Annotated in this window: 61 protein-coding genes, 1 tRNA gene and 1 pseudogene (2 of these 63 only partly in view); 30 read left to right on the top strand and 33 right to left on the bottom strand. The window is 63.0% G+C overall.

The annotated features are described in order from the left end of the window. Positions 1 to 10 carry the final stretch of a glutamine amidotransferase-related protein gene (locus IE053_RS09620; protein WP_189575367.1) on the top strand. 698 nt of this gene lie to the left of the window's left edge, so 10 of the gene's 708 nt are visible here — the last part of the coding sequence; the start codon falls outside the window, past its left edge; it ends in the stop codon at positions 8 to 10. 24 nt (positions 11 to 34) lie between these two features. On the opposite strand, the gene IE053_RS09615 is transcribed toward IE053_RS09620, so the two are convergent. Next, positions 35 to 463, bottom strand: coding sequence for a Fur family transcriptional regulator (locus tag IE053_RS09615; RefSeq protein ID WP_189575366.1), 429 nt, complete (start codon positions 461 to 463; stop codon positions 35 to 37). A gap of 130 nt (positions 464 to 593) precedes the next feature. Here IE053_RS09615 and galE point away from each other — a divergent pair, with 130 nt between their 5' ends. After that, positions 594 to 1,595, top strand: coding sequence for a UDP-glucose 4-epimerase GalE (gene galE, locus IE053_RS09610; protein WP_189575364.1), 1,002 nt, complete (start codon positions 594 to 596; stop codon positions 1,593 to 1,595). Between the two features lie 68 nt (positions 1,596 to 1,663). On the opposite strand, the pseudogene IE053_RS09605 reads toward galE, so the two are convergent. Together IE053_RS09605 and IE053_RS09600 are read right to left on the bottom strand one after the other, a co-directional pair. Further along, positions 1,664 to 2,707: pseudogene (locus IE053_RS09605) on the bottom strand (homocysteine S-methyltransferase family protein); the annotation flags it as partial. Further along, positions 2,704 to 3,444, bottom strand: a complete 741-nt coding sequence (locus tag IE053_RS09600; protein WP_229786168.1) for a flavodoxin family protein — start codon at positions 3,442 to 3,444, stop codon at positions 2,704 to 2,706. The pseudogene IE053_RS09605 and the gene IE053_RS09600, both read right to left, overlap by 4 nt. Positions 3,445 to 3,575: 131 nt before the next feature. On the opposite strand from IE053_RS09600, the gene IE053_RS09595 reads away from it, so the two are divergent. Further along, positions 3,576 to 3,863 (top strand): hypothetical protein, encoded by a 288-nt coding sequence (locus IE053_RS09595; protein WP_189575355.1) that lies wholly within the window; start codon positions 3,576 to 3,578, stop codon positions 3,861 to 3,863. Between the two features lie 20 nt (positions 3,864 to 3,883). On the opposite strand, the gene IE053_RS09590 is transcribed toward IE053_RS09595, so the two are convergent. Both IE053_RS09590 and bamJ read right to left on the bottom strand, forming a co-directional pair. After that, the gene (locus tag IE053_RS09590; RefSeq protein WP_189575353.1) at positions 3,884 to 4,948 is read right to left on the bottom strand and encodes an alpha/beta hydrolase; all 1,065 of its coding nucleotides are present in this window, start codon (positions 4,946 to 4,948) and stop codon (positions 3,884 to 3,886) included. A gap of 5 nt (positions 4,949 to 4,953) precedes the next feature. Then, entirely contained in the window at positions 4,954 to 6,027 is a 1,074-nt protein-coding gene (gene bamJ, locus IE053_RS14450; protein WP_229786167.1) for a BamJ family beta-barrel-assembly machinery protein, read from the bottom strand. A gap of 225 nt (positions 6,028 to 6,252) precedes the next feature. Here bamJ and IE053_RS09580 point away from each other — a divergent pair, with 225 nt between their 5' ends. The 4 genes from IE053_RS09580 to IE053_RS09565 all read left to right on the top strand — a co-directional run bounded on the left by IE053_RS09580 (position 6,253) and on the right by IE053_RS09565 (position 10,002). After that, positions 6,253 to 8,121, top strand: a complete 1,869-nt coding sequence (locus tag IE053_RS09580; RefSeq protein WP_189575351.1) for a ribonucleoside-diphosphate reductase subunit alpha — start codon at positions 6,253 to 6,255, stop codon at positions 8,119 to 8,121. Then, positions 8,096 to 8,758 carry a hypothetical protein gene (locus IE053_RS09575; RefSeq protein WP_189575349.1) on the top strand — a complete coding sequence of 221 codons (663 nt, stop codon included), beginning with the start codon at positions 8,096 to 8,098 and terminating at the stop codon, positions 8,756 to 8,758. The genes IE053_RS09580 and IE053_RS09575 overlap by 26 nt, the downstream gene beginning before the upstream one ends. A gap of 229 nt (positions 8,759 to 8,987) precedes the next feature. Then, entirely contained in the window at positions 8,988 to 9,275 is a 288-nt protein-coding gene (locus IE053_RS09570; protein WP_189575347.1) for a YciI family protein, read from the top strand. Between the two features lie 262 nt (positions 9,276 to 9,537). Next, positions 9,538 to 10,002, top strand: a complete 465-nt coding sequence (locus tag IE053_RS09565) for a cupin domain-containing protein (RefSeq protein WP_189575345.1) — start codon at positions 9,538 to 9,540, stop codon at positions 10,000 to 10,002. Positions 10,003 to 10,011: 9 nt separating this feature from the next. Here IE053_RS09565 and IE053_RS09560 read toward each other — a convergent pair whose 3' ends face one another. The 5 genes from IE053_RS09560 to IE053_RS09540 form a co-directional block, all read right to left on the bottom strand. Continuing rightward, positions 10,012 to 10,683: a DUF2270 domain-containing protein gene (locus tag IE053_RS09560; RefSeq protein WP_189575343.1), complete on the bottom strand. Its 672-nt coding sequence runs from the start codon at positions 10,681 to 10,683 to the stop codon at positions 10,012 to 10,014. Between the two features lie 62 nt (positions 10,684 to 10,745). After that, positions 10,746 to 11,183: a hypothetical protein gene (locus IE053_RS09555; RefSeq protein ID WP_189575341.1), complete on the bottom strand. Its 438-nt coding sequence runs from the start codon at positions 11,181 to 11,183 to the stop codon at positions 10,746 to 10,748. A 121-nt stretch (positions 11,184 to 11,304) separates the two neighbouring features. Then, positions 11,305 to 11,583 carry a YdcH family protein gene (locus tag IE053_RS09550; RefSeq protein WP_189575339.1) on the bottom strand — a complete coding sequence of 93 codons (279 nt, stop codon included), beginning with the start codon at positions 11,581 to 11,583 and terminating at the stop codon, positions 11,305 to 11,307. Beyond that, the gene (locus IE053_RS09545) at positions 11,580 to 12,107 is read right to left on the bottom strand and encodes a TIGR02444 family protein (protein ID WP_189575338.1); all 528 of its coding nucleotides are present in this window, start codon (positions 12,105 to 12,107) and stop codon (positions 11,580 to 11,582) included. The genes IE053_RS09550 and IE053_RS09545 overlap by 4 nt, the downstream gene beginning before the upstream one ends. Continuing rightward, a complete protein-coding gene (locus IE053_RS09540) occupies positions 12,107 to 12,685 on the bottom strand; it encodes a UbiX family flavin prenyltransferase (RefSeq protein WP_189575336.1) in 579 nt (192 codons plus the stop codon). Before IE053_RS09540 ends, IE053_RS09545 begins: the two co-directional genes overlap by 1 nt. A gap of 219 nt (positions 12,686 to 12,904) precedes the next feature. Here IE053_RS09540 and IE053_RS09535 point away from each other — a divergent pair, with 219 nt between their 5' ends. Continuing rightward, a complete protein-coding gene (locus IE053_RS09535; protein ID WP_189575334.1) occupies positions 12,905 to 13,099 on the top strand; it encodes a YdcH family protein in 195 nt (64 codons plus the stop codon). Between the two features lie 68 nt (positions 13,100 to 13,167). Further along, positions 13,168 to 13,974, top strand: coding sequence for an SDR family NAD(P)-dependent oxidoreductase (locus tag IE053_RS09530; RefSeq protein WP_189575332.1), 807 nt, complete (start codon positions 13,168 to 13,170; stop codon positions 13,972 to 13,974). Here the strand turns inward: IE053_RS09530 and IE053_RS09525 are convergent. Continuing rightward, positions 13,971 to 14,981 carry a DNA topoisomerase IB gene (locus IE053_RS09525; RefSeq protein WP_189575330.1) on the bottom strand — a complete coding sequence of 337 codons (1,011 nt, stop codon included), beginning with the start codon at positions 14,979 to 14,981 and terminating at the stop codon, positions 13,971 to 13,973. The genes IE053_RS09530 and IE053_RS09525 overlap by 4 nt on opposite strands. Positions 14,982 to 15,169: 188 nt before the next feature. On the opposite strand from IE053_RS09525, the gene IE053_RS09520 reads away from it, so the two are divergent. Both IE053_RS09520 and IE053_RS09515 read left to right on the top strand, forming a co-directional pair. Then, positions 15,170 to 15,976 (top strand): M48 family metallopeptidase, encoded by an 807-nt coding sequence (locus tag IE053_RS09520; protein WP_189575328.1) that lies wholly within the window; start codon positions 15,170 to 15,172, stop codon positions 15,974 to 15,976. 81 nt (positions 15,977 to 16,057) lie between these two features. Further along, positions 16,058 to 16,134, top strand: a tRNA-His gene (locus IE053_RS09515). Between the two features lie 72 nt (positions 16,135 to 16,206). On the opposite strand, the gene crtY is transcribed toward IE053_RS09515, so the two are convergent. Further along, positions 16,207 to 17,403, bottom strand: coding sequence for a lycopene beta-cyclase CrtY (gene crtY, locus IE053_RS09510; protein WP_189575326.1), 1,197 nt, complete (start codon positions 17,401 to 17,403; stop codon positions 16,207 to 16,209). Between the two features lie 196 nt (positions 17,404 to 17,599). Between crtY and IE053_RS09505 the strand changes: the two genes are divergently transcribed. After that, positions 17,600 to 18,685 carry a DUF2855 family protein gene (locus IE053_RS09505; RefSeq protein WP_189575308.1) on the top strand — a complete coding sequence of 362 codons (1,086 nt, stop codon included), beginning with the start codon at positions 17,600 to 17,602 and terminating at the stop codon, positions 18,683 to 18,685. 59 nt (positions 18,686 to 18,744) lie between these two features. After that, on the top strand, positions 18,745 to 19,797 hold the full coding sequence (locus IE053_RS09500) for a mannose-1-phosphate guanylyltransferase (RefSeq protein WP_189575306.1): 1,053 nt from the start codon (positions 18,745 to 18,747) through the stop codon (positions 19,795 to 19,797). On the opposite strand, the gene IE053_RS09495 is transcribed toward IE053_RS09500, so the two are convergent. Continuing rightward, the gene (locus IE053_RS09495) at positions 19,794 to 20,558 is read right to left on the bottom strand and encodes a helix-turn-helix domain-containing protein (protein WP_189575304.1); all 765 of its coding nucleotides are present in this window, start codon (positions 20,556 to 20,558) and stop codon (positions 19,794 to 19,796) included. The two genes, IE053_RS09500 and IE053_RS09495, sit on opposite strands and share 4 nt — an antisense overlap. Positions 20,559 to 20,660: 102 nt before the next feature. Between IE053_RS09495 and IE053_RS09490 the strand changes: the two genes are divergently transcribed. Continuing rightward, entirely contained in the window at positions 20,661 to 21,104 is a 444-nt protein-coding gene (locus IE053_RS09490; RefSeq protein ID WP_189575303.1) for a hypothetical protein, read from the top strand. On the opposite strand, the gene msrA is transcribed toward IE053_RS09490, so the two are convergent. From msrA to IE053_RS09475, 3 genes are all read right to left on the bottom strand, one after another. Further along, positions 21,105 to 21,722, bottom strand: a complete 618-nt coding sequence (gene msrA / locus IE053_RS09485; protein WP_189576919.1) for a peptide-methionine (S)-S-oxide reductase MsrA — start codon at positions 21,720 to 21,722, stop codon at positions 21,105 to 21,107. It abuts the gene before it with no gap. Positions 21,723 to 21,849: 127 nt separating this feature from the next. Then, complete coding sequence (locus tag IE053_RS09480) at positions 21,850 to 22,854, bottom strand: lipid A deacylase LpxR family protein (protein ID WP_189575301.1); 1,005 nt, start codon at positions 22,852 to 22,854, stop codon at positions 21,850 to 21,852. A gap of 39 nt (positions 22,855 to 22,893) precedes the next feature. Next, the gene (locus IE053_RS09475; RefSeq protein WP_189575298.1) at positions 22,894 to 23,085 is read right to left on the bottom strand and encodes a hypothetical protein; all 192 of its coding nucleotides are present in this window, start codon (positions 23,083 to 23,085) and stop codon (positions 22,894 to 22,896) included. A 178-nt stretch (positions 23,086 to 23,263) separates the two neighbouring features. Between IE053_RS09475 and IE053_RS09470 the strand changes: the two genes are divergently transcribed. Continuing rightward, positions 23,264 to 24,283: a ribonucleotide-diphosphate reductase subunit beta gene (locus tag IE053_RS09470; protein WP_189575296.1), complete on the top strand. Its 1,020-nt coding sequence runs from the start codon at positions 23,264 to 23,266 to the stop codon at positions 24,281 to 24,283. 242 nt (positions 24,284 to 24,525) lie between these two features. Here IE053_RS09470 and IE053_RS09465 read toward each other — a convergent pair whose 3' ends face one another. The 4 genes from IE053_RS09465 to IE053_RS09450 form a co-directional block, all read right to left on the bottom strand. Beyond that, positions 24,526 to 26,067, bottom strand: a complete 1,542-nt coding sequence (locus IE053_RS09465) for a serine hydrolase (RefSeq protein ID WP_189575294.1) — start codon at positions 26,065 to 26,067, stop codon at positions 24,526 to 24,528. A 336-nt stretch (positions 26,068 to 26,403) separates the two neighbouring features. Further along, positions 26,404 to 27,369 carry a hypothetical protein gene (locus tag IE053_RS09460; RefSeq protein WP_189575292.1) on the bottom strand — a complete coding sequence of 322 codons (966 nt, stop codon included), beginning with the start codon at positions 27,367 to 27,369 and terminating at the stop codon, positions 26,404 to 26,406. 72 nt (positions 27,370 to 27,441) lie between these two features. Next, the gene (locus tag IE053_RS09455) at positions 27,442 to 29,949 is read right to left on the bottom strand and encodes a S8 family serine peptidase (protein WP_189575291.1); all 2,508 of its coding nucleotides are present in this window, start codon (positions 29,947 to 29,949) and stop codon (positions 27,442 to 27,444) included. A gap of 254 nt (positions 29,950 to 30,203) precedes the next feature. Then, the gene (locus IE053_RS09450) at positions 30,204 to 31,721 is read right to left on the bottom strand and encodes a UbiD family decarboxylase (protein WP_189575289.1); all 1,518 of its coding nucleotides are present in this window, start codon (positions 31,719 to 31,721) and stop codon (positions 30,204 to 30,206) included. A 154-nt stretch (positions 31,722 to 31,875) separates the two neighbouring features. On the opposite strand from IE053_RS09450, the gene IE053_RS09445 reads away from it, so the two are divergent. From IE053_RS09445 to IE053_RS09435, 3 genes are all read left to right on the top strand, one after another. After that, a complete protein-coding gene (locus tag IE053_RS09445; protein ID WP_189575287.1) occupies positions 31,876 to 32,151 on the top strand; it encodes a PGPGW domain-containing protein in 276 nt (91 codons plus the stop codon). A gap of 250 nt (positions 32,152 to 32,401) precedes the next feature. Further along, a complete protein-coding gene (locus IE053_RS09440; protein ID WP_189575285.1) occupies positions 32,402 to 33,070 on the top strand; it encodes a carbonic anhydrase in 669 nt (222 codons plus the stop codon). 17 nt (positions 33,071 to 33,087) lie between these two features. Further along, positions 33,088 to 34,779, top strand: a complete 1,692-nt coding sequence (locus tag IE053_RS09435) for a SulP family inorganic anion transporter (protein ID WP_189575283.1) — start codon at positions 33,088 to 33,090, stop codon at positions 34,777 to 34,779. A 48-nt stretch (positions 34,780 to 34,827) separates the two neighbouring features. On the opposite strand, the gene IE053_RS09430 is transcribed toward IE053_RS09435, so the two are convergent. Both IE053_RS09430 and IE053_RS09425 read right to left on the bottom strand, forming a co-directional pair. Beyond that, positions 34,828 to 35,439, bottom strand: coding sequence for a hypothetical protein (locus IE053_RS09430; protein ID WP_189575282.1), 612 nt, complete (start codon positions 35,437 to 35,439; stop codon positions 34,828 to 34,830). A gap of 11 nt (positions 35,440 to 35,450) precedes the next feature. After that, on the bottom strand, positions 35,451 to 36,707 hold the full coding sequence (locus IE053_RS09425) for a peptidoglycan-binding protein (RefSeq protein WP_189575280.1): 1,257 nt from the start codon (positions 36,705 to 36,707) through the stop codon (positions 35,451 to 35,453). A gap of 146 nt (positions 36,708 to 36,853) precedes the next feature. Here IE053_RS09425 and IE053_RS09420 point away from each other — a divergent pair, with 146 nt between their 5' ends. The 4 genes from IE053_RS09420 to IE053_RS09405 are packed head-to-tail and all read left to right on the top strand — an operon-like array spanning position 36,854 to position 40,367. Further along, positions 36,854 to 37,780, top strand: coding sequence for a cytochrome c oxidase subunit 3 (locus tag IE053_RS09420; RefSeq protein ID WP_189575278.1), 927 nt, complete (start codon positions 36,854 to 36,856; stop codon positions 37,778 to 37,780). Positions 37,781 to 37,790: 10 nt separating this feature from the next. Beyond that, positions 37,791 to 38,156, top strand: coding sequence for a DUF983 domain-containing protein (locus IE053_RS09415; RefSeq protein ID WP_189575276.1), 366 nt, complete (start codon positions 37,791 to 37,793; stop codon positions 38,154 to 38,156). Next, entirely contained in the window at positions 38,153 to 38,854 is a 702-nt protein-coding gene (locus IE053_RS09410; protein ID WP_189575274.1) for an SURF1 family protein, read from the top strand. Before IE053_RS09415 ends, IE053_RS09410 begins: the two co-directional genes overlap by 4 nt. A gap of 4 nt (positions 38,855 to 38,858) precedes the next feature. After that, a complete protein-coding gene (locus IE053_RS09405) occupies positions 38,859 to 40,367 on the top strand; it encodes a BCCT family transporter (RefSeq protein ID WP_308430438.1) in 1,509 nt (502 codons plus the stop codon). Here the strand turns inward: IE053_RS09405 and IE053_RS09400 are convergent. The 6 genes from IE053_RS09400 to IE053_RS09375 are packed head-to-tail and all read right to left on the bottom strand — an operon-like array spanning position 40,310 to position 43,473. Beyond that, positions 40,310 to 40,837 (bottom strand): hypothetical protein, encoded by a 528-nt coding sequence (locus IE053_RS09400; protein ID WP_189575271.1) that lies wholly within the window; start codon positions 40,835 to 40,837, stop codon positions 40,310 to 40,312. The two genes, IE053_RS09405 and IE053_RS09400, sit on opposite strands and share 58 nt — an antisense overlap. A 56-nt stretch (positions 40,838 to 40,893) precedes the next feature. Continuing rightward, positions 40,894 to 41,472: a F0F1 ATP synthase subunit B family protein gene (locus IE053_RS09395; protein ID WP_189575269.1), complete on the bottom strand. Its 579-nt coding sequence runs from the start codon at positions 41,470 to 41,472 to the stop codon at positions 40,894 to 40,896. Then, positions 41,472 to 42,062: a F0F1 ATP synthase subunit B family protein gene (locus tag IE053_RS09390; protein ID WP_189575267.1), complete on the bottom strand. Its 591-nt coding sequence runs from the start codon at positions 42,060 to 42,062 to the stop codon at positions 41,472 to 41,474. Before IE053_RS09390 ends, IE053_RS09395 begins: the two co-directional genes overlap by 1 nt. A 2-nt stretch (positions 42,063 to 42,064) precedes the next feature. After that, positions 42,065 to 42,289: a F0F1 ATP synthase subunit C gene (locus IE053_RS09385; protein ID WP_189575265.1), complete on the bottom strand. Its 225-nt coding sequence runs from the start codon at positions 42,287 to 42,289 to the stop codon at positions 42,065 to 42,067. 46 nt (positions 42,290 to 42,335) lie between these two features. Then, positions 42,336 to 43,151, bottom strand: coding sequence for a F0F1 ATP synthase subunit A (locus tag IE053_RS09380; protein ID WP_229786165.1), 816 nt, complete (start codon positions 43,149 to 43,151; stop codon positions 42,336 to 42,338). After that, on the bottom strand, positions 43,144 to 43,473 hold the full coding sequence (locus IE053_RS09375; protein WP_189575264.1) for an AtpZ/AtpI family protein: 330 nt from the start codon (positions 43,471 to 43,473) through the stop codon (positions 43,144 to 43,146). The genes IE053_RS09380 and IE053_RS09375 overlap by 8 nt, the downstream gene beginning before the upstream one ends. Positions 43,474 to 43,620: 147 nt before the next feature. On the opposite strand from IE053_RS09375, the gene IE053_RS09370 reads away from it, so the two are divergent. From IE053_RS09370 to IE053_RS09360, 3 genes are read left to right on the top strand one after another with little or no spacing between them, the layout of a single operon-like run. Next, positions 43,621 to 43,848, top strand: a complete 228-nt coding sequence (locus IE053_RS09370; RefSeq protein ID WP_189575262.1) for a DUF2093 domain-containing protein — start codon at positions 43,621 to 43,623, stop codon at positions 43,846 to 43,848. 4 nt (positions 43,849 to 43,852) lie between these two features. Beyond that, positions 43,853 to 44,791 carry a M23 family metallopeptidase gene (locus IE053_RS09365; RefSeq protein WP_189575260.1) on the top strand — a complete coding sequence of 313 codons (939 nt, stop codon included), beginning with the start codon at positions 43,853 to 43,855 and terminating at the stop codon, positions 44,789 to 44,791. 14 nt (positions 44,792 to 44,805) lie between these two features. Continuing rightward, positions 44,806 to 46,131: a dihydroorotase gene (locus IE053_RS09360; protein ID WP_189575258.1), complete on the top strand. Its 1,326-nt coding sequence runs from the start codon at positions 44,806 to 44,808 to the stop codon at positions 46,129 to 46,131. On the opposite strand, the gene IE053_RS09355 is transcribed toward IE053_RS09360, so the two are convergent. The 3 genes from IE053_RS09355 to IE053_RS09345 form a co-directional block, all read right to left on the bottom strand. Further along, a complete protein-coding gene (locus tag IE053_RS09355; protein ID WP_189575256.1) occupies positions 46,104 to 46,727 on the bottom strand; it encodes a hypothetical protein in 624 nt (207 codons plus the stop codon). The two genes, IE053_RS09360 and IE053_RS09355, sit on opposite strands and share 28 nt — an antisense overlap. A 72-nt stretch (positions 46,728 to 46,799) precedes the next feature. After that, on the bottom strand, positions 46,800 to 47,177 hold the full coding sequence (locus tag IE053_RS09350) for a TIGR02301 family protein (protein WP_189575254.1): 378 nt from the start codon (positions 47,175 to 47,177) through the stop codon (positions 46,800 to 46,802). Beyond that, positions 47,174 to 47,605: an NUDIX hydrolase gene (locus IE053_RS09345; protein WP_189575252.1), complete on the bottom strand. Its 432-nt coding sequence runs from the start codon at positions 47,603 to 47,605 to the stop codon at positions 47,174 to 47,176. The genes IE053_RS09350 and IE053_RS09345 overlap by 4 nt, the downstream gene beginning before the upstream one ends. On the opposite strand from IE053_RS09345, the gene IE053_RS09340 reads away from it, so the two are divergent. The 4 genes from IE053_RS09340 to IE053_RS09325 all read left to right on the top strand — a co-directional run bounded on the left by IE053_RS09340 (position 47,604) and on the right by IE053_RS09325 (position 50,419). Beyond that, positions 47,604 to 48,326: an SOS response-associated peptidase gene (locus IE053_RS09340; protein ID WP_189575250.1), complete on the top strand. Its 723-nt coding sequence runs from the start codon at positions 47,604 to 47,606 to the stop codon at positions 48,324 to 48,326. The genes IE053_RS09345 and IE053_RS09340 overlap by 2 nt on opposite strands. A gap of 15 nt (positions 48,327 to 48,341) precedes the next feature. Beyond that, complete coding sequence (locus IE053_RS09335) at positions 48,342 to 48,905, top strand: hypothetical protein (protein WP_189575249.1); 564 nt, start codon at positions 48,342 to 48,344, stop codon at positions 48,903 to 48,905. 198 nt (positions 48,906 to 49,103) lie between these two features. Further along, the gene (locus IE053_RS09330) at positions 49,104 to 49,667 is read left to right on the top strand and encodes a hypothetical protein (RefSeq protein ID WP_189575247.1); all 564 of its coding nucleotides are present in this window, start codon (positions 49,104 to 49,106) and stop codon (positions 49,665 to 49,667) included. Positions 49,668 to 49,855: 188 nt separating this feature from the next. Beyond that, entirely contained in the window at positions 49,856 to 50,419 is a 564-nt protein-coding gene (locus tag IE053_RS09325) for a hypothetical protein (protein WP_189575245.1), read from the top strand. Positions 50,420 to 50,421: 2 nt separating this feature from the next. On the opposite strand, the gene IE053_RS09320 is transcribed toward IE053_RS09325, so the two are convergent. Further along, positions 50,422 to 51,453 (bottom strand): patatin-like phospholipase family protein, encoded by a 1,032-nt coding sequence (locus tag IE053_RS09320; RefSeq protein WP_189575244.1) that lies wholly within the window; start codon positions 51,451 to 51,453, stop codon positions 50,422 to 50,424. A 15-nt stretch (positions 51,454 to 51,468) separates the two neighbouring features. Then, on the bottom strand, positions 51,469 to 52,260 hold the full coding sequence (locus IE053_RS09315) for a 3-hydroxybutyrate dehydrogenase (RefSeq protein WP_189575242.1): 792 nt from the start codon (positions 52,258 to 52,260) through the stop codon (positions 51,469 to 51,471). Between the two features lie 214 nt (positions 52,261 to 52,474). Between IE053_RS09315 and ppa the strand changes: the two genes are divergently transcribed. Next, positions 52,475 to 52,942: the 5' portion of an inorganic diphosphatase gene (ppa, locus tag IE053_RS09310; RefSeq protein WP_189575240.1), read on the top strand. It continues 63 nt past the right edge of the window; 468 of the gene's 531 nt are visible here — the first part of the coding sequence; its start codon is at positions 52,475 to 52,477; its stop codon lies beyond the right edge, outside the window.

The raw sequence follows: 52,942 nt of genomic DNA, 5'->3' as shown, positions 1-52,942 counted from the left end.
ACGCCTCTGAGCCCGAAGGCCGGTCGTTCGCCTGTTAGTTGCAATCCTTGCAGAGGCCGCGGATTTCAACGCGGATCAATCCTGCCTTGAAATCGAAGGCGTCGGTGGCGTGGTGGGCCAGCTGGTGCAGGCTTTCGGCGACGTCCTTGATTTCCTCGACGCTGTCGCATTGGCGGCAGATGAGGAAGGTCTCGACCTCGTGGGGCTCGCCGTGCTTGCAGACCATGAAGGCGCCGAGGCCGTCGAGCTTGTGCACAAGGCCTTGTTTCTGCAGGCGATCCAGTGCCCGGTATACCGTCATCGGCGCGCCGATGCCCTGGGCCTTCAGGCGCTCGAGAAGATCATAGGCCTTGAGCGGAGCGTCCGCCTCTTCGAGGGCTGAAAGCACAAGCCTGTCGTTCTTGGTGAGACGGACACGTCGGCCATCGCCGTTGAAACCATGTTGACTTGCTAAGCTCGTCATGTGCCCCATTCTTCCTGTACGACCTGCCAACTTCGTCGTGATTCGCCCCAAAATGTTCGTAAAAAGGTTGAACCAAAAAGGGACGCCACACAAGCATCCTTAACCAAAGAATGATTCGCGAGAACTTTCCGTGACCACTAAAATTCTTATCACCGGCGGTGCGGGCTATATCGGCAGTCACACAGCCTATGCGTGTCTCGACGACGGGTTCGAGCTTGTGATTCTCGACGATCTCTCCACCGGGGTGGAGCATGCGATCCCGCCGCAGGCCCGGTTTATCAGGGGCGATGTTGCTGACCGCGCCCTCCTGAAGAAGGTTTTCGCCGACGAGAAACCCGAGGCGGTGATGCACTTCGCCGGGCGGATCGTGGTCCCTGAATCCGTCGAGAACCCGATCAAATATTACCAGGAAAACACGGTCACTTCCCTGGGCCTCATCGCCGAGATGGTGGACGCCGGGGTCTCGACGATCCTCTTCAGCTCGACCGCAGCGGTCTACGCGCCCGATCCCGAAGGCAAGCCGCTCGCCGAAGACGCCCTGAAAATGCCGCTGTCCCCCTATGGACAATCAAAGCTGATGACCGAGGCGATGATCCGCGATGTCGGCTTCGCCCACGGACTGCAGGCGGGCATCCTTCGCTACTTCAACGTCGCCGGTGCAGATCCCAGGGGCAGGGTGGGGCAATCGACGCCCAACGCGACCCACCTCCTCAAGATCGCAAGCCAGGTCGCCACGGGCAAGCGTGACCACATCGAGATCTACGGCACTGATTACGACACCCGCGATGGCACCTGCATTCGCGACTATATCCATGTCAGTGATCTCGCTGCCGCTCATGTCGAGACGCTCAAGCACGTTCTTTCAGCAGGCGGACAGGTGACCATGAACTGCGGTTATGGCCGCGGTTCCACCGTACGCGAAGTGATCGAGGCCGTGGAGAAAGTCACCGGCGGCTCGATCGACGCCCGCGAAACAGGTCGCCGTCCGGGCGATGCACCGGTCCTCGTCTCCAACAACGAGAAAATCAAGAAAACGCTGCCCGGCTGGAAGCCGAAGCACGACACGCTCGAAGAGATGGCAAGAACCGCCATCGCCTGGGAAGAGCGCCTCAAGACCCTCAACAGCGCCTGATCAGCCTACGGAGGATAAGGTGGGACAACCGGGAGCAAGCGCGCCCGTCAAGGGGCCGCTCAGCCCGCCAAGGTGAAGGGCTCGAGGCCCGATAGCTTCATCGCGCCGTCGCTTTCGGGCACTTTTCTTGGCGGGACCCCCTTCACCGCCTCGGCAAAAGCGGCGATATGGGCAGGGGTCGTGCCGCAGCAGCCGCCGACGATGTTCAGCATGCCGCTTTCTGCCCACTCCTTGATGTGGGCCGCCATGCTCTCGGGCGTCTCGTCATACTCACCGAAGGCATTGGGCAGGCCAGCATTGGGATAGGCAGACACATAGGTCTCAGCGACCCCGGACAGCTCATCCACATATTGGCGCATCAGGTCTGGCCCGAGGGCGCAGTTGAGGCCGACTGACAGAGGTTTCGCATGGCGGATCGAATGGTAGAACGCGGTCGCCGTCTGCCCGCTGAGCGTCCGGCCCGACTGGTCGGTGATCGTGGCGGAAAGCATGATGGGTAACTCTTCGCCGCGTGCGTCGAACAGTTCACCGATCCCGTAGAGTGCCGCCTTGGCGTTCAGCGTGTCGAAGATCGTCTCGATCAGGAGCATATCGACGCCGCCTTCGATCAGGCCGTCCGCCGCCTCGCGGTAAGCTTCCGCCAGCTCGTCAAACGTGACATTGCGCGCGCCCGGATCATTGACATCGGGGCTGATCGAAGCCGTCCGATTGGTCGGGCCGATCGCGCCGGCGACCCAGCGCGGGCGGCCATCCTTCTTCTCTGCGGCATCCGCCGCTTCCCGCGCGAGCTGCGCACCGACGACATTCATCTCCCGCGCAAAGGCTTCCATGCCATAGTCGGCCTGCGCGATGGTTGTCGAGCTGAACGTGTTGGTCTCGATAATGTCCGCGCCCGCATCGAGATAGGCCTCGTGCATGCCGCGGATCACGTCCGGCCGGGTCAGTTGCAGGAGGTCGTTATTCCCCTGCACGTCCTGTTTCCAGTCCGCGAACCGTTCGCCGCGATAATCGGCTTCGGACAGCTTGTGCGCCTGGATCATCGTGCCGGCGCCGCCGTCGAGGATGAGGATGCGCTCATCCAGAGCCTTTTTCAGTTGATCCGTCTTCGTCATGTCCTCTTCCTGAACCCCGCACTGAACCGCCGTTTCACCTTCGGGATGGGCGGATGGTCGAACCGCTCGCCGCGATTCCATGCCTCGACATCGTTCCCCTTCCGGGGAATGCCGCCCTGGTCCTTCAGCATCCTGGCGAGGTGCATCAGGTTCCATGTCATGAAGGTGGTGTTGCGCCGGGTGAACTCGTTGTCCAGCCCCGCGCCGTCATCGCCGTAGCTCTTGCCTGGGCCAACCTCGCCGATCCAGCCGCAGTCCGCCTGCGGAGGAATGACATAGCCGATATGCTGGAGCGCGTAGAGCAGGCTCATCGATGCATGCTTCACGCCGTCCTCGTTGCCCGTGACGACGCAGCCGCCGACCTTGCCATAATAGATATACTGCCCCTTGTCGTTGCGCTGGCCCGACTGAGAATAGAGACGCTCGATGATGACGCGGCAGACCGAGCTCTCCTCGCCCAGCCATAGGGGCGTGCCGATCACCAGGATGTCCGCGGCTTTCACCTTCGGCCAGAAAACTTCCGGCCAGGCATCTTCGGCCCAGCCCTCGTTCCGCATGTCGGGCTGGACGCCGAAAGCGATCGGGTGATCCACCGCGCGGAGGAGTTCTGCCTCGACGCCATTGGCCTCCATGATCGCAATGGAGTTCCGCATCAGGCGTTCGGTATGGGACGGCTCTGGCGAGCGCTTGAGCGTGGTGTTGATGAACAGGGCCTTCAGGCCGTCGAAATCCGTCATGAACGCTCCTCATCAGGATGACCCAAAACTCATCCCGCAAACGGCACATCCGGCTTGCCTCTTCGAGAGACCCATCGCAAGTTCACGGAACGGTGAGCCTGCTGGGACAGATCGTGGACAATCCGCTTCTGATGCGTCTTTTCACTGACACCCGCGTGTCGCTTGCGACAGTGTGCGCTGTCTGGATTTCGTTGTTCGGTCCCACGATCGCGATGGTTGCGGGCGTTGTGCTGATCGGAGGCGGGCTGCGTGAGGCGGGCGCCGTGTTTTTTGCCGCGACGCTTTTCTCGGCCGCCGATGTCTTCGGCATGCTCGTCCGGATGAGCGGCGATGCCGAAGGGCATGACCGCGCCCTGGCGGCAATCTTCGACCTTCCCATGGTGCCGATGGCCCGCGCCCTGTCCGCGCGGTATCTGTAAAACGCCGCCGAGCTTCAGCGCTAGGAGGCTTCTTCGATCCGGCTGAGGAGATGGAGAAGGGCGGCGTGCACTTTCTCCTGGGTCGGATCGTCCTCGAGATAGACGCAGTGCGTCGCTTCTTCGATGCGGGTCAGCTCGCAGCTCTTCATGCCGCGTTCGCAGAGCCGCTCGGCCGCCTCGTTCCTGACGATGACATCCTTGCCCGCGGTGACCATCTGGACCGGCTTGGACCACGCCTTGAGATCCGGGTCCTTCAGCATCTGCTCGCCTGAGCGGACCATGCCGAGGCCCCATTCCTTCGATGCTCCGCCCACCCGCATTTCGGGGCGCAGGATCTGGATCGCCGTGTTCTTGAAGTTGCGGTCCTCGCGGTCGCCGCAATATTCCCAGTTGAACTCTTTCCACGCATCGGGCGACCAGCGACCGGCCCCCGGCAGGTACTCCGCGCCGCGACCCGCACGCACGTCCCGGCCGACGAAGAACTTCACCAGCCATTTCGGCGCTTCGAGCACCGGCTCCACCGCCGGGACGATCGGCAGGAGGCCGTCGGCCTCTTCAAGCCCGCCATCGGCAGCAGCGCGGAGGAGAGAGTGGCCGCCGAAGCTGTCCCCCGCGACAATCAGCGGCCCGTCCGACCGCCTTTTCGAGGCCACGTAAGCGGTGGCCGCGTCTACGGAACGCCCATAGAAGCCGAAATCGCCCGTATAGGTTTTCTGGTAGTCGTCCTCGCGGCGCACCGAGCCGCCCTGGCCGGGCAGGTCGACGCTGGCGACCTCGAAACCGAGGTCGTACCAGCGCGCGAGGAAGTCCGAAGCCAGCTCCGGGCTCGACGTGTAGCCGGGCACGAAAAGGATCGTCGCCCTCGGTTTCTCGGGCGAGGCCATCCCCACACGGAGGAAAGCATCGCCTTCGAACGGTATGGTCTCGAAAGACCACCCCGGAGGCAGGGGCGTCTGTGTTGCGAGGAAGGCCTCGGCGCGGGCGATCTCCTCCCGTGTCGGCTCGCGCGGAGGCTCAACGGCCTCCGGTTCACCGCCGCAAGCGGCAAGGACAAGGGCCAAGCCTCCGTACGCAAACAGACGCATCCCGCTTACTCCTCGGTTTCGGCAGGCTGGGCCGGGGTGACGTCGAGAAGCTCGACCTCGAAGACCAGCGCCTGGTTCGGGCCGATCACGTCGCCTGCGCCCCGCTGGCCATAGGCAAGGTTCGCCGGAATGTAGAAGCGGTAGGTATCGCCGACATTCATCAACTGCAGGCCCTCGTTCCAGCCCTGGATCACCTCGCCAAGCGTAAAGGTCGCCGGTTGGCCGCGGGAGTGGGAGCTGTCGAACTCCGTACCGTCGGGCAGGGTGCCCCGGTAATGCACGGTCACCTGGTCGCCCATCTTCGGCGTTGCGCCTTCAGGGGCGTCGGTGACGACCTCGTAGACGAGGCCCGATGGCGTCACCGACGTTTCGGGGCGCGCGGCCTGGTCGTTGACGAAGATGTTGCCGCGGGCCGCGTTCACCGAAGCGATCGCCTGCACCTGTTGCTGGGCGAGGCTCTGCTGGCGCTGGGCTTCCTCGGCATATTCCTTGGCCTTGGCCTCGGCTTCTTCGGCAAGGGCGTTGAGGGCCGCTTCGTCATCCGACGGGATGACTTCGAGAAGCTCGATATCATAGACGGTGATCGCGTTGGGGCCGACCGGGCCGCCCGGCATGCCTTGCGCTCCGAAGGCCAGCTCCGGCGGCACGGCGATCCTGGCCTTGCCACCTTCCTTCATCATCTTCAGCGCCTCGGCCCAGCCCGGAAGGGTCTGTGCCGGCACTGCGATGACCGGCGCGCCGTTTTCATAGGTCGACTCGAAAGGCTCTTGGTTGCCTGCGACACGTGCGACAAAATGAATTCGGACCAGGTCGTCATCGTCCGGCGATGCGCCCGTCCCCTCTTCGAAGGTCTGCATGACGAGGCCGGTGCTCGACGTGGTCGTGTCGGGCAGTTCGGCGAAGGTTGCCAGGAACCCTGGACCGGTCTCTTCCGGCAGCGATGTGGAGAAAGCGCCCGGCGCTTCGATCGTCGCTTCGGTCGTGTTGCCGCTCGTGGCGTCGGCGGCATTCTCACCACCTCCGCACGCGGCCAGCGCGAGGGCAGAGACTGCGGTGGTGAGGAAAACTAGACGTTCCATTTTTGTTCCTTTTAGGGTCAACTATCCAGACAGGACGTGAGAGACATGCCTAGCGCCCTCACGGATTCTGTAAACGGTGCGTGAACGCCCGCTAAAATTGTCTTGTTGACCGGTGCTCGCGAGTCGTCTTGAAAACTAGTTGTAGCCTTTTTGGCGGCGAGGACCCCAAGATGTGGTGTCCGCTAAAGGGCCCAGCCAAAGCCTGCGAGAGTGAGAGGGAACGCCATGAGTCTGACGGAAAACGCTGCCGCCGAGCTGAACAAGGCCGCGCCTGAGGCGAAACCCGCCAGTAAGCCCGACCTCAAGGTCGTGCCGCAGATCGTCACCGATCCCTCGCGCGACGCTCTTCTCACCGATTTCGGCAAGAAGACCATGGACGACCGCTACCTGCTCGAAGGGGAGTCCTACCAGGACATGTTCGCCCGGGTCGCGAATGCCTATGCCGACGACCACGAGCATGCGCAGCGGATCTACGACTACATTTCCCGGCTGTGGTTCATGCCGGCGACGCCCGTTCTCTCCAATGGCGGCGCCAAGCGGGGCCTGCCCATCTCGTGCTTCCTCAACAATGTCGATGACAGCCTCGAAGCCATTGTCGGCACCTGGAACGAAAACGTCTGGCTCGCCTCGAATGGCGGCGGCATCGGCACCTATTGGGGCAATGTCCGCTCGATCGGTGAGAAGGTGAAAGGCTCCGGCCAGACCTCGGGCATCATCCCGTTCATCCGCGTCATGGACTCGCTGACCCTCGCGATTTCGCAGGGTTCGCTCCGCCGCGGCTCGGCCGCCTGCTACCTCGACGTCCACCACCCGGAGATCGAAGAGTTCCTCGAGATCCGCAAGCCGTCAGGCGACTTCAACCGCCGTTCGCTAAACCTGCACCACGGTATCAACATCACCGACGACTTCATGGATGCGGTGCGCGACGGCCGTTCCTTCGCCCTCAAATCGCCGAAAACCGGCGAAGTGATGAAGAAGGTCGATGCCCGCGAGCTGTGGCAGAAGATCCTCGAGATCCGCCTGCAGACCGGTGAACCCTATCTCATCTTCTCCGACACCGTGAACCGCGCCATGCCGAAGCACCAGAAGGAGCTCGGCCTCAAGGTCTCGACGTCCAATCTGTGTGCGGAGATCATGCTTCACACCGGCAAGGACCACCTTGGCAACGACCGCACGGCGGTCTGTTGCCTCAGCTCGCTCAACGCCGAAACCTATGACGAGTGGAAGGACGACGAGCTCTTCATCGAGGATGTCATGCGCTTCCTCGACAATGTGCTCGAAGACTTCATCCAGCGCGCGCCGGACGACATGGCCAAGGCGAAATACTCCGCACAAAGAGAGCGCAGCGTCGGCCTCGGTCTCATGGGCTTTCACTCCATGCTGCAGAACAAGAACATCCCGTTCGAAAGCGCCATGGCCAAGTCGTGGAACATGCGCCTGTTCAAGCATATCCGTCAGCGTGCGGACCAGGCTTCGGTCAAGCTCGCCCACGAGAAAGGCCCGTGCCTCGACGCCGAAGAGCGCGGCATCATGCAGCGCTTCAGCCACAAACTTGCCATCGCGCCGACCGCGTCGATCTCGATCATCTGCGGCGGCACGAGCGCCTGTGTCGAGCCGATCCCGACCAACTACTACACCCACAAGACCCTCTCGGGCAGCTTCGCGGTGAAGAACAAGGCCCTCGAGAAACTCCTCGAGAAGAAGGGCATGAACGACGACGACACCTGGGCCTCGATCCTCGAGCATGGCGGCTCGGTCCAGCACCTCGATGGTCTGACCCAGGACGAAAAGGACGTCTTCAAGACGGCGTTCGAGCTCGATCAGCGCTGGGTCATCGAACTCGCCGCCGACCGCGCGCCCTTCATCTGCCAGTCCCAGTCGATCAACATCTTCCTCCCGGGCGACGTCGACAAGTGGGACCTCCACATGCTCCACTGGACCGCATGGGAGAAGGGCGTGAAGTCCCTCTACTACTGCCGCAGCCAAAGCGTTCAGCGCACGGCCTATGCCGGTGGCAAGGAGAAGGAAGCGGCATCCACGGACGGGTTCGTCATCGAGAAGACGGACTATGACGAGTGCTTGGCTTGCCAGTGATTGGCCTCAAGAACTCGATCTGATCGGGCAGGTCCGTCATAGAGTTCGAAATGCTTATCAGAACGGGAGCGGCTCGACAGGGCCGCTCTTTCCTTTGCTACAATTGGAAAAGTGGCCGGCCGATGATGTTGGGCAGAGGGCATGGGCGAGGTTTAACGGCGCGCTCGACACACTCGCTGATACGGGAGAGGGATTTCAGCGCTTTTTTGAAGCACGAAAAAGACGAGAGAAGCCAAATCTGTTCGAGCTCTTCGGCTTTCTTCACGCAATGTATGTCCAATCCGATTGCTTGAAGGGAATGTGCCATTCACTGAGAATGGACTGTGATCCGCTAGGCAACCCGTTGGTTCGAGAAGTGCGAGAGATCCGGAACCGTCTCTGTGGACACCTTGCGTATTCCGATCGTGCCTCTGAGCACAGCTCTGCGATGTGGAACGAGAACGATATCGAGGTGGAAGGCTTCGCCGTCTGGATCTATTCTGACGGTGACACCTGGTCTGGATCACACGAATTCAAGTATTCAGATCTGTATTCTAAGCATCAGAAAGGGCTGGGGAGCGAATTTCTAATCTTCGAAGCCGAGTTGATCGAACGCCGTCGCCTCGGTTGGACATGGGATAGTCTTGGAAAAGTCTAATCCATACCGTAGGGCGGATTGCGGAGCCATCCGCCTTCGTCCTATCTGCACGTGCTCTCTTCCCGGCACCGCACGGCGGAAAGCCTTCGGCGTTCCGCCCTACACGGAGCATTGGTCCTGTCATCCCGCGGCCACGGAGTGGAACCGGGACGCGGAACTGTGCCATCTAGGGGTTCCGGGCCCGCTCTTTCGAGCGCCCCGGAATGACAGAGCAGCAAGGACCCACCCCATGCCCCACTTCCTCGTCATCGGCCGCGACCACGCGAATGAGCCGGAACGCCGGGCGAGGGCCCGCGACGCCCATCTCGCCCTGGCGGAGAAGCTCCACGCCGAAGGCACGCTCATCCACGCTGGCGCTCTGCTCGACGAGGCCGGTGCCATGACTGGCTCAGTCGTTCTCTATCAAGCTGCAAGCCGAGAGGCGCTGGACGCCCTCCTCAAGGACGAGCCCTATATCCGCGAAGAGGTCTGGGCCGAGGTCGAGATCACCGAGTACCGGGCAGCGCCGTTCCTCTGACCAGGCCCGCGCGGTTCAACAACAAAACAGCGGGACGCGCCAGCGATCCGCTACACTCCTTCCGCATGCGGCGGAACAATCCCATCGCTCCCACGGACCCTGAGGCGTCCTCAGCGCTGGACTGCGGCTAGTCGTTGGCCCCGCTCGGACGGAACGCTAGGCTCCGGCGAAACAACAGGGGACAGGGACCATTCTGCTGACGACACTCTTGCTGGGCTTCGCGCTCCACGATCCGAAGATTGTGCCTCCGGGGGAAGGGGAGGTGGTGCCCGTGCCCTTCCACCCGGTCCTGAAACTGATCGGAGGGGACGAGAACCGGGATTCCGTCACTATCTATGAATTCCGTGTGCCGCCTCAGTCTGCTGGTGCACCGCCGCATACGCACACGATGGAGGACGAGTATTTTTACGTCGTCTCCGGAACGGCCAGTTTCCTGAACGGAGAGGACGTGATCGAAGCGCCGGCGGGATCCTTCGCCGCGCTGACCCGGGGCAATCTCCACGCGTTCTGGAACAGCTCGGACGAGGAAGCGGTCATGGTGATGATGACTGTCGGCGGCAAGTTCGAGGAGTTCTTCGACGAGGTGGCCATGCGCGTGCAGGCCGAGAAGCCGGGCTCGCCGGAAGAGATGGGCGCCCTGGTCGGCCAGGCCGCAGCCGAGCGCGGCATCACCATTGACATGTCGAAAGTTCCGGACACGGCAAAACCCCTTTACGGGATGGAATAGGCCCGCTCCCTAGCCCATCGAGATCGGGTTCATCTGCTGGCGGAAGCGTTTCTGGTCCATCCGCCAGATATACCAGGTGAACCCGCCGAGGGCACAGAACCCTATGCCGTTGATGACCGCGAGGAACCAACCGGGGAAGGGGCCGATATGCAGGCTCTCGAAACCTGCCGCCCCGCCCGAGGCCCCGAGGCATTTCCCGTAAAGTGCCATTGTCTGCACCGTGAAGATCCACATGTAGTTCCGGCGCAGACGTCGTCCGAGGGCTCGGCGGAAGGCGATATGGTGCTCGGGGCGTTCGTAATCCTCCGCGAGCCTGTTCATCCAGGCCGGCTTCTCCACCGGTTCCCTGCGCAGGAGCGGCGCGTAAAGATGGATTTCCAGCCACCGTGCGCGGGCGCGCCAGACATTGAAGTACCGGTATCGCCGCGCTTCGAGATAGAGGAACACCCCGATCAGGAACGCGACGAGGAAGAGGGGCAAGGCAGACGCGTCGGCAGACTGGTAGGAGATCGTCAGTGCAAGACCGAGGCTGACCACGGACCAATTCGTCGTCGCATCGAGGCGCGTGCGCCAGATGGTCGAGCGATAGATCTCTCCCCGGTAAAGGTGTGCGAGGGCCCCCGTCTCTGCAGCGGAAAGCGCCTTGCAGTCAGGGGTCTCCAGCCGGGCGCCGTCATCCATCGGGATACTCCCACTCTCAACGAGGGGACCGTATAGCGCTTCCTTACAAAGATCGAGTGAGCCTAGCGGTTGCTCGATTCTTCCTTATCGTCCTCTTCGGACGTGCCCTCAATGACGAGATCACCTTGCGGGTAGGGGGCAAGGGCATCGCGGCGCCTGACCAAATAGGGGTCGCCGGTCCTGAGTTCTCCATCGACGAAGTAGGTGTTGCCGCTTCCGGGGTCGAGGAACCAGTAGCGGCCCGTCTGCGGCTCGAAGCGGATTTCGACATCGACCTCTTCGCCAAGGACAAAGCAGGTGTCGCTGTCATCGAGGCAGCCGATGAAATTGGCCGCGGCATCCTCGCGTAGGGAGGCGAGGACATAAGGCGGCTCCTTGCCTGCGGGGTAGGTGTAGTCATCCACGCGCAGCCCCGGAACCGAAAGGCCGTCTTTGGGCGTCGTGCCGCCCAAGCCGATAAGCGAGCAGGCGCCCAGTCCGAGCGAAGGCAGGAGAATCAATACGCGCGATATCGCTGTGGCCACCATCATGTCCCCGGTGTTTCATCCCGCGCCAACCATAACGGGACAGGCCCCGCGCGGCGAGCTTTAACTATCCGAAACCGCAAAAACTTCCGGGAACTCAGGCAATGATGTCCGGGAAGAGGCGATCGCGCAGCTCCTGGATCTGGTCTTTCAGGACCAGCTTCCGCTTCTTCATCCGGCCGATGGTCAGCCGGTCATAGGGCATCCGCTCTTCCATCATGGCGATGGCCTGGTCGAGATCGCGGTGCTCCTGTTCGAGCTCCTTGATCTTCAGGGCGAGCGCTTCGTCATTCGCGCCATCGGGATCGGGAAGGGTCTCGGCCTTGCTGCCATCGCCGTCAATGACCTCGAAGGGGGGTCTTTTGTTTCCACTCATGGTCCGCGTTCCTGCGCCTGTTCGCGTGCCTGACGAAAGAGCCCGAGCGGGCTTCCTGGCCCGTCCTCATCCGCGATCATGGTCGGCATGTCCACGTGCTTGCGCGCAAGCGTGAACAGTTGCTCGCTCCGTGTGGCCATGTCGTCCAGGGTCTCGTTCGGCTCGCCGAGGGCCATGGTGGCATCGTCGAGCCGCCTGAGGACCAGCTCCTCGCTCATCAGTTCAAGCTGCAGGACCTGATCGCGCAGCCGCCTGATTTCCCCTGCCGGAAAGCCGACCTTGGGCGATGCCAGCCAGACCCTGACCGTGCGCAGGGGGCGGGTGGTGTGCCGCGTCATGTCATCCGTGGTCCCGAGGATCTCTGCCACTTCGTCTTCCCCGAAGGTGAAGCCGTACCGGGCGCACCACAGGCACCACAGGACGGCGTTGACGTCGAAATGGTAGCGGTCCTGGAGCTTCAGCAACGCCTCCTTCACGCCCGGAATGGCGTAGACCTTCACCGCGTAGTGCCACAGCGGCATCATCAACGGCGTCCCTTCTCGAGGTCTTCGCCCCAGCGCTTCACGCCGGGAACGCGCACGCCGAACGTGTCGAGAACGCGTCCGACCGACTGGTCGACAAGGTCTTCGATTCCCTGCGGCTCGGCATAAAAGGCAGGAAGCGGCGGCGCGATGATCGCGCCCATCTCGGCAAGCTGGGTCATGGTTCGCAAATGCCCCAGATGGAAAGGTGTCTCACGGACCATGAGAGAAAGTCGCCGACGTTCCTTCAGGCACACATCCGCCGCGCGGGTCAGGAGGGTCGAGGTCACGCCGGTGGCGATCTCCGACATCGACTTCACCGAGCAGGGGACCACGACCATGCCGAGGGTTTCGAAGCTGCCCGAGGCGATCGGGGCACCGACATCATTGATACCGTAGGTCTTGTCCGCGCCCTCGAAGGAGAACTCCTCGCCAAGTTCATAGGCGATGGTCATCCGGGCTGCGCGGCTGATGACGACGTGGGTTTCGCACCCCGCCTTCTTCGCCGCTTTGAGAAGGCGATCTGCGTAGATCATGCCCGAGGCACCCGAGATGCCGACAATCAATCGTTTCTGGTCCATGCCGGACCTCCTAGCCTAAATGACAGAACGATCATGTTTCAAAATGCGGTGCCGTAGTGGCGGATTCACGCACCGTCCACTCTGGGAAAGGACGAAAATACCGTTAACCGAGATCAACTCTGCTGAAACTATCAGTCCGATGTGTCGACAGCGCACCCCTCCGGATGCATCTTCATTCCTGTCCGCCAATTGAGGTGGGCCGCTTAGAAGGAGTTCTGAATGTCCATCGAAGCACGCATCGACACCCTCTCTCATAAGCACGAGGCCCTTGAGGCCGCCCTTGCGGAAGAGCGAAGTCACGCTGCAGCAAATGACCTCAGGATCAGCGATCTGAAGCGCCGCAAGCTCGCCATCAAGGATGAAATGGAACAGCTTCGGCAAATGACCCTTCAACCAGACCAGCGGCCCAGCTAAAGGGCCCCAACGGCGCGCCCCGGCCCCGCTCGGGGCGCAGTCGTGGAAGCATCGAAAGCGGGATTCCCTTGGCCTCCAGAACCATCATCATCACCGGCGCGGCAACCTCACTCGGTCGCTCCGTCGCACTGCGTTTCTCCAAAAGCTCGGACAAGCTGCTCCTCACCGACGAAGACCGCGAACAGGGCGAAGCGGTGAAGGAAGAGGTCATCGCCAAGGGCGGGCAGGCGACGTTCATCGCCGCTGACCTCCACGAAGCTCTCGACGTGCACAACGTCATGGCCGAGGCGCTCGACACTTACGATCGGGTGGACGTTCTCGCGCATACGTCGAACTATTTTTATTCCGCACCCTTCCTCGAAACCAGCGAGAGCGACTTCGACGAGGTCATGGATCGCAATGTCAGGGCTGCATTCCTCATCAACAAGGCCGTCGCGCGACAGATCATCAAGCAGGCCGGACCGCCGGACGATGGTGGCGTCGACACGGCGAGGAGCGGGGCCATCGTCAATGTCGTCTCCAATGAGGCCGTCACTGCGAATGCAGACGATGCGATCTTCGCGGCCAGCCAAGGTGCCGTCGTCCAGCTGACGAAGGCTGTTGCGATGACACTTTCCCCCTACGGAGCTAGAGCGAACGCCGTCGGTCTTGCCGGGGTGAAGGGCGCGCTTGACGAAGCGAAGGTGAAAACCCCTGAGCAACGCAAGGCCTCGATCGAAGTGACCCCGATGGGCAGGCGCGGCGAACCGAAGGAGGTTGCGAGCGCCATTCATTTCCTGGCCGCGGAAGAGGCGAGTTTCATCACTGGACAGGTCCTGTTCGTGGACGGAGGGCGTCTTGCCGTCTCGAAAGCCGCATTGGCCGAGGGTTTCTAGCCGTCACCCAGCCATCTGAGGAACCAGGTCTCTTCCGAGGACAGCCCAGCCCGCCTGCGTCCGCCCCTGAGACCGGAGGCAGACTGCGCCAGCGCGCCTGACTTCACCTCGTCAATGATCCGCGGATGGACATAGCTGTTGCGCGCAATCGCCTTGGTGTTGCCGAGCGTCCCGGCGGCGGCCCCCAGGACATCATCGACCAGAGCGCCCTCCGCGAGACCAGCCGCGAAGGCCTCGACCGAGCCGTGCCATGTCCTGAACGTCTTGGCCGTGATCGGTTCGCCGAAGAGCCCATGCAGGTAGGCATTTACCTCCCCGGAGGTGAGGGCGCAGAGATCCCCCGTCTCGTCCCTATACTGAAAGAGGTGCTGGCCAGGCAGGTCGCTCAGCTTACGGACGAGACCCTTGAAGCGGCGATCGGAGAGCGAGATGTCTTGCTCCCGTCCATGCTTGCCGCGAAAACGGAGGAGCGTGCCATCGTCCTTCACATGGCGCTGGCGCAGCGTGGTTGCGCCGAAACTCCTGTTCTCCTTTGCGTAGGATTCGTTCCCGATGCGGATGACGTGCTCGTCGAGGAGCCAGAAGACGGCGGCGAGGATCCGCCCCTGGGTCGGCGCGAGGCCGCGGCGCGCGGCATCGTTCTGCTGACGGGCCTTGCCTAGCTTCCTTCCGAACGAGGCGAGGGCACGGAATTTTTTCTCGTCGCGAAAGGCCCGCCAGTCTTCGTGGTAGATGTAGACCTTCCGGCCCTTCGCATCGCGCCCTGTGGCCTGGAGATGGCCGTTGCGGTCCGGGCAGATCCACACATCCTCATAGGCTGGCGGTATGGCCAGGGCGAGGCACCGCTGGCGGTCCGGCCCGTCGGGCAGCACCGCGCCATCGGGATCACGGAACGACCAGCCCTTGCCCCGGCGCACGCGGGTGATCCCCGGTGTAACGTCGGTGCTGTAGACGAGGCCTGCCGCCTTGGCGTCGGCACGGGCTTCCTTCGCGGTCTTGGTCACCATGCTGCGAGCAATACGCGGCCGACGCCGCCCGTTCCCCGATCAGGCGGAACGCAGCGCGCCTTTATGCCGTTTGTGGGGGAGAAGTTCCTCGAGGGAGGCCGCGCGTCTGTGCGCGGGCCGCTCACCGGCGTTGCGTCAGGCGTCCGGCAGGCCGATAAAGTTCCCTCGTACCAATGCTGGAGACGTTCATGGCCCGCTTCCTTCGCCGCTCGATCATAGCCGCTGCCATGGCGGTGCTCGGCGTTGCCGCCTGTACCTATAACGAGGAACTCGGGCGCAGCCAGCTTCTCTTCACCGGCCCCGATTCGATGGCCCAGGCCGCTGCTTCAAGCTGGGAGCAGCTCAAGACACAGCGCACGATCTCCAACGACCCGCGCTATGTAAGCCGTCTCAACAGGGTGGCGCCGCGCCTGATCCGCGCGGCTGGCGAGGACCCGTCGAAATGGGAGTACCTTGTCTTCGAGGATCCGAGCCTCAACGCCTTCGCCCTGCCCGGAGGCCGGATCGGTATCCACACGGGCATCATGGATATCATGAAGAACGACGCCCAGCTCGCTGCAGTGGTCGGGCACGAAATCGCCCATGTGAAGTACCGCCACTCGGCAGAACGCTACAGCCAGAACGTGCTCGCCTCCGTCGGCCTCGGTGCAGCCTCGATCGCTGTCGGCGCGAATTGCGAAGGGACTGCCGCGGAACGCCGCGCCTGCGAGCAGCGCTCCGGTGCCCTGATCCAGGCTCTTGGCCTCGGCGCGATCTACGGAGCGATCCTGCCCTACAGCCGCAAGCATGAGCTGGAAGCCGACACCGGCGGCGTGCGCTACATGGCGCGGGCCGGATATGACCCGTGCGAGGCAATCCGGTTCTGGAAGCAGATGCAGGCGGCATCCGCTGGCCAGGCCCGTCCGCCGGAGTTTGCGTCCACCCACCCCGCATCGGAGACGCGGATCCGGAACTTGACCGAGATCGTGCGGAAACAGGGCCGCACCTGCAGCTGAAAACTGTCAACGAAAAAGGGGTGACGTCGCGCTTTTCAGGGTCTATGGGACGCGCTCGCGCGGCGACGCCGCGACGATCCTGCCGCCTTAGCTCAGTTGGTTAGAGCGCTTGATTGTGGATCAAGAGGTCCCCCGTTCGAACCGGGGAGGCGGTACCATCATCACGAAAGATTCGAGGGCCGGGTGACCGGCCTTTTTGTTGCCCCCGTTTCGAGCCCGGTTCGCTGCGGTCAGGCAGCGTCGAGGAAGCGCTCTGTCCACTGACGCTCACGCACGCAGGCGAGGGCCTTGAAGATGTTGACCGGTGGCTTGCCGGCAAGGACGCGGAGCTTGTCCTGCGGTTGTGAGCGGGCGGCGTAGAAGCGCTCGATCAGCCCCCGGTTGAACCGGTAGAACCTCTGCATGACAAGGTAGCGCTCATCGGGCTTGGCCGCATCGAAAAGGAACCGAGAAAGCATCCTGTAAAAGCTGCGGTCCTTCCAAGCCCTGATCGCGAAACCATGGGTGAAGGCACAAAGCGCCGGTCCCGAATGGTCAGCCAGCCCCGCAATGCCCTCGGCCATGGCCGCCGCGTCGGGAAGGGAATAGCCCGTGAGCGGATGGAAAAGCCCCGCTCTCAGGCCGACCGTCGCGACCCCGCTCGTCCCCTGCGCCAGATGGGCCCGGATGTCCCCGCCCATCGCCACGGGCAGGATTCCGTGCTCGGTGCGGATGGTCCGCTTGATGCGCCAGCCTTGCCCAGCGCAGTAATCCTCGAGCAGGCGCGCGGTCCCCTGCACGTCGATCTCGGACCCGTCGGCGTAGTAGGTGTCTTCGACCAAGGCAGTCGTTTCCGTGAACGGAAGGACATAGACGAAGCGGTAGCCGTCGAGCTGCGGAACCGTGGCGTCCATGATGATGGGCGTCGCCAGGCCGTGGGGCTCCTCGAATTCGTATTCGCAGCCCACGAACTTCTGGTAGCCCAGAGCCAAGTGGTCGAAGCTGCGCTGGCCGCGGGCGTCGATCACCGCGCCAGCCTCGATGCGCGTGCCATCGGCCATGGTGGCGCCGGTGGCGTCCAGAACCTGCACGTCTGTCCCGCACCTTGCGCGGGCGCCGAGCGTTCCGCCGACAACCTCGGCCAGCTTCTTCGACGTCACCGAGACATAGGGCGTCCCGAAGCTCCGGCTGTAGCGCGGGAAGCGCACGCCCTGGCCATCCCATCGATGGGCGATCAGTGGGCGGAGCCAGTCGAACGTCGCGGGCGGAACATCGGTTTCATGGAAGGACCAGGTGTGGTTGCCGCCAAGGCTCTCGCCTTTCTCGAGCAGGACGATGTCGAGCTCCGGTCGTTGCTCGGCGAGTCGCCACGCGATCAGGGAACCCGAGAGGCCACCGCCGACGATCAGGACATCGCAGGCCGTTATCGGTGCGGTGGCTTCGGGCAAGGGCGTTCCTCTCAGGCAGGAGCAGCTGGGCGGCCCCGGGACGGTGGCGCTGGCGCGCGGCCCGCGGAGCTGCCGGGCCAACCTGCCCGTTTATGGCCTCGCGCCCACGGACGGGCAAGCGGTCCTGTATGCGCCCCGGCCTTTCCCTCTCCCCCCGGTCCTCTGCTAAACCCCCGTCAAAAGCCAGGAGGCCAGCATGATTACCGAACTCAGGGTCAAACGGGGCGATCTCGCCGACGCCCAGCTCGTTCAGCGCGAAACACCGGAGCTTGCCGAGGGAGAAGCGCTGCTCGAAGTCGAAAGCTTCGGTCTCACCGCCAACAACGTGACCTACGGCATCGTTGGTGAGCAGATCGGCTACTGGCAGTTCTTTCCCACCGACGACGCGCCGGAGACCGGTATCATCCCCGTCTGGGGCTTCGGCAGGGTGGTTCGGTCGAACACGGACGAGCTGAAAGAGGGCGAACGCCTCTTCGGCTACTTCCCGATGGCGACCCATGTCGTGATGAAGCCCAAGCGCAAGGGGGGTGTCGTCTTCGATACGTCAGAGCACCGGGCGGCCCTGCCTCCGACCTACAACGCCTACCGCTTGACGGCGGAGGAGCCGGAGGCGCTCAAGCAGCGCGAGGATGCGCGCTCGGTCCTCTTCCCGCTCTTTGCCACCAGCTATGTCATCGCCGACTGGCTGGACGACAACGACTTCTTCGGCGCGGAGCAGGTCGTCGTGATGAGCGCATCCTCCAAGACCGGCTTCGGCACCGGCGCGGCGATCAAGCGGCTCGGCAAGGACGTCAGGACCGTTGGTGTCACCTCGGCCAAGCGCGTGGACTTTGTCCGCTCCCTGAACGCCTTCGACGAGGTCGTCAGCTATGACGACATCGAGAGCATCGACGCTTCTAAGCCCACCGCTCTCATCGACATGTCCGGCAATGCGGAGGTCATCACCCGCGTCCACAATCACCTCGGTGACAATGTGAAGGTAAGCTCCATCGTCGGCGCGACCCATTGGGATGCCCCCCGCCAGAAGGAGCCGCTGCCCGGCGCCAAGCCAACCATGTTCTTCGCCCCCGCGCAGATCCAGAAGCGCGACAAGGAGCTCGGTCCGGGCGAATTCATGCGCCAGGCGCTGGAGGCGTGGCTGGAAATCTCGGACAGCCTCGGCGACCGCCTGACCTACGAGCATCACAAGGGTCCCGAGGCGACCCGCATCATCTGGAAGGATACGGTGGCTGGCACCGTCGACCCCAGCCGCGGCATCGTCGCCAGTCTCAACAAGGATTGACGCCGCGGCGCAAAGACGCTTCCACAGCCTCCTGAGCTTCAGGAGGGAGGCCTGCAGCCATGTCTACGATCATTCCCGTCATCATGGCAGGCGGAAGCGGCACGCGCCTGTGGCCGCTCTCACGCAAGGCCCGGCCGAAGCAGTTCCAGCCTCTCATCAGTGAGCGGACGATGCTTGATGAGACGCTGGCCCGCGTTACCGGGCCAGCCTTCGGCCCGGCGGCGGTGATCGGCTCGGCGCCGCACGCGGAGATGATCGCGGAAAGCCTGGGCGAAGGCGGCAGGATCGTGCTCGAGCCCTTTGGCAGGAACACCGCCCCCGCGGCGATCGTCGCCGCGCTGCTCGCACGGGAGACCGATCCCGACAGCCTGGTTCTCCTTCTGCCTGCGGACCATCATATCGCCGATGTACCCGCTTTCCAGGAAGCGGTGGCGCGCGGGGTTGCCGCGGCCGAGAAAGGCTATCTCGTCACCCTGGGCATCACGCCGGAAGGGCCAGAGACCGGCTATGGCTACATCAAGCGCGGTGAGCCGCTGACCGAAGGCACTTTCACCGTCGCACAGTTTGTCGAGAAGCCTGACCGTCCGACAGCGGAGCGTTATATCGCAGAAGGCGATTACGCCTGGAATGCCGGCATCTTCCTTTACCGCGCAGGCGACCTCCTTGCCGAGGCCGAGGCCCATGCGGGCGAGATGCTGACGGCCACGAAAGCCGCCTACGATGCTGCCGAACGCAGTGGCAGCCAGATCGCCCTGACGCCGGAGGCCTTCGATCCCGTCCCGAGCGATAGCGTCGACTACGCCATCATGGAGAAGACCGCGAAAGCCGCTGTCGTCAGTCCCGTGACGATCGGCTGGAACGACATCGGTTCATGGGCCGCGGTGAAGGACTTCGCGACCGGTGAGATCGCAGAGGGCAACATCGCCATCGACTGCACCGACACGCTCATCAAGACCTCCGAAGGCGCACCAATGATCGCTGCCGTTGGCCTTGAAGGCATGGTCGTGGTCGCCACAGCAGACGCTGTCCTGATCCTGCCTGCTGAGCGGAGCCAGGACGTCAAGAAAATCGTCGAAGAGCTGAAGGAGAAGGGCCGCGACGCGCTCCTCTAATTCGGCTGCGCGATTGCCTTCAGGAACGCCTCGGTCGCATCGTCCGCGGGCAGCATTTGCTCGATCGTCAGCTGCTCCACCATCGCATCCTGCGGCGTACCAAAGGACAGGAGCACGGTCAGCCACCGCGTCTCCGTACCCATCATATCGATGGTCAGCGGCAGGACGGGATCGGCACTCGCCGGTCCGTCTTCTGACGCTGCGAAGATGGGGTCACGCTCCGCAGCCTGAATGATCGGGCGCAGTGGAGAGTTAGGGCCTTGTCCAGCCGCTTCAGCGCGCAGGCGCGCGAGAAACCCGCGCCCGGCCGCCGGATAATCGAGGATCAGGGTCCGGTGGGCTCCATCGGATAAAAAGACCTCGGCCACATTCATTCCGGGCTCGGCGTCCGGTGTCAGCATCTTGAGCATGGTCCAGCCAAGCGGATTGGCGCGCAGCACAGTGAACTTCCCGTTCAGCGCATAGGCGGGCACGGCTTGCGTCGCGAGGATCCGGTCCACGACGGGCATTAATCCCGTCGGGATCTCTTCGCCATTGTCGTGCCAGCGCTGGGCATAGCCCGCGACGCCCAGCATGCTGTTTCGTTCACGGAGCGGCAGCTCCAGCGCCCGCGACAGCTTCAGAACCATGCTCTCTGAAGGCCACGCGATGTTGCGTTCAAGGCAGGAGAGATGCCGGGTCGAGACCTGCGCGAGGTCCGACAGCGCTTCCTGGCTCAGACGGCGCGCAAGGCGCCAGCGTTTCAGTTCATCTCCGAACATGCCGCCAGCCTACCAGAAGAGGTCACTGCTGCCATGACCTCGGAGGTCATGGTGTGCAGCACCCGGCGGCCGCACCCTCCCGAAGCCTGAAAAGAGGAGGCCATGATGAGCCAGACCATCAACCCGTCGGTGAGAGGCGCTCCCGCGCTGTCACCCAGTGCCGGAGCGCTCGCCATGGGCGCGCTCGCGCTCTACGGCGTGTTCTTCGCCCTCGCGCCAGCTCTTGCGCGCGCTTTCCCGTTCGAAGCGGCGTTCTACGAAGGCCAAAAGCCAGCGATCCTGACCGAGCCACAGGTCGATCAGGCGCTCAATTTCTATTGCGCCGTGATCGGCGGCGTGATGGCGGGATGGTTCGCGACCCTTGCGCTCCTGATGCGTGATCCGCGCCGGGCCGTCTGGAATGCCGCGCTAGGCGGCGCGGCGATCTGGTTCGCGATCGACAGCCTGGGTTCGATCCTCACCGGCTATTGGCAGAACGCTGTCATCAACGCAGGGTTCGGTGCAGTGATCGTCGGTATCCTGCTCGCCTCGCGCCCCGTGGACTGATTATTTGCGCGCAGCCAGCAATTCGCCGGCCGACTTGCCCCACAGGTTGCGCACCGTCCGGTCGCGCCCGCAGAGCCCGCGGTACACACCATATTGCCGCGGGTTTTTCATGTAGTAGTCCTGATGGTACATCTCGGCAGGGTAGAAGGTCGGCATCGCCTCGATCGGCGTGACGATATCCTTGCCCAGCTCTTCTTCGCCTTCGGAGATCACCGTTTCGAGGATCTGGCGTTCTTCTTCCGTGCCGAAATAGACAGCGGTGGTGTAGCCATAGCCGCGGTCACAGAACTGTCCGCCATCATCGGTGACATCGATGGTCCGTATGAAGAACTCCGCGAGCTCCTCGAAACTGATCGTCTCCGGGTCGTAGCGCACCAGCGCTACCTCGCGGTGGCCGGTCTTCGAATAGTTCTGGTAAGTGGGGTTCGCGACCTTGCCGCCCGCATATCCAGAAACGACTTCGGCGACGCCCGGAAGCTTTTCGAGGTCGGCCTCCACGCACCAGAAACATCCACCGGCAACCAGCATCTCCGCGCCAGCTTCTGCTGCGGGTTCCAGCTCCGGCTTCGACTGGTCCAGGTCGCAAGAGGCCACGAGCAGGAAGAGGGGGATGAGGATCGTCATGCGCATCAATTCGTTCGGCTTTCCCAGGGAGGACAGCGGGCGTCCTTCTGTGTTCTTCGTCGCCCCGCGGGACAGGGTTACGCGTGAGGAACGCCAAAAGCGAGCACTGTCCCCCTCCGGCCTAGAACCGCGTCGAGACCGTCAGCGCGCCGAAACGCTGGTCGCCATCCTGCCCGAAGAACTCTTCGCTGCGCAGGACATAGGTGAAGCTCGCCTGCACGCCGCCGATCTGCGCAGCGATCCCGGCCTGGGTATCCCAGACCCAGGCCTTCGATTCCACCGATGGCCCCCGGTCCCTGAACAGCGAATTGTCGAGGAAGATGTTGTGCGCCACCGCTTCGAGCTGCGCCCCTGCGAAGACGTACCAGCTCCGCCGGTGCTGCGGCACGAAGAAGCCTGATCCAGCGCCTGCCGGCCTGACCCGCGGCGGGCCGTAGCCCACTGTCAGGGCCTCGCCGAAGCGCAGGTTGAAACCCGCCCGGCCTGCCGTCTTCACGGTTCCGGCCTGGAAGCCGACATAGGGCACGCAGTCCCAGCCGATGCCTCCGTCATAGGCGCCATGGGCAATCCGCTGCTGCTGGTCATAGCTGACATTGATGCCGACAGCGGTGTCGATCTGGTTGTCCCAGCCAAGTGCCCGCTCACGGCCCGTCGTGTCATGGATCAGGTTCTGCGCATGCTCGCCCAGAGCTTCAGGCCCAACGACCCCGAGCTCCACCGACATCTGGTCCACCCGCGAGGGCTGCTCGATCAGCGCCGTGTAGCGGACATAGAGATAGCCGGCATAGGGGTGCTGGTCGGGCGGGGGCGCCGCCACATCAAGGTCTCGCGGGGTGTAGATCTCTTGCGCGATGGCGAGCCCACGGCGCTGGCGCATCTGCTCCCGGTCGCCCCTGAGGCCCAGCACGTCCGCCATGACCCGCCCCCGCGCGGACAGCGGCTTGTTGCCGCTCAGATAGCCGAGCCGCAGCCCGCTCGTGTAATTGTCGTCGTCGCCGAAATAGCCATCATTCTCGAGCGCGAAGGTCAGCGTCGCCTTGTGGTCGTCCTTGACGGGGACATCCTGCGCCCAGACGGCAGCAGGCAGGGCCGCCAGCGCGGCCGCGATCGAACCCTTCCCCAACATCGGCGGGACCATTGCCCAACAGGCCCCGGAGTTCCAGCGCTAATCCTTGCGCCGGGGCTTTTTCGGCAAGGGCTGGATCCGCCCCGCGAGCACCACGCTGACCAGCGCCACCGCCATACCGATCAGGCCGGCGGGCAGCTCCCGCCCGACCATCTCGCCGATATCCACGAACAGGAACCGCGTCACGACGCCCAGGGCCATGGCGTAGAGAATGATCCGGAACAGCGACATGGACGCAGGTTTCGCGCCTGCGTGCACCCCTGTCCAGCCACGCGCCCTGCGACAAGAATACCCTTCATCTTGTGCACAAATAGCGTTTTGCAGGATGGCACACACAAGATATCGTGGCTTCAGATTTCGTTAACCACAACGGCCCGAGGCCATCATGGCCAACTTCGGAGAGACCAGAATGTTCGACGCGCCCGAGAACGGAAAAGCACTGCCCGGCCTGATGATCCCGTCCAAGGGGTACAAGCCGCACCGTTATCCGTGGGCGTTCGATTACTGGAAGAAGCAGCAGCAGGTCCACTGGATGCCGGAGGAGGTTCCTCTGGGCGAGGACTGCAAGGACTGGGCGCGGGCGCTTTCCGATGGTGAGCGGAATCTCCTGACACAGATCTTCCGCTTCTTCACCCAGTCCGATGTCGAGGTGAACGACAACTACATGGAGCGCTACGCGCGCGTCTTCAAACCTGTCGAGGTGAAGATGATGCTGGCCGCGTTCTCCAACATGGAGACGATCCACGTCGCCGCCTACGCCCTCCTGCTCGAGACCATCGGTATGCCGGAGTCGGAGTTTTCGGCCTTCCTCGACTACAAGGAAATGGCCGACAAGCACGATTATATGGGTCAGTTCGGTGTCGAGACCGAGGCGGACATCGCCCGCACCGTCGCCATGTTCGGCGGGTTCACGGAGGGTCTCCAGCTCTTCGCATCCTTCGCCATGCTGATGAACTTCCCGCGCCAGAACAAGATGAAGGGTATGGGCCAGATCGTCACCTGGTCGATCCGCGACGAGAGCCTCCACTGCGAGGGGATGATCAAGCTCTTCCACACCTTTGCGCAGGAAACCGGTTGCCTGACCAAGTCGGTCGCCGACGACATCGTCGACTGCTGCAAGACCGTGGTGGGCCTCGAGGACCGCTTCATCGACCTCGCCTTCGAGGCCGGCGACATCCCGGGCATGACCCCGGACGACATCAAGCAATACATCCGCCACGTCGCCGACTGGCGCCTGCAACAGCTCGGCCTGCCCGAGGTGTACGGAGTCTCCAAGCACCCGCTCCCCTGGCTCCGCGAAATGCTTAACGGCGTCGAACACGCCAACTTTTTCGAAGCGAGGGCCACTGAGTATTCGAAGGGCGCAACCCAGGGAAGCTGGCACGGCGCTGACGGTGTGTGGGCTATGTTTGACAAGGTGAAGGGGTGAGCTGGAGAATTTTCAGCGTCCTCGAGGACGATCTGTAAATAGCTTTAGCTACGTCGAACCCTCGTCACACAACTCAACAACTTATTCGCTCGAGTTTCGGAAGATATTGCTCGTCGTCGGATCGGAGATCGACAGGTCGATGAGAGAGCTGGTTCGCTCGCGCGATCTCGAAGCAAGCGTAAGGGTGCATGAAGCCGCAGGCGGAAAGCAACGCTCCGGTTCTCCCAAGGTGCATTGCGGCTTCACTCCTTCCGGAACGTCGCGCCTTCGTATTTCAGCTGGCTGATCTCAGGTCCGCGAGCCTTGAATTCGATGATCTCCCCCTGAAGGGGAATGAGTTCGACGCGGACCGTCTCGGCTTCCGTTCCGGGTTGCGCAATGGTGGTCATGACGCCGTTGGTCATCCGTAGGCGGTCGTCTTCGACGGAAACCGATATTGTTCCGTATTCCTTGTCGACATATGTCCCTGCATAGTCGGCAAGAGGCCGCGATAAGGTTGATGGCCGGGATGCGATATCGCTGCGCAGCGCGGCGATCCTGACCCTCAGGTCATCAGCCCACGCATCGACATCCTCGATGCCTTTCTGGTAATTCGCCTCTGCTTCGGGCAGCGCGAGAAGCCTGTCGTAGATACCGTTGGCAAGAACATCGACGTAGCGGTCGCCGATCCCCGAATCGTTGGCGAATACCGCGACCCCGATATGCTGATCGGGCATATAGGACACGTGCGCCCGCGCGCCGGGAAAGCTGCCGAAGTGGTGGACCAGTTGATGGCCCGTGTCGCGGTAGGGGCCGATATACCAGCCAAGCCCGTAGTGATCCCGTTGATAGCCGTTGAAGGTCGTATCGGCCGCGGTCAGGGGCTGACGGCTCGCGCGTATCACCGCCTGCGGAATGACCTGTTTGCCATCATGGGTGCCGTCTTCGACAAAAATCTCGAGCCAGGCGAGCGCATCACGCGCACTCATGATCACTCCGCCTGCGGAATGCATCGTGGCATCGGTTTTCCGGAGATAGGTACGGGCCGCGCCATCTGGCTCAACGGTCGAATGCGGCTTCGCCACCGACCAGCCCTCAGCCTCGGCCACGGACATGAACGGGGTGGTGCGTGACATGCCGAGCGGGCCGAAGATCTCCTCCGACAGGATGTCCTGCCACGTGGTTTGTTGCTCATGCTCGACCAGGCGGGAAAGCAGGATGTAATTCCAGTTCGTGTACCGAAATTGACCGTAGCCGATTTCAGGCGCTGAGTTCTCTCTGGTTGTGCCGATCAGGTCCCATAAAAGCTCCGGTGTGTGCTCGCCGGAATAAGCCACTCTGTGAACGAACGGCCTGTTCTTGATGCCAGATGACATGGCGAGCAGGTCGCGAGGCGTGATCCGATCGGTGTCGATGCTGCGCCGGAATGGCGCATCCGGTGCGTAGTCCGAGAGAGGCTGGTCGAGATCGATATCGCCGCGCTCGTGCTGGATTGCGAGGGCGAGGGCCCACATCGATTTGGTGGATGACGCGATATAAAACGCGGTGTCTTCGGTAACCGCCTCCGCGGTTTCGATGTCGGTGACGCCGAACCCGCTCGCATAGCTGCCTTGCGGAGTGTAGACGGCAACCGCCAAGCCTGGCATCACCTCGAACTGCGCAAAAGCGTCCTCGACCATCTTGTCGATGGCAATCGCTTCGGGCGCGGCCTGCTCCGCCGCATTTGCCGTCGCATTGGCAAAAGCCAGGAAAAAGAGCGCGCTCACCATGAGGCTAGAGAAGACCCTGACGAGATTTTTGGGCATGAACCACCACACAGATTTCGCGTTGTCGTTACCGTCCACCGAAGCACCTGGCCAACGCAAGGCGCGGAAGCAGCTATAATCAGGCGTAGTGCGCATGAGGCCGAAGGCGGCGTGCACCGCTCCTTCTCTCCCAAAGTGCATATCAGCCTCCCCGCCATGTGCCAGACGAGATATCCCCGCCCCACGATCCCGCGCGGCAATCGCCCCATGCCGCGCAAGAACCCCACGCCCGAGCCGCTCCGTATCCCGCCCGCCCTTCTGGCTTCATGCGAAACCGCCCGTGGGGGCTCTTGCTGCCGCCTGCAGGAATCCGCGTGCGGAGAGAAGCGCCGCTGCCTACTGGTCGAAACAGCTTGACAGGTAGGCGGCGAACCGGTCCGGGTTGAGCCGGTGGTTCATCGCCGCAAGCGGACCGCGTTCCGCAAGCCGCGTCGCGATGCAGGTCTGCTGGCTTTCATCGGTGGCAAGAATCGCGCGCTCCCGCTCGTCAAGCTGCAGGCGCCCCGCAACCTCGGCCATCTCCGGGGACAGAGCCACCGGCTCCGTCAGGGCTGGCCTGTCCACCGGCCCGATCGCTGCGATCCGTGGGCCGACGGTTTTCAGCGCGGCGTTGCGTCTCGCGATCTCCGCAGCATTGAGGGGCGGCTCGTCCACCCGAGGGGGAGCAGCCTCGGCGGCCTCGTCCTCGGTCAGGGTTCCTTCGGCCAGCACCTCCGCAGCCTTCGCCGCAGCGATGTCCGCGACAGCCTGCGTGTCCAAGGGCGCGGGCATCGCGTCGATTGTCCGTTGCTGCTGGTCGATCCGCGTCTGCAGCGCCGCGATCCTGAAGGACAGGGTCTGGCGATCAGCTTCGGAAGCAGACAGTGCCGCCTCGAGCTCACCGATATAAGCGAGGGCTTCTTTGTCATCCGCCACGGCCGCCTCCTGTGGCCGGTGATCCGTGGTCAGAAGATGTGCCAGCGGCAGCGCGGCGACGACAGCGGCCAGCACCTGCGTGCGGTGGAAGAGATAACGCCCAAAAGCCTCACGGACGAAGAATCCGCACGCCACCAGGGTCGCCAGAACGAGAAGGCTGAAAGCTCCCTGCCGCGGAGCTCCGCAGAACCCTTCCGCACCACCTCCGCAGAGGCCATGCAGGGCCGCGTCGAACAGGAAGAAGAGCGCCGCCGTGACCGCGAGCATGGTCAGCGGATCGCCGCGAAGACCCCGCACCCTTTCGACAAGGCGGGACCGAAGGCTCTCTCCTTCCGCGGTTCGGAGCTTCTCATCCGTCTGCGGAAAGGGCAGGTCGAAACCGGCCATGACTTGTGCTCCCGGTTGGCAACTTCCGGTAATATGGGCCGCAATCGCGTTCAGGCGAAAGGCCCAGAGCACCTAGTCAGGAAGCCGGTCGAGGATCAGGTCGAGGGTCACGCTTTCGCTGTCGTCCGGCACGGTGAAGACTGCCGTGGAGTCGCAAGCCTTGCCTGGGAACGTGCCGCCTAGTTCTCCTGCATCACAGATCTCGCGGTCGAAATCCATGTCGGTGGTGATCCTGAGGCGGTAGTCGCCGGCCTCAACGCCAGTGAGCGAAAAGCTCTCGCCGGCCCCGTTCGAAACGATGCGGTCGACCTCGGTGAAGCCATTGCCGTCGAAGGCCTCCAGCAGGATCAGCGCCGGTGCGGTCTCGGCGTTGAGGCTAGGCTGCGGGATCTGGAAGCTCAGCGGGACGATCTTGGTGTCGCCATTGCTGGCGTGCACGGTGATCTCGCCGAAATAGGAGCCCGGCGTGAACCCGCTGCGATCGACCGTGATCTCGTAGGTGCCGAAGCCCTCGGCATCTGTCACCAGCGGCTGGCCGTCGGGGATTGAGGCAGAGCTGCCCGTCACAGCGACGCTCACGCGGTCGATGGTGAAGCTCGGCGAACCGAGGCGGGTCACGTCGATCGTCGCCGTGTTGCCGATATTACCAAGGTCGACCACCGGTGGATCGATCCTGAAACCGGGCGGAAGGTTGAGGGCATCGTCGCGCAGCTGGAGGGCGACATCGACCATCTTCCTGTAGGAGATCAGGCCAAATCCGGTTTCGGGGTCCCGGCCCGGCGCGCCAATATCCGTGGTCAGGAGACCCTCCTCCACGAGGCGGTGGGCTTCGTCCGAGGTCAGCTGGGGATAGATCGACTTCATCAGCGCGAAGCCGGCCGCCGCCATCGGTGCCGCCATCGACGTGCCCTGGTAGAGCGAGTAGCGCGGGTCGAAGCCGTTCCCGGCGGTGTTGAGGCGTCCGACACCCCCGATGATGCCGTCAGCAAAGCCATCGACGTTGAGGTCGAAGCGAACGTCGCCGCCGGGAGCGGCAATCTCCACCTGCGGGTAGAACGAGCTGTACGGCGCGCGCAGGTCGTTGATGTCCGTGGCCGCGACAGCGAAAACATCCGGGAAGGAGGCCGGCCAGCTCGGCCCGTTCTCCGTTCCGTCGCCGTCATTGCCCGCCGAAGCGACGACGATCACCCCGGCCGCGATCGCTTCTTCGATCGCCGCTTCGGTCGCGGGGTTCGGCGCTGGGCCACCAAAGGACAGGTTGATGACATCGGCCCGCCTCGGCGGCAGTGTTTGCGAGGCATTCGGAAGACCAGCCGCATACCGGATTGCCTCGGGAATGTCGCCGACGATCAGGCGGCAGTCATCGCCCTGGCTGAAGCCGAGCTTCAGCATCATGAGGTCCGCAAACGGCGCGCCGCCGACCATGTCGCGGCCATTGAGCGTCGGCCCGCCTCGCGGCGCGGTGGCAATCGTCGCGACATGGGTGCCGTGAAAGTCGAAGCATTCGGACCCGTTCGGATCATTGGGGTCCACCGATTCTTCGGCCTCGGCATCGAAGGCGTCGCCATCGATGAAGGCTGGCACGAAGTCCCGCGCATCGACAATCACCGGAGCTATCTTCGGGTGGGTCGTCAGCACACCGCTATCGAGTACTGCGACCAGCGGCCGCTGGGCGCCCGGCAGGCGGTCCTCGATCTCCTGCAGCGCGGACTGCCAATCGACACTGCCGAGGTTCCATTGCAGCGAAGGATCGGGCGGCGGCGCCACCTGGTGCATGCGGGGATAGTGATAGGGCGCAAGGACTTCCCGCCTCGCCGTCGCGTTCGTGATCTTGATGTGGTGCAGCAGCGTGAGCTTGGCCGCGTAGTCGGGATCGACCGGCGCGTCGGTCTCGATGCCGAGGCGGTCGCGAAGGAAACCGGGCGAAAGCGCGCCGGTCTTCGCTGGAGCCAGATCGCCATCGTCCATCGTGACAAGGCGCGGGCGAAGGACGCGGCGGTCCTCGCGCGAGGCGACCTGGCGTTCGCGATACCTTTTCCTGACCGGATCGGGAATGGCCGTAGACTGAGGTTCGACCACGGTCAGGAAATGCGGTGACATCGTGCTCATCTGGCTGGCAGCGGCAGGCTGTTGCGGCCCGGTGGAGAAAGCGGGCGTGATGACCAGCGAATAGTTCGAGGACCCCACAAAGGCGTCGGCGATGATGATGTACTCGCCATTCTCGGGCACCGTCACCGTCTCGTTCTTCGAGGAGAAGGCGATCGACTGGGCGAGGATCGTGCCAGTGAGATCGGTCAGGTAGAGATCGAGATCGAGTGTGTCCGGTGTCTGGGGAGAGAAATCCGCGATCGTAAGGGTGACGACCTGGCCCGCTTCGAGCGTCGCCCGGTAGTAGTCCTGGTCATCGTCGTTCGGGTCGCAGGGGTCGCTTGGCGATATTTTTCCCGTGCACTGAATATAGCCGCGCACTTCTGCGTCGGGGTCGATGAACTGGGCTTGGCTGATCGTGCCGTTGGCGGTGTTCGAGTTGTTCGGATCCGCAAGGTCGCTGTCCACCGTCAGGATGGGATCGGCCAGCACCTGGCCGCTGACCGAGAAGGTCTCTGCCGGGGGTGGCGGCGGCGGAGGCGGCGGAGGTGGAGGCGGGGTGGTCGGCGGCGGCGTCGGTGATCCGCCGCTTCCGCTTGTGCCGTCGCCGCCTCCGCCGCCCGTGCAGCCAGAAAGCGCGACTGCGAAACAAACAGTAGCGAGAAACAGACGGAACGACTTCATAGAACTACCCCACCAAATGCGCCCGAACCCTTGTCCATGACACAAGACGATGCCCTGCTTGCCTATCCTGACGCCGCTCCACCATCCGTCAACTTGTCGATTAGTGATTTCATCCGGCTTTCCACCTCCGGGTCCATGGAAAGCACTTCGCCCCACTCCCGGTTGGTCTCGCCCTCCCATTTGTCCGTGGCGTCGAGGCCGATTTTCGACCCGAGGCCGGACACGGGCGAGGCGAAGTCGAGGTAATCGATGGGCGTATTGTCGAGGACAGTGATGTCACGGGCCGGATCCATCTTGGTGGAGATCGCCCACCAGACATCTTCCCAGTTCCGCGCATCGATGTCGTCGTCCACGACGATCACCCATTTGGTGTACATGAATTGCCGGAGGTAGCTCCATGCGCCCAGCATCACCCGCTTGGCGTGGCCCGCATAGGCCTTCTTCATGGAGATGACGGCGATCCGGTAGCTGCAGCCCTCGGGCGGCAGCCAGAAATCGGTGATCTCCGGGAATTGCTGCTGGAGGAGGGGGATGAAGACCTCGTTCAGCGCCTCGCCCAGCACCGATGGCTCATCCGGCGGACGGCCGGTGAAGGTCGAGAGGTAGATCGGGTCCTTGCGCATGGTGATGGCTGTCACCGTGAAGACCGGGAACTTTTCCACCGAATTGTAGTAGCCGGTATGATCGCCATAGGGGCCTTCATCGGCATACTCATCGAGGGAGACATAGCCTTCGAGGACGATCTCAGCTTCGGCAGGGACTTTCAGCGGCACGGTCTTGCAGTCGACGAGCTCGGCCTTCTTGCCGCGAAGGAGACCGGCGAACTGGTATTCCGAGAGGGTGTCCGGGACAGGCGTGACGGCCGCGAGAATCGTTCCGGGGTCCGCGCCAAGGACGGCCGCGGCGGGCAGGGGCTCGGACTTTTCCTTTGACCAGCGCTGGTGATGCTGGGCGCCGCCGCGATGCTTGAGCCAGCGCATGATCGTCTTGTTCCGGCCCAGCCGCTGCATGCGGTAGATTCCGAGATTGAAGGCATCCTCGCGCTTGTCCGACGGGCCTTTCGTGACGATCAGAGGCCAGGTGATGAGGGGCGCGGGCTCGCCAGGCCAGCAGGTCTGGATCGGGATCCTGTGCAGGTCGATATCGTCGCCGGTCAGCACGACTTGCTGGCAGGGGGCCTTCTTGGTCGAAGAGGGGCGCATGGCGAGGACCTGCTTGGCCAGCGGCAGGAGTTCCATGGCATCCTTCAGGCCCTGTGGCGGCTCGGGCTGGCGCAGGAAGGCGAGGGTCTCGCCGACTTCGCGGAGCTCTTCACCGGTTCGGCGCTCCTTGCCGCCAAAGGTCACGGCCATCGCGACGCGGCGAACTGTCCCGAAGAGATTCACCAAGACCGGCATGTCCGAGGGGGTGCCGTCTTCCTGGATCACGTTTTCGAAGAGGACTGCCGGACCACCCCGCGCGAGCATTTCGCGCTGGAAGGCGGTCATCTCCAACACCGTGGAAACCGGGTCTTTGACGCGGAGAAGCTCGCCTTCTTGCTCGAGCTTCTGGAGAAAGTCGCGGAGGGAACGATAGGCCATGCACGCCCTATGGCGGAGCGAGCACGATCCGTCACCTACGGTTAAGTCGCAGCCGAAAAACTCGTAATCATCCTTCACCGGGCGATCATCGTGCGTATTTTACAATTGCGACGCGCTCGCCAGTTTGTTATTGGATCGCAACGGTGGAGGATGAATGGGCCCGCTTACTGCAAGCCTTCTTACTCTCTTGCATAAGGTCACAGGCTCAGCCTTGGTGATCTTCGGGCTCGTGCTCTTCCCTCTGCCCATTCCTGTCGGCCTGATCATGATCGCGCTGGGGCTCCTGCTCCTCGCGCCATATTTCAAGCCGGTCCAGAACGTCGTCCGGAAACTGCGCTGCCGCTTCACCTCGGTCGATAGCTCGCTGCGCAAGATCAAGCGCCGCTGTCCGCCCGTCATTCGCAGCGCGATTGAAAAGACCGCGCCTTAAGCGCACGTCGCACCCAAGCTTCCTGAGAACAGAGCCGTCCCTCCTGCTTGTCAGGAAAGGATGAGCAATCACAAGGTTCGCGCCGCCGGCTGCTAACCTCTTGAGGAGGGCCTGCGGCCTGCTCATCGCGAATGCCGATCGGCTCTATAGGAAAAGCCTATCTCCACATAAGTTGCTGAAACTCGCGGTTGCCATCGGCGATGATACAATCTCTGCAACGATACGAGATATAAAGCAGAAGGAGACGGCCGTGCCCACAATCGCCGCTGGCGTCGTGAAGTTCCAGAAAGAGACCTTCCCCAAGCACAAGGACCTGTTCGAGAAGCTGGCGACCGGGCAGGAGCCCGAAGCTCTGTTCATCACCTGCTCGGACAGCAGGATCGACCCGTCGATGATGACGTCCACCGAGCCGGGCCAGCTCTTCATCTGCCGCAACGCCGGCAACATCGTCCCGCCGCACACCACCGCGACAGGCGCGATGACGGCGTCCATCGAGTTCGCGGTCGGCGCGCTGAAGGTCCCGCATATCGTTGTCTGCGGCCACACGGAGTGCGGTGCGATGAAGGGGGCGATGAACCTCGATGCCCTGTCGAGCCTTCCGCATACGAAGGAATGGCTGAGCTTCTCGGCGGCGGCTGTCGCCGTGGTCAACGAGAAGGGCGCCAACATGCCCGATCCGGAGAAGATGCATCTCCTCATTCAGGAGAACGTGCTGCTGCAGCTCCAGCACCTTCGGACGCATCCGACGGTCGCTGCCGCTCTCGCCGCGGGCAGGGTCAAACTCCACGGCTGGGTCTACGACATCAAGACCGGCGCCGTCGAAGCCTATGACGAGGACAAGAACGCCTTCACGCCCGTCGAGGAGCGCTACGCTGCCGAGGTGGCGGCCTTCGCCGAACGCAACACGCACGGACACTAAAGAAAGAGCGGCAGGGCATGTTCGACTTCAAGCACATCAAGGGGGACCTCTATGGCGGCATCACCGCCGGGGTTGTCGCCCTCCCTCTCGCGCTCGCTTTCGGCGAGGCATCGGGTGCAGGCCCGATCGCCGGTCTTTGGGGCGCGATCATCACGGGCTTCTTCGCGGCCCTTTTCGGCGGCACCAACACGCAGATCACGGGGCCGACGGGCCCGATGGTCGTGGTGTTTGCGGGCCTCGTCGGCGAGCTGACGCTGGAGCGTTCGGCAAGCTTCACCGAGGTTTCCGGCATTATTTTCGCCGCCGTGGTGCTGGCCGGGATTTTCCAGATCCTGTTCGGGATCTTCAAGGTCGGCCAGTATATCCGGCTCGTTCCGTACCCTGTGATTTCGGGCTTCATGTCGGGGATCGGGGTCATCATCATCCTGCTTCAGGCGAGCCGGATCTTTGGCTCGGAGCCTGACCGCGGCGGTGTGATCGCCGCTATCGAAGCCATTCCTGGCGCTGTCATGAGCCCGGACCTCGTGGCCACGGGGATCGCGCTCCTGTCGTTGTTGATCGTCTTTTTCTGGCCCAAGCAGGTCGGCAAGTTCATCCCCGGCCCCCTGGCCGCCCTGATCATCGGGACGCTGCTGGCCCTGCCATTCGACATCCCGAAACTGGTCGCGGTGCTGCCGACCTTCGAGACCTTTGCGGATCGCCTGCCGCCCTTCACCATTCCCAGCATTGACCGGGGCGTGGCGTTCCTCGTCTTCGAGGCGGCGATCATTCTCGCGCTCCTCGGGGCCATCGACAGCCTGCTGACGAGCCTTGTTGCCGACAACGCGACGCGGACGCGCCATGACTCCAACAGGGAACTGATCGGACAGGGTATCGGCAACTCTATTGCCGGTCTCTTTGGCGCAATTCCGGGCGCGGGCGCGACCATGCGGACGATGGTGAATATCAAGACGGGCGGCATGACGCGGCTCTCGGGCATGATCCACAGCCTCGTCCTGCTGGCCGTGGTGCTGGCGCTGACCCCGCTCGCCGCCGAGATTCCGAATGCCGTCCTCGCGGGTATCCTCATCAAGGTCGGGTGGGACATCATCGACTTTCGGTATATTCGTCGCTCCCACAGGGGGCCGCGCTGGGATCTTGTCCTCATGGCCGTCGTCCTGCTGGTGACGGTGTTTGTCGATCTCATCACTGCGGTCGGCATCGGTGTCTTCCTCGCGGCGCTCGGCTATGTGCACGCGATCGCAAAGGACCAGCTCGAGGCCATCGGCGAGGAGCGCCTCGTTGCTCTCACCCCAGAGGAAAAGGCGCTCTATGATGCAGCGGGTGGCCGGATCCGGATCTTCGAGTTTTCGGGCCCGCTGAGCTTCGGCGCGGCGGCGGACATCGCACACAGGGTCCGCGAGAACGTACACGGACGAGAGGTGCTGATACTTGATTTCCTGCAGATGCCTACCATCGACGTCTCGGCTGCCTACGCGCTGCAGACGATCCTCGAGGATGCAGAGAAGGAAGAGCGCCACGTACTCTTTGCCGACGTCAGCCCTCAAGTGAAGGCACAGCTGGACGGCCTCGGTATTTCCAGGCTGGTGAAGAAGGGAGGGCTTGGCCTCAACCGGCTCGAAGCCCTCAAGCTGGCGAGCGAGATTCTCGGGACCTCTCCCGATGCCGCAGGGGCGCGAGGCCTCGATCCGGCACCTGCTGCCGGTTGATCGGTGTCCTGACAAAATAGCGCGAAAAGGGGGCTTCGGGCCCCCTTTTTAATTCTTGTCTGTGGGACAGCAATCGTCGGTGAAGATATTCGCCGTCGTGTCGCATTCTGCCTTGCAGCGGCTCTTGGGCTTGCCGCAGGTCTTCTTGCTGCAATCGCTTTCCGTGGCGCTGCTTCCCGCCGGCCGTGATATCCTGGCCTGTGAAGCGAGAAGGTCGCGCTGGCGGATCAGGTCGTAATACCGGCCCTCCGCCTCGGCGAGGCGCATCTCGCTCCGTGTACAACGACCTTCGTCTCCGTTGTTGCGGTCCATGCAGTTGGCGTAGAGCTGGCAGGAGCGGACCATGGAACGATGGGCGATCTCGAACTCCGCGGAGTAAGCCTTCAGCTTCCGCTCGAGAACGGTCTGGCCGGAGACGCTGGCGCTTTCCTGCGCGCCGCGGACGATGTTCTGGGTTGTGGTGCGCTCTTCCGCGAGGGAGGCGGAGGAGCAGATCTGCATGGGCGTCGGTCCGGTGGACTTGGTCGTGATGACTGTATTCGAATCATTCCTGAACGGATTGTCGAGCATGACCCCGCGGCGGGCGTTCGGCTGGGTCTCGCAGGCCGTGAGGGCGAGAAGGGCGGCGATGACGGATAGAACGCGTACGGATTTCGGCATGGTGCTTCTCCCTAGCCGTTCGGGTTGCAGCCCTTGCCGACACGGGTCAGCGCTTCGGGCGTTCGGAGGTCTCCCGAGATCCGGGTCCAGCGGTCTTCGGGGTCGAGCTCGCCATAGCGCTCGACAGCCTGCACGGCGCCGGGATGACCTGCGTCATAGGCTTCCTTGAGATAGCTGTCGGCGCGGTCCGGAGAGAGATCGGCATCGCAGACGAGGACGCTTGATTCGGTGGTGCGGGTGCCGAAGAGCAGCGCGAGGTTCCACGACGCATCGGCGCTACCCTGGCGTGCGGCCTCGTTGAACCAGGTCAGGGCCTTGTCAGTGTTCTGGCGCACGCCGAGACCGACGGCATACATCGCGCCCAGAAGGTTCTGGCTCTCGGGATCCTGGCCGATCTCAGCGGCCCCGCAGACGAGAAGCACGGTCTGTTCGGCGGTCAGAACGCCGGTGCGGTCGAACCAGAGCTCGTTCTGGAAGCGCTCCACCGCCCGCCGGGTGCTGGCGTTGAAGCGTCCGGTGACGTCGCCGGTGTAGTGCGAGAGCGCCTTGAGGGCGCGCTGCCGCTGGCGGGTGGTGATGGTGCCGCCGAGGACGTTGTATTCACTGTCCCGGGAAATCCTTGCGAGGCTCTCCTCGTCATAGTCGCAGGTGAGGTTGAGGTATTGCAGGCGTTTCGCCGCCAGCCGGGCGCTGTCGGCACCGACGGGGCGGCCGGTCTGCACCGCCCAATCGAAGAAGATCCGGGCCTTCTCGCGCTCGTCGATGGCCACCTCGGCATCACCGCGGCGCAGGTAATGGCGGGAGAGATCGATCGACCATTTCTGGCGTCTCGCTTCGGGGCAGATGCCGTCCTCGAACCCGCGGCACGGCCCCCCTTCAAGAGCCGGGGAGGAGGTCGGCGCTTCGGCGCCGATCGGGAAACGCGCCCAGCGCTCGAGCATTTCCTCCTCGCCCTTGTCGAAGCCGAGAATGAAGCCGACAGCGACCAGCATGGCTGCGGCACCAAGGAAGCCGAGAACGATCAGGAACCGCGCGAAAAGGTCCATCAGGACTGTCAGCCAGCCTGGGGACTTTGGCCGCTTCGAACCGCCGCTCCCGCCGCCATGGGTGGTATTGACACTGATCGTCTGGGACGTGGCCTGAGCCTGTCCCTGGCCTTGCGCGTTGTCGGCGCTGACCGAAAGGCCGTCACCGTCGTCCCGGTCCTGCGCCCTTTCGCTGCGCAGCTTCCGGATCGGCTCTGGCCAGCGACGCCGTAAAAACGCCATGCCCCTGACACCCCTCAATACCCTGTCAGGTTGCGTAACCAATCGGAGGGGACGCCTCAACGATGTGTGACAGTTGGGATCAATGTCACGTTGCGTTCACGGCTTTCAGGCGATAAGCGGCGCCGAGATTTCCAACAGAGTTTCCCATGGCTGCCGACGTCAAACACGACTACCACCTCGTAAATCCCAGCCCCTGGCCGCTGGTCTGCTCGATCACCGCGATGGCAATGATGCTCGGCGCGGTCGTCTGGCGTTATTCTGAAATCAAGCTGTTCGGCATGTCGGGCCCGTGGCTCTTCATTGCCGGCCTTGCAGGCCTGCTTTTCGGGATGGCCGGCTGGTGGCGCGACGTGGTGAAGGAATCGCTGACCGGCGAGAACACCTCGACCGTCGTTCGCATTGGCCTGCGCTACGGCGTCGTTCTCTTCATCCTGTCAGAGGTCATGTTCTTCGTGGCCTGGTTCTGGGCGTTCTTCGCCGCGGCCCTCTTCCCTGACGCCGGCGCTCCGATCATCCTCAGCGATGGCAGCCAGATGCTGAATGCCGAGGGGCAGCCTGCCTTCCTGCAGAACGACGCGAAGTTCCATGCCCTCGGCGGCGAGTGGCCGCCTGCTGGCGTCGAGCCGCTGAACCCTTGGCAGTTGCCGCTGGTGAACACGATCATCCTGCTGCTCTCGGGCACCACCGTGACCTGGGCCCACCACGCCCTCCAGGTGGGTGACCGGCAAGGCTTCAAATGGGGCATGATCGCAACGGTCGCCCTCGGTGCGATCTTCTCGTTCTTGCAGATCTTGGAGTACTACGAGGCGTTGGCGAACGGCATGTTCTCCTTCAGCAACAGCTCGATCTACGGTTCGAGTTTCTTCATGGCGACCGGCTTCCACGGCTTCCACGTCTTCGTCGGGACGATTTTCCTGGCGGTGTGCCTCTTCCGTGGCCTTGCCGGCCAGTTCACCCGGAAGCGTCACTTCGGATTTGAGGCCGCTGCCTGGTACTGGCACTTCGTCGACGTGGTGTGGCTGTTCCTTTTCGCCGCGATCTACGTTTTCGGGAACCAGGGCCTTTTGAGCTAGGCGGAGCTCGATGGAGTATCCCCAAACCTTGGATCCGGGTAGCGCTGCCATGGGCGGACGCTGCCCGCGTTGTGGCCAAGGCAAGCTGTTCGACGGCTATCTCTCCGTCAGGGACCGCTGCGACGTCTGTGATCTCGATTTCAGCTTTGCCGATTCGGGCGACGGTCCGGCATTTTTCGTCATGTCGATCGTCGGCTTCCTGGCCGTCGTGGTGGTGATGGTCTGCCTGATCGTTTTCGAGATGGTGGCAGGGCTGGCGTTGATCATCGGGTTCGTCTTCACCATGGTCACGACGTTGGCGATCCTGCGCCCGGCCAAGGGCCTGATGATCGGGCTCCAGTACAAGAACAACGCCCATGAGGGGCGGGTGCGGTGAGCTTCACCCCACGCCCCGTCCTCTGGGCGGTGAGCGCTGTCGCGGTCGCCATCCTGCTCACCCTCGGCACGTGGCAGGTTCAGCGCCTGCAATGGAAGACCGACCTGATCGCCACAGTCGAGGCGCGCATCGACTCTCCGCCCGTGCCGCTGGCCCAAGCGCTGGCGATGTATGCGGCCGGGGAGGATATCGAGTACCTTCCGGTCCGGGCCATGGGAGGTTTTCCGTCAACCAAGGTGGCGCATGTCTTCGGTACCTGGGACGGTCAGCCGGGATATTACGTTTTCCAAGCGATGCGGCTTGATGAGCCTGAGGGCCGGACACTGATCGTCAATCGCGGGTTCGTCCCCCAGGACCAGCGGGCGGAGGCGTATCCGCTTCCCGACGCTGCCGCGATAACCGGGCTGGCGAGGCGCTATGAGGGCGTAACGGGCATTGCGGCTGCAGTCGAACCCAAGGGCACGCGCGACAGCGGCACCTTTTACGACCGTGACCTTTCGGACCTCGCAGCCTATCTGGCGCCCGGTGAGGATGTGCTTCCCTTCGCGATCGACAGCACACTGCCGACCGAGTTGCCCAAGGGCGGCACGACGCGGGTCGAATTCAGGAACGCGCATCTTGGCTACGCCATCACGTGGTACGGCCTCGCGGCGGCGCTCATTGGCGTCGTCTTCGTGATGTCGCGGAAGAGGAACTAGGGCGATCGCCAAGGGACGAAACCTCAGCATTCTGGTCGCCGTCTTCTCCCTCGGCGCATTGTTCCTGCCGGGGACGTTCTCGGCCGCCATCCAGTCGCTCGCCAATGGCTTCCTCCAAAGCTTCGACCGATGGACACTGCTCTTGCCGACGGCATGCCTGGCCTTCTGTCTTGCTGTCCTCTTCCTGCCCCATGGAAAGTTCGTGATCGGAGGACCCCGAGCAAAACCAGAGTTCCGCCGCGTGACCTGGGTGGCGATGATGTTCGCGGCAGGCATGGGCGCAGGTCTCGTCTTCTGGGGATCGGCCGAACCGCTGATCCACATGGCCAGCCCGCCGCCTGATCTCGACATTGCTCCGAACTCGGACGAGGCCCGCTGGAAGGCACTCGCGATCACCCAATTTCACTGGTCGCTCCACGCTTGGGCGATCTATGGCGTGGCAGCCATTGCCGTGGGCATGGCCCTCTCGGGCAAGGGGCCTCTCTTGCCGAGCCGACCGTTTGGCGGTTTGCCGCACTGGGCCCGGCGCGGCATCGACATCACGGCGCTTGTCGCCGTTCTTTTCGGTCTCGTCGCGTCGCTGGGACAGGGTGTGTTCCAGGTCGGCGCCGGGCTGGCAACGATCTCCGATGGCAAGATCCCCGAAGGGATCGTCGCGCAAATACCCTTCCTCCTGCTGCTGACGACCGCTTACCTGGTTTCTGCATGGCTGGGTCTTCGCCGCGGGATTGCCATCCTGTCCAATGTCAACATCGCGCTTGCCTTGGCGCTGGCCCTTTACGTTTTCATCGTTGGACCCACGGGCGCGATCGTTTCGGCCTTTGTCGACAGCGCCTTGAGCTATTCCGCGAATTTCGCCGAGCTTTCCTTCCGCCTGCGGCCCGAAGGCGAAGCGCGGGATTGGACCCGTGCGTGGTCCCTGACCTATTTTCTCTGGTGGGTGGCATGGACGCCGTTTGTCGGCGTTTTTCTCGCGAGGATCAGCCGTGGGCGGAGCTTGCGTGAGTTCGTCATCGCCGCGGTCTTCGTTCCCTCCGCAATGACGCTTCTGTGGTTCGCAATCCTGGGCGGCGCAGCGCTGGCCGTCCAGCAGACCGGACGGGATCTCGGTATCTCCGATTTCGATACGGCGACGCTCGCTGCCTACGTCCTGCTCGACGAATTGCCGCTGACGACACTGATGCAGGGCATGACGATCGCGCTGGTGACGATCTTCCTCATCACCAGCGCGGATAGCGGAGCATATGTGCTCGCAATGTTCACGGAGGAAACCTCGAGCCCGTCGGCAGGAGGGCGTGTGTTCTGGGGCTTGGTCCTCGCGGCGCTGACCGCGGCGGCCATCCTGTCCGAAGACGGACAGTCGGCAACCCGGGCCATGGCGGTGGCAGGCGCCATCCCGCTCACTTTCCTGCTAGCGGCACAAGGAGGAGTGGCGGGGTGGCGCCTGTTCGGCCCTCAGTCCTTGGCTTCGGCCATCACCTCTTCGAGGGAGCGGCCCGACAGAGCGAAATAGCGTTCTTCGAGCTCGGCCATCTTGCGCTTGGCCTTGGCGATCCTCTCTTCGTTCTTGCGGATCTTCTTCTCGGCGTTGTTGATGTCGTCCTGCGCGTCCTCGGCCTCTTCTTTGTGCTCGGCGGCTTTCTTGGCGAGCTTTTTGAGCCGGTCGGACATCGCTTCGATCTTGTCGGCGGGAGCGCCGTTCACGGTTGCAGTGGCGATCTCTGCACGGAGCTTGCGCGCCTGGCGTTCGGCTTCTTCGAAGTCAGCAACTTCGCGCTGGAGGCGCTTTTCGTTCTTTTCTTTCTTCTCTTCGGCTTCCTTGATCGCCTCCTGGCCTTCGCTGACCTCTTCGCGGGCCTCGCGCCATTCGTCTTCGATGGCGGCCAGCCGTTCGCCGTAAGTGAGGTCATCGCCGCCGGCGAACGTCCCACAGGCGCTCAGGCCGAGCATGGAAGCGACGAGAAGGGCTAGGAATCTAGGCATAAAAAAGTCCCCGATGCTGTTAGAGCTTCGGGGACCCAACGCTTTCGGGGGGCGTTTTAGTTCAGTTTGCCGCGAATATCCGAAATGGCGCGGTCAAGCAGCGCTTTCTGGGCAGAGCCGTCGGTCCGGGCCTTGATGATCTCCCGCGCAGCGTCGATCGCGAGATCAGCGGTCTGGGCACGGACTTCGGCAATTGCCTGTGCTTCGGCCCGCGCGATACGGTCGTGGGCAGCTTGGGTGCGCCGCGCGACCTGTTCTTCGAGCTTGGCCTTCGCCTCGGCCGCCATGGCCTTCGCGTCGGCCTTCGCCAGCGCGATGATGTCTTCGGCCTCGCTTTCGGCCTCACGCTGGCGCTTCTGATAGTCGGCCAGCAGGCGCTGGGCCTCCTCGCGCATGGAGCGGGCTTCGTCGAGCTGCTGCTGGATCAGGGCCGCACGGCTCGACAGGAAGCCGCCGAGCTTCTTGAAGACGCCCTGCCAAACGAAGATGCCGATCACGAGAATGAACCCGACCAGCACCCAGAAATTGGAGTCCTGCAGGAGATCACCTTGATGACCGTACTCGGAGGTTTCCTTCTCGAGCTCTTCGATCAGCTCGCTGCCCGAGTGTGACTTCTGTTCTTCTGCGAGAAACATCAGCGTGCACCTCCAGCCGCGCGAATCGCTGCATCGATCGCATCGTCGCTTGGTTGTTCGTCGATCAGGGCCATGACGATCGCACGGGTCGTCTCACGCGCGGCTTCACGCACCGCTTCGGCAGCCTTTGCGGAGGTCTCGGCAATGCGGGCTTCCGCCGCCGCGATCTCGGCTTCGAGCTTGCTGTCGGTCTCGGCCTGCATGGCCTTGATCTCGGCGTCGATCTGGTCGCGCGTCTCCTGGGCGATCCGCGACGCACGGGCGCGCGCATCGGCCAGGGCCTGTTTGTAAGCCGCTTCCGCTTCCTCGGCCTGACGCTTGAACTCAGCCGCCTTGTCGAAATCGTCCGCGATCCGCTGTCGCCGTTCCTCGATGATGTTCCCGATCGGCGGCAGGAACACGCGCGACATCAGGACATAGAGGACAATAAAGGCGAGCAGCAGCCAGAAGACCTGACTGGCGTAGGTTTCAGTGTTGAGCTGGGGCAGGCCACCCTCAGCCTCGCCCTCCGCAGGGGCGGCGGCGAGGGCGGTGCCTGCCAGGGCGAGTGCCGAGGCGGCACCCGCCTGGAGCCACCGCTTCATCGTCATTCTTAGGAGAAGAGGATGAGGAAGGCGATGACGAGGGCGAACAGACCTGTCGCTTCGGTCAGCGCGAAGGCGATGAAGAAGTTGCCGGTCAGGCCAGCGGTCGCCGACGGGTTGCGGAACGCACCCGAGAGGAAGTTGCCGAACATGATGCCAAGGCCGAGGCCGACACCGAAGAGGGGGAGAACGGCAAGGCCGGCGCCGATGTACTTAGCTGCTTCCGCGTCCATGATTTACTCCTTGTGATGATCTTTGGGTGTTGCGGTTGAAGGTATCTCAGTGGCTCGGATGGAGCGCGTCCTGCAGGTAGATGCAGGTGAGAATGGCGAAGACGAAGGCCTGCAGGAAAGCCACCAGGAATTCGAGCAGGAAGACCCCGACAATGCCGATGAGCGGCACGACGGAGAGGATCGAGAGAACACCGCCAGCGGCGAGGAGCGAGCCGACAAAGCCGGCGAACACTTTAAGCACCACGTGACCAGCCAGCATGTTGGCAAAGAGACGAACGGCGAGGCTGACCGGACGCGACAGGAACGAGACGATCTCGATCGGCGTGATCAGCGGCAGGAGCCAAAGCGGAACGCCCGAGGGCGCGAACAGCTTGAGGAAGCCGAAACCGTGCTTGATCAGGCCATAAACCACCACGAGGCCGACCGAGATGATCGCCAGCGTGAACGTGACGATGATATGGCTGGTCACGGTGAAGCTGTGCACTGCGGCCGGGGTACCCGGTATCGAGGGCAGAAGGCCGAGGAAATTGGAGAGAAACACGAAGGTGAAGAGCGTGAAGACGAAGGGGAAGAACTGGCGTCCTTCGTCGCCCATCGTGTCGCGTACCATCTTCGCGATGAATTCGTAGGCCACTTCGCCCATCGACTGGGTGCCCCCGGGAATAAGGGCCAGGCGACGGGTCGCGAGGGCGAAGAACAAGGTCGCCGAAAGCACCACGATCACCATCCACAGCGACGCGTTGGTGAAGCTGATGTCCACCGCGCCGTTGAAGTCGAGCGGGATGATCCGAACGATCTCGAACTGCTCCATCGGCCCGGCGGCCAGCGGGCGCAGGAAGCTCGGCATCAGCTGCTCAATCATTCCCACTCTTGTCGTCCTCTTCTTCGGTCGCAGCGGTCATGCTGCGGTAAACAGTGCGGAGCCCGGCGGCAAAGCCGATAGGCATCCCGATTAACAATCCGACCACCGGCTGCCCGAACCAGCCTCCGATGGCAAACCCCAGTCCCGACCCGACAAGGACCGAAACCACGAATTCGATCGCGACCCTGAGGCCGTCGCCCGCGGACGCGCCGATCGATCGCGAGGCCTCGTCCTTGGCCCCTGGCTCCTCCCCCCGGGCCTTGGCGAGCCTGTCGCCGAAGTCCTGAAGATCGGAGCGCCGATTTGGATCGTCGTCGCTCATGGAACCGTGGCACCGCCTCGAAAATTCGTGCGCCGCGAAGGAATTCGCGGGGCCGTCTAGAACCGCCCTTTCCCGGGGTCAACGGCGCAGGGGCGCATCTCAAGAGAAAGCTTGGCCCAAGCCCGGTGATGGCCTTAGGTGAGTCCCATGAACAGGCTTGATTTGAGCGGCGGGGGCGAAGCCCGCCTGCGCTACCTTGACGCTGACTTTGAAGTGCTGCGGGCTGGCAATTTCGTCCGCTGCGCCGTGACCGGCGAGGCTATCCCCTTAAGATCCTTGCGTTATTGGAGTGTCGACCGGCAGGAGGCTTATGTCGACGCGGCAGCCGCGAACAAGGCGCGCGACGAATCGCTCGCCAAGGGCGAGGGGTTTTGAGGCGATGACCACGCGTATCCCGCTTATCTGCGCGGCACTTTTCGTATCGGTTTCCTGCGCGGCGACGCAGCCCCCTCCGTCCATGAACCCGGCCCGGATCATTGCCGAGCCCGACCTGCCCGAGCCGGTGGAGGAAGAAGCGCTTCCCGCCACCGCACAACAGCGCACCTACATGTACAAGGGCGAGCCTGCGCAGGCGGCGCTCACCTTCTGGAAGACCGAACCGGGTGCGGATGTCTTCCTCGACGGCAAGTTGGTGCCGATCGACCGGGAGGGGCATTTCGCCCTGGGTTTCGATCGCGATCGCACAGAAGACGCCGAGCTGCGGGTGATCTATCCCGACGGCACATCGCTGGTGCAAACCCTGACCATTGCCGACCGCGAGTTCCCGATCAGCCGGATCGATGGCTTGCCGCCTTCGAAGGTGAACACCTTCACCGAAGAGCAGCTCGCGAAGATCGCCGAGGACCGTGAGCTCAAGAACGCCGCAAGGGCCGAGCGCGCCGCGACCTCCTATTGGCGGGCTGGCTTTGACTGGCCGGTGAAGGGGCGCATCTCGACCCGCATGGGCGCCCAGCGCATTCTCAACGGCGACCCGGCGCGCCCGCATTCAGGCACCGATGTCGCTGCCCCGCCGGGCACGACGCCGATGGAGTTCCAGGGCACCGATGTCAGGGCGCCGTCCACCGGCCGCGTGACGCTGGCCGAGGACGACATGTATTTCGAGGGCGGGCTGGTCTTCATCGACCACGGCCAGGAAATCGAATCGGTGCTCATGCATCTCAGCCGCGTCGATGTGAAACCCGGCCAGATCGTGACCAAGGGTGAAGTGATCGGCGCGGTCGGCATGACCGGACGGGCAACCGGCCCCCACCTCCACTGGACATTGAACTGGCGCGGGACCCCGATGGATCCCCAGCTGCTTGTCCCGCCGATGGAATAACCAGGGAAAAGACCATGGCTTTCGAAAAGGTCCTCAAGGGCGGAACCGTCGTCAATCACGACGGGGCCGGAATTCGCGACGTGGCTATCGAGGGCGGCAAGATCGCCGCGATCGGCGAGAATCTCGACGGCGCGGAGGTGATCGACTGCGCCGGGCTTCACGTCTTTCCGGGCTGCATCGACACACAGGTTCACTTCCGCGAGCCCGGTAACGAGCACAAGGAAGACCTCGAATCAGGCTCCCGCGGGGCGGTGCTCGGCGGGATCACCGCGGTATTCGAAATGCCGAACACCAAGCCCTCCACGTCGAACCGTGAAGCGCTGGAAGACAAGCTCTCACGGGCGGCGCGGATGCATTGCGACCACGCCTTCTATGTCGGTGCGACCACGGACAATGCGGACAAACTGGCCGAGCTCGAGATGCTGCCGGGCGTTTGCGGCGTGAAGATCTTCATGGGTGCCTCGACGGGCAACCTCCTGGTCCCCGACGACGAAGGCCTTCGCGCCGCGCTTTCGTCAGGACGCCGACGGGTGGCGGTCCATTCGGAGGACGAAGACACGATGGTGGCGAATGCCAGGCTTGTCCGCGAGGGGGACGTGCATTCGCACTACGAAGTCCGTTCGGTCGAGGCTGCGGTCAAGTCGACAACGCGGCTGCTGAAGATAGCTCGCGAGACGGGGCGCCGGGTCCATGTGCTTCATGTGACGACCGCTGACGAATTGCCATTGCTCGCGGCGAACAAGGACATCTGCTCCTGCGAGGTGCTGCCGCAGCACCTGACATTCGCTGCGCCCGAAGCCTATGACAGGCTTGGCTCGAAGGCGCAGATGAACCCGCCGATCAGGACGGCGGAGCACCGCGAGGCGCTTTGGAAATACCTCAATATGGGGCTCTTCGACGTGGTGGGGTCGGACCATGCTCCGCACACGCTGGAAGAGAAGGCCAAACCCTATCCGCTGTCCCCTTCGGGCATGCCGGGAGTGCAGACCTTGGTGCCGGTGATGCTGGACCATGTGGCGAAGGGGCGGCTGACCCTTCAGCGCTTCGTGGACCTGACGAGCGCCGGTGCGCAGCGGCTGTTCAACCTGCGCAACAAGGGGCGTCTGGCGATCGGTTATGATGCCGACATCACCGTCTGTGACCTCAAGCGCAAAGTGACGCTGACGGACGAGATGATGGCCAACAAATCCGGCTGGACGCCGTTCCACGGCATGGAGGTCGAGGGGTTCCCCGTCGGAACCATCATCCGTGGGCAGACTGTCATGTGGGAAGGCGAGGTCGTCACCGAAGGCACCGGCAAACCGGTGGAGTTTCAGGAAACAATCAGGCCTGCGAGCTGATCCCGCGCGGCATCCGAGTCCGTCACCGGGCAGGGCGTTTCGTTCTTCAGCCGGATCTCCTGGCCGGGAACGGGCGGGCCGTCGAGGAGCACTGCATTGGCCCAGTTCGCCGCTGCGTAGAGACCGAGCGCGGCCACGCCATAGAAGAGCGCCGTGCTCGCATGGTGCTTGAGGAAGCTCGACACGATCCGGTTGCGCGCGCCGTCGATGATCATGGTGCCGATCGCGAGTGGCCAGAAAATCGACAGGCCGCCGCGCTGGACCTGTCCGATGCGGCGGTTGCGTTCGTCCCGTGACATCGAGCCTGCGTAGATGGCGCAAGCTGCTGCGGCATACATGGCGAGGACATGCACCCACCAGCAGGGCAGGGTGATGTTCTTCATCACCGGCAGATCGCCAAACAGAGCGCTGCCGAGACCACCGACATTTTCAGCCACGATGAGGGTCGCGTAGGTGTAGTACTTGCCGAGCTGGTAGAGTTCCGGTCGCCATGCGGTGTCGAACAGCTCCCAGGCATCGAACAGCGCCGTGAGCGCAAAGACCTGAATGACCAGCGTGAACGCGATCACCAGGACCGACATTGCTCGCCAGAACATGCGGAACCCCAAACCTGACCCTTAACGGATTGTTATCGGTCAACGGGGTCCGGTCAAGGCGAAAGGGAGGTCTCAGCCTCGCTGCAGGGATGCAGACAGCCGCTCGGAGATTCGGAGTGCGTCCGATGCCTCGCGCCGGAAATCGGTTTCGGCCCTGCGGCTGCAGGTGAAATGCGCGCCGCTCATGGTGCGGTAGCTGGCATTGAACTGCGCGATCATGGCCTCACGGGTGTCACGGGGCGGACGCTCGCCGTCGATGAGCTCCTTCATCCTGTCCCGGAAAACCGCAATATTCCCATAGCTTGCGCAGACTTGGCTGAGCCGGTGGAGGCCGCCGAGTTTGCCCGCAAGAGCGATCAGGTCGCCCTGGCGCTGTTCGAACACGTCCTTGGCCTCAGGCGCGATCGGTTCGGCTTGGGCAAGGGCGAGGGCTGCGAGGAGGGCTATCACTTCGCCTCTTTAGCGAATTTCAGGGCCCCTTGCACAGCCCGGCGGGTCTCGTCCCACGCCACTCTGGACAAAGCTTCAGGGAGCGAGAGCCATTCGGCATCCATCGCATCGTCGCCGGGGGTCACCTCGCCGGAGATGTAGCGGCAGGCATAGTCGACCATGACGTAGTGGCGGTCGCCCTCGCGCTTGGGCAGGGCTTCGAAGACACCGATCAACCCGATCGGTTCGCAGGTGACGCCGGTCTCTTCCTCGATCTCGCGGACAAGGGCCGTCCTGATGTCCTCGCCATATTCGATCTTGCCGCCGGGAATGGACCAGTGCTTGCGCAAGGGCGGGCGGCCGCGCTGGATGAGAAGGACCTGATCGCCCTTGAGAACGACGCCGCCGACGGCAACGATGGGTCTTTGATCGGTCAGGGGAGCCTCCATGAACGCCCGTTTCGCCTTGAAAGATACACCGGCGGAGATTGGCAGGCATTTCGACGTGCCCATCACCGACAACTTCCCGGCCCGCTACAACATTGCGCCGAGCCAGCCTGTCTCGGTGATCCTGCATGAAGGCGGCAAGCGCAAGTACGAGATCGTCCGCTGGGGCTTCGTGCCGAGCTGGGACAAGGAGGGAAAGTGGCTGAAAAAGCCCATCGTCAACATCCGCTCCGAAACGGCGCATGAGAAGCCGATGTTCCGGCATGCCTGGAGGCGCAGGCATTGCCTCTTCCCCCTCAACGGCTTCTACGAATGGCGGACCGAGGACGGGGTGAAGCAGCCCTATTTCATTAGCCTGGGCCCGGACATGCCGCTCTTTGCTCTGGCGGGGCTCTACGAGGACTGGCTAGGGCCCGACGGCTCGGAACTCAGGAGCGCGGCTTTCCTGACCCGCGAATCGGAGGGCGATGTGCGCCAGATTCACAGCCGGACGCCGGTGGTCGTGCGGCCCGAGGATTATGAGGGCTGGCTCGCCGTGGATGAGCTGGACGACAGTGCCTCGTGGGCAATTGTGAACGAGAAGCCACCGGAGTTTGTGTACTGGCCGGTGGACCGCCGCGTAGGAAGCTGGAAACCTGACGACGAAGCGCTGACTCGCCCGATCGAAGGCGGCGCGCTTCGCTCGGAAAAAGCGCCGGAGCCCGTTCGGACCCGGCTATTATGAGAGGAGGGTTCCGAGATGCTCAAACGATTGGTCATGGTGCTGCTGCTGGTGCTGCCCGGCACCGCGCTGGGTGCCGAACCGCTGACGAAGAAGAAGGTCGATCACTTCATCGCCGCCGCAGAGAAGATGCAGGAGCTGGAAGAGAAGTATCCCGACGTGGATATCGATTTCGATATCGACGACCAGGACATGACCGAAGCCTTCGACATGATGTTCGCCGAGGATGGCTCCCTGCAGATCATGCGTTCGCTGATGAACCGGGTGAAGGACGAGCCGGGTGTTGGCAAGGACATGCGTGAGATCGCGCGGAGCTCCGGCTTCTCCAGCCTCGATGAGTTCGGCAGTGTCGGCGACCAGCTGATCCTTGCAATTGCAAGGCTCGAGGTGTCCAAGGCGGACCTTGCCGAGATGGAGCAGGTGGCGAACATGCCGCCCGAACAGCTTGCCTTCGTGCCGGCCAATATGCGCCCGATGGTCGAGCGCATGGGCAAGTTCAGCAAGGCGCTGCAGGCCGTGTCGGAGAGCGACCTTGCCTTGGCGCGCGAGGCGAAGCCACGTCTTGACGCGCTCGACCTCTGACAAGTCCGCGCGGTCGGGGGCCTGCTCTGGAGATATAAGGTTCCCAACAGCTTGGAGATTTGTGCCGGGACCGCAGATGGCCGCGAGTTCACGTTGCTTTTGCTTCCCGGTTCGGCAAACGGAAAACGTTCGGCCGCGTTGATTTTAGTTCGCGTACTGTATTTGGCGGCTTGATCCTGGTGGGTATGGGAAATGAAGATGCTCGGAAGAATCTGGGCAGCCGCAGTCATGCTGCCTGGCATGGCTTTCGCGGCGGGTCCGCTCGATCAAACAGCGATCGATCAATTCATCACTGCGACGGAGAACATGCAGGAGGGGCCGAACGCCCGACGCCTCGACCACATCGATTTCGCCGAGATTGTTGATCCGATCGACTTTGGCAAGACGCTCGACAAATACGGCGAGGTCGTTGTCTTGCAGCGGCTGATCTGGCGCCTCCAGCGCCAAGACGAGGAGGCGCTTTCGGTCATCGATCACGAGGCGAAGAAGGCGGGCTTCCGCGATGCGCGGGAATTCGCCAAGACCGGAGACCGCGTGCTCACGGTGGGTGCGGCGGCGAAGACCGAGGAGATCGGGCTCGAGCCGCTCGTCTCGGCCGCGATGGCGGTCTCGCAGGAAACGCTCGAGGGATTGCCGCGCAAGCAGCGGATCCTTCTCGGCAGGGTGCAGGCTTTCGACGAAGTCAGGCGAACCCTTCCGGCGCGCGAAGCTGCCCTGATCGACAGCAACTGGTCCAAGCTCCAGACGATCGAGATCGACTGACCTCGCACGCGCTCGCCTCTGGATCCCCAATCCTGGGTAGATGACTCGACTCGCAAGGCAACCTGTGGTAGTGGTTTCGGTGCGGTGACCGGCGTGCGTTCTTCGCAGTCGCGCAGGAGGGGTAGGGCAACCGCCGAAGCCGAGATGCCCCTGTGTGTCTGGCTTCCTTGAATGGCGCGGGGGTGCCTATGTGGAAGTGGGTGGTGGTGGCTGCGGCCGCCTGGCCGATGACGGTTGGTGCCGTCCAGTCGGTCGAGCCTGATGAAGTAGATCGTTTCACGGAAGCGACGATGCGGCTGCGATATGGTTGCGCGGCCGCGAAGATCGACCATGTCAGATTCGATCCGGTGGACGGCCCGATGGATCTGGGCCGTTGGTTGAACGACAGCGGAGATGTCGTGGCGCTCAAGCGTCTCGTCTGGCGTCTCCAGAGAAGCGACCCCGAGGCGTATGAAGCCTTGGAGAGCGAAGTCCGGGCGGCCGGGTTCCGTGATGCCCGACAATTCGCCAGGGTCGGGGACCGTATTCTTATGGTCAGCGCGGTGACGAAAGGCGATCAGTTCGGTCTCGACGCGTTGGTTGACCGGGCGATGTCCTATACCGACGCCGAATATGCCCGCATGCGGCGGAAGCAGCGAATTTTGACGCTGCGGGTGAAGGCCTTTGGCGAGAAAATGGACTCCGTCCCACCCGCCTCCCAGGCGGTGATCGAGGAGAGATGGAGCGAGCTGTCGAAGATCGATCCGTTCTGATCTCAGGTGCCGAGAAACTCCTGGCGAAGGTCGCAACTATCCGTCTTGCCGAGCTTCTCGTAGTTTTGCTCGATCCATGCCTCCGCGGACTCCCGGCCGATGGCCTTCAGTTCGCGGAGGAAGCCGATATCGGCCTTCATTTTCGTTGGTAGGGGGAAGTCTTTGAGGACCTCATCCGCGCGAATGGCATGATATCGGATGTTCGACAGCTTGTCCTGATACTCTTCTTTCAACCAGCCTTGGTCGAGCAGCTTCTTCACGAAGGCGATCGCCCGCAATTCCTTGATGAGGCTGGCGTTGAAGGTGATCTCATTGAGCCGGTTCTCGATCTCGGGAATGGTGGTGGGGACCTCGTCCCGCACGATCGGATTGATGTGAACGAGCAGCAGGTCCCTCACATCGGTTTCATAGAAGAGGGGCCAAAGCGACGGGTTGCCCATATACCCGCCGTCCCAGTAAGCCTCGCCATCGATCATCACCGCCTGGAACAGGTGGGGCAGGCATGCCGATGCCATGACGGCATCGATGCTCAGCTCGTCATTTTGGAAGATCCGGACCTTCCCTGACCGGACGTTCGTTGCACTGATAAAAAGCTTGATCTTGTTGCATTCATGTAGCCGATCGAAATCGACCACCCTGGCGAGGAGGTCCCTGAGCGGGTTCCAGTTCATCGGGTTGAGCTGGTAGGGCGAGAACGCGCCTGTAATGTGGTTGAGCGCCTGGTCTTTCCAAAAATCCTTGATCTCCTGCACGAAAGGCAGGGGCGCCGTCATGGGAAGCTCGAACGGGTTCTGGAGCTTCGAGACGCCTTCCCAGAACTCGTCGAGCTTGTCGCGGGCGCCCTGTTCATCGCCCAGATGCATGCCATAGGCGAGGGTCGTCGCGTTCATCGCCCCCGCCGAGGTGGCTGTGATGGCGTTGATATGAATGCGCTCGGAAGCAAGAAGCCTGTCGCATACGCCCCAAGCGAAGGCGCCGTGGGCGCCGCCGCCCTGGAGGGCAAGGTTCAAAGTTTTCTTCGCAGCCTTCGCCATCCAGCCCCTCGATTGTCAGTGAGCGGTCCATCCGCCATCGACGGCGTAGGGGTAACCGGTCGCGCCGGATCCTGCGTTGGAGCAGAGGTAAACGAGAAGCCCGATGAGGTTCTCATAGGTTATGAATTCCTTGGTCGCGTGGGCGTCGTTCAGGAGCTTCGCCTTGACCTCTTCCTCACTCATGTTTCGGGCTTTTGCGTTGTCCTTCATCTGGGCTTCGAGCAACGGCGTCAGGACGAAGCCGGGGCAGATCGCGTTGCACGTCACGCCGTATTCGGCTGCCTCGAGGGCGACGGTTTTCGTCAGTCCGACGACGCCATGCTTGGCCGAGTTGTAGGCCGACTTGAACGGCGAAGCGATAAGGCCATGGGCAGACGCAACGTTCACGATACGGCCGAATTTGCGTTTCTTCATCCCCGGAAGCGCGGCTTTGATCGTGTGATAGTTCGAGGTCAGATTGATCGCGATGATGCGGTCCCAGGTGTCGTCATCATACTCATCGATCGGCGCGACCTTCTGGATTCCGGCATTGTTGATCAGGATGTCGATTCGGCCGTGGGCCGCTTCCGCACCGGTGATGAGGTCCCGGATCTCCTGCGGCTTGGTCATGTCGGCACCGTCATAGCGGACATCGACGCCATGCTCACCGGCGATGCGCGCGCGGTTCTCCTCGATCTCGTCCTTGTCGCCGAAGCCGTTGAGCGTGATGTCGACCCCCATTTCGGCCAGCCCCTCGGCAAACGCCAGGCCGATGCCCGAGGTGGAGCCAGTGATGACGGCCTTGCGGCCACGCAGGTCTTCAAACATTCCAACTGATCCTTTCCGAGAATACCGCGCAGTTAGGCCACTGGAGCGCCGAGGCCAATACTGATCGGGCACCTCCCCAAACGCTCGGTTTTCGCTCGCATGGGACATGAAGCCGTTTCGCGTTTCACCATCACGAGCAAAGGGCTTTTGCGGCGCACAAAAAGCCCTTAGAGGTGCGCCGTCAGACCAATTCCACGGCAAGAGAGGCCGACCGATGCGCATTTCCGAGATCCCCGCCGGGGAGAATCCGCCCGAAGACATCAACGTCATTATCGAAGTCCCCCTCGGCAACGAACCGATCAAGTACGAGTTCGACAAGCCGTCCGGCGCGATCTTCGTTGACCGTTTCCTCTACACCTCGATGCGCTACCCCTGTAACTACGGGTTCATGCCGCACACGCTGTCGGGCGATGGCGACCCTGTCGATGTCATGGTGCTGGGCAACCGTCCGCTGGTTCCGGGCTGCGTCCTCCGCGCGCGTCCGATCGGTGTCCTGATCATGGAAGACGAGGCTGGCCTCGACGAAAAGATTCTCGCCGCACCGCACCCGAAGCTGACGCGCTTCTACGACAACATCAGAACCTATGAAGACGTCCAGCCCACGTTGCTCGAGCGCATCTGGCATTTCTTTGACCACTACAAGGATCTCGAGCCGAACAAGTGGGTCAAGGTCATCGAGTGG

The organism is Parvularcula lutaonensis (genome assembly GCF_014651915.1).
Taxonomy (GTDB): Bacteria; Pseudomonadota; Alphaproteobacteria; order Caulobacterales; family Parvularculaceae; genus Parvularcula; species Parvularcula lutaonensis.
This window is presented reverse-complemented; position numbering and strand designations above follow the sequence as displayed.

Excerpts from the sequence above, each read along its gene's own strand:
- IE053_RS09390 (WP_189575267.1), bottom strand. The coding sequence starts at position 42,062 with ATGACGATGAAGCGGTGGCTCCAGGCGGGTGCCGCCTCGGCACTCGCC.
- IE053_RS09355 (WP_189575256.1), bottom strand. The coding sequence starts at position 46,727 with ATGTTCTGGCGAGCAATGTCGGTCCTGGTGATCGCGTTCACGCTGGTC.
- IE053_RS09335 (WP_189575249.1), top strand. The coding sequence starts at position 48,342 with ATGCTCAAACGATTGGTCATGGTGCTGCTGCTGGTGCTGCCCGGCACC.
- IE053_RS09495 (WP_189575304.1), bottom strand. The coding sequence starts at position 20,558 with ATGTTCGGAGATGAACTGAAACGCTGGCGCCTTGCGCGCCGTCTGAGC.
- IE053_RS09595 (WP_189575355.1), top strand. The coding sequence starts at position 3,576 with ATGCGTCTTTTCACTGACACCCGCGTGTCGCTTGCGACAGTGTGCGCT.
- IE053_RS09435 (WP_189575283.1), top strand. The coding sequence starts at position 33,088 with ATGTTCGACTTCAAGCACATCAAGGGGGACCTCTATGGCGGCATCACC.
- IE053_RS09540 (WP_189575336.1), bottom strand. The coding sequence starts at position 12,685 with ATGGACCAGAAACGATTGATTGTCGGCATCTCGGGTGCCTCGGGCATG.
- IE053_RS09450 (WP_189575289.1), bottom strand. The coding sequence starts at position 31,721 with ATGGCCTATCGTTCCCTCCGCGACTTTCTCCAGAAGCTCGAGCAAGAA.
- IE053_RS09425 (WP_189575280.1), bottom strand. The coding sequence starts at position 36,707 with ATGGCGTTTTTACGGCGTCGCTGGCCAGAGCCGATCCGGAAGCTGCGC.
- IE053_RS09615 (WP_189575366.1), bottom strand. The coding sequence starts at position 463 with ATGACGAGCTTAGCAAGTCAACATGGTTTCAACGGCGATGGCCGACGT.
- IE053_RS09430 (WP_189575282.1), bottom strand. The coding sequence starts at position 35,439 with ATGCCGAAATCCGTACGCGTTCTATCCGTCATCGCCGCCCTTCTCGCC.
- bamJ (WP_229786167.1), bottom strand. The coding sequence starts at position 6,027 with ATGGAACGTCTAGTTTTCCTCACCACCGCAGTCTCTGCCCTCGCGCTG.
- IE053_RS09320 (WP_189575244.1), bottom strand. The coding sequence starts at position 51,453 with ATGGCGAAGGCTGCGAAGAAAACTTTGAACCTTGCCCTCCAGGGCGGC.
- IE053_RS09415 (WP_189575276.1), top strand. The coding sequence starts at position 37,791 with ATGGAGTATCCCCAAACCTTGGATCCGGGTAGCGCTGCCATGGGCGGA.
- IE053_RS09340 (WP_189575250.1), top strand. The coding sequence starts at position 47,604 with ATGAACGCCCGTTTCGCCTTGAAAGATACACCGGCGGAGATTGGCAGG.
- IE053_RS09560 (WP_189575343.1), bottom strand. The coding sequence starts at position 10,683 with ATGGATGACGGCGCCCGGCTGGAGACCCCTGACTGCAAGGCGCTTTCC.
- IE053_RS09370 (WP_189575262.1), top strand. The coding sequence starts at position 43,621 with ATGAACAGGCTTGATTTGAGCGGCGGGGGCGAAGCCCGCCTGCGCTAC.
- IE053_RS09445 (WP_189575287.1), top strand. The coding sequence starts at position 31,876 with ATGGGCCCGCTTACTGCAAGCCTTCTTACTCTCTTGCATAAGGTCACA.
- IE053_RS09325 (WP_189575245.1), top strand. The coding sequence starts at position 49,856 with ATGTGGAAGTGGGTGGTGGTGGCTGCGGCCGCCTGGCCGATGACGGTT.
- IE053_RS09375 (WP_189575264.1), bottom strand. The coding sequence starts at position 43,473 with ATGAGCGACGACGATCCAAATCGGCGCTCCGATCTTCAGGACTTCGGC.
- IE053_RS09470 (WP_189575296.1), top strand. The coding sequence starts at position 23,264 with ATGTTCGACGCGCCCGAGAACGGAAAAGCACTGCCCGGCCTGATGATC.
- IE053_RS09400 (WP_189575271.1), bottom strand. The coding sequence starts at position 40,837 with ATGCCTAGATTCCTAGCCCTTCTCGTCGCTTCCATGCTCGGCCTGAGC.
- IE053_RS09360 (WP_189575258.1), top strand. The coding sequence starts at position 44,806 with ATGGCTTTCGAAAAGGTCCTCAAGGGCGGAACCGTCGTCAATCACGAC.
- IE053_RS09475 (WP_189575298.1), bottom strand. The coding sequence starts at position 23,085 with ATGTCGCTGTTCCGGATCATTCTCTACGCCATGGCCCTGGGCGTCGTG.
- IE053_RS09330 (WP_189575247.1), top strand. The coding sequence starts at position 49,104 with ATGCTCGGAAGAATCTGGGCAGCCGCAGTCATGCTGCCTGGCATGGCT.
- IE053_RS09550 (WP_189575339.1), bottom strand. The coding sequence starts at position 11,583 with ATGAGTGGAAACAAAAGACCCCCCTTCGAGGTCATTGACGGCGATGGC.
- IE053_RS09460 (WP_189575292.1), bottom strand. The coding sequence starts at position 27,369 with ATGGCCGGTTTCGACCTGCCCTTTCCGCAGACGGATGAGAAGCTCCGA.
- IE053_RS09505 (WP_189575308.1), top strand. The coding sequence starts at position 17,600 with ATGATTACCGAACTCAGGGTCAAACGGGGCGATCTCGCCGACGCCCAG.
- IE053_RS09365 (WP_189575260.1), top strand. The coding sequence starts at position 43,853 with ATGACCACGCGTATCCCGCTTATCTGCGCGGCACTTTTCGTATCGGTT.
- IE053_RS09420 (WP_189575278.1), top strand. The coding sequence starts at position 36,854 with ATGGCTGCCGACGTCAAACACGACTACCACCTCGTAAATCCCAGCCCC.
- IE053_RS09545 (WP_189575338.1), bottom strand. The coding sequence starts at position 12,107 with ATGATGCCGCTGTGGCACTACGCGGTGAAGGTCTACGCCATTCCGGGC.
- IE053_RS09590 (WP_189575353.1), bottom strand. The coding sequence starts at position 4,948 with ATGCGTCTGTTTGCGTACGGAGGCTTGGCCCTTGTCCTTGCCGCTTGC.
- IE053_RS09570 (WP_189575347.1), top strand. The coding sequence starts at position 8,988 with ATGCCCCACTTCCTCGTCATCGGCCGCGACCACGCGAATGAGCCGGAA.
- IE053_RS09500 (WP_189575306.1), top strand. The coding sequence starts at position 18,745 with ATGTCTACGATCATTCCCGTCATCATGGCAGGCGGAAGCGGCACGCGC.
- IE053_RS09345 (WP_189575252.1), bottom strand. The coding sequence starts at position 47,605 with ATGGAGGCTCCCCTGACCGATCAAAGACCCATCGTTGCCGTCGGCGGC.
- IE053_RS09490 (WP_189575303.1), top strand. The coding sequence starts at position 20,661 with ATGATGAGCCAGACCATCAACCCGTCGGTGAGAGGCGCTCCCGCGCTG.
- IE053_RS09575 (WP_189575349.1), top strand. The coding sequence starts at position 8,096 with ATGACGAGTGCTTGGCTTGCCAGTGATTGGCCTCAAGAACTCGATCTG.
- IE053_RS09385 (WP_189575265.1), bottom strand. The coding sequence starts at position 42,289 with ATGGACGCGGAAGCAGCTAAGTACATCGGCGCCGGCCTTGCCGTTCTC.
- IE053_RS09465 (WP_189575294.1), bottom strand. The coding sequence starts at position 26,067 with ATGCCCAAAAATCTCGTCAGGGTCTTCTCTAGCCTCATGGTGAGCGCG.
- IE053_RS09520 (WP_189575328.1), top strand. The coding sequence starts at position 15,170 with ATGGCCCGCTTCCTTCGCCGCTCGATCATAGCCGCTGCCATGGCGGTG.
- IE053_RS09600 (WP_229786168.1), bottom strand. The coding sequence starts at position 3,444 with ATGACGGATTTCGACGGCCTGAAGGCCCTGTTCATCAACACCACGCTC.
- IE053_RS09380 (WP_229786165.1), bottom strand. The coding sequence starts at position 43,151 with ATGATTGAGCAGCTGATGCCGAGCTTCCTGCGCCCGCTGGCCGCCGGG.
- IE053_RS09535 (WP_189575334.1), top strand. The coding sequence starts at position 12,905 with ATGTCCATCGAAGCACGCATCGACACCCTCTCTCATAAGCACGAGGCC.
- IE053_RS09315 (WP_189575242.1), bottom strand. The coding sequence starts at position 52,260 with ATGTTTGAAGACCTGCGTGGCCGCAAGGCCGTCATCACTGGCTCCACC.
- IE053_RS09525 (WP_189575330.1), bottom strand. The coding sequence starts at position 14,981 with ATGGTGACCAAGACCGCGAAGGAAGCCCGTGCCGACGCCAAGGCGGCA.
- IE053_RS09580 (WP_189575351.1), top strand. The coding sequence starts at position 6,253 with ATGAGTCTGACGGAAAACGCTGCCGCCGAGCTGAACAAGGCCGCGCCT.
- IE053_RS09480 (WP_189575301.1), bottom strand. The coding sequence starts at position 22,854 with ATGTTGGGGAAGGGTTCGATCGCGGCCGCGCTGGCGGCCCTGCCTGCT.
- IE053_RS09395 (WP_189575269.1), bottom strand. The coding sequence starts at position 41,472 with ATGTTTCTCGCAGAAGAACAGAAGTCACACTCGGGCAGCGAGCTGATC.